The following is a 55,800-nucleotide window of genomic DNA, read 5'->3' as shown; positions in this document are numbered from 1 at the left end:
CGGGCTTCCAGGTAGGCCGCCACCAGGTCGGCTTTGGACGAGAAGTTGTTGTACAGGCTCTTCTTTGCCACTCCCGCTTCCGCAGTAATCGTGTCGATACCGGTGGCGGCGACGCCCCGGGCGTAGAACAGCCGGGCAGCGGCGTCGAGGAGCAACTCCCGGGCCGGACGCCTGGGCGGGATGGAAATGTGGTGGGACATACAGCTCCTCGGAGTAGGTAGACCAGTATACCTACTTGGTGCGGTTTCACATGCCTGCCCGGGCAACCCTTGGGCTATGGCCAGGACCGGTGATTCGTGCTGGGATATTGACGGGATGGAAGCGTCGGGAGGCGATGGCCGTGGGTTCGATGGATGGACGCGTTGCGCTGGTGACCGGGGCGACAGGCGGCCTGGCAAAGGCAGTGGCCGCCGGCCTGGCCCGGGAAGGCGCCACCGTCGTAGTGGTGGGCCGCACCGCGGCGCGGGCGGACGAAGCTGCGGGGGAAATCCGCACCCGGGTTCCGGCAGCGACGCTTGAGCCGCTCGCCTGCGATCTTTCCCTGCAGTCCTCGATCCGTTCCGCCGCGGACACGTTCCTGTCCCGGCATGACCGGCTGGACGTCCTGGTCAACGCGGCGGGGGTGTTCCGCAAAGAACGCCACGAGACCCCTGACGGGCTTGAACTTACCTTCGCCACCAACGTGATGTCCTACTTCCTGCTGACGAGCCTCCTGTTGGACGCCCTGAAGAGAGGCGCCGCCACCAACGGGTCCGCGCGGATTGTGAACATCGCTTCGAGGTACGGGAATACGCGGCTCAGCTTTGGCGACCTGCAGACCGCCAAGGGCAAGTACAGCTACCTCCGCTCCACTCCCCCAACCATGCTCGCCCGCGTCCTCCTGACGCAGGAGTTCGCGGAGCGGCTGAAGGGATCCGGCGTTGTGGCAAACGCTGCACATCCGGGCCTGGTCAAGAACACCGCACTGCTGCGGGACGTGGGCGGGCCGTTCCGGTGGGTCACCAACACGTTCGGCAGCCCGGCCGACAAGGCTGCCGACACCCCTCTATGGCTGGCCACCTCAAGCGAAACTGCTGGAGTTACCGGCAAGCTGTGGGCCCGGCGCAAGGAGCTGCCGACGCCGGGAATGGGCTCCGACCCGCAGGCACGCCGGCGGCTCTGGGAAGAGTGTTCCCGGCTGGCCAATCGTCCGTAAGACGACCTTCTCCCGCAGGCGCCGGGTCTCGCATCTCGCATCTCGCATCTCGCGCAATCCTTCTCGACTACGGCCGCGTCCGTTCAGCCGCCACCTTGCCGTCCGACGCAGCTCCTCACGCCCTGTCCGAAGCGTCTTGACAGGCCCCTGCACCGGTTCTAAATTCAAGGTATTCCTTTTTAGAGCGAGGGGCCATGCTTTCTCCCACAATCCATACCTTCGCCGGCGTTGCACCGGCCCGGGCCTCCGGAGGGCAAGCCCGGAGCGGGGCGGCATGAGATGGACTGGCAAGGGTGGGCCCTCTTCGGACTGCTCGCAACGGCGGCACTGACAGTTGTCCTGATCGCCGCTCAGATGGCAGGACTCACGCGGCTTGACCTTCCACTGGTGCTCGGCACCATGGTGACGCCGGATCCGGACCGGGCACGGGTGGTGGGCTTCTTCATCCACCTCGTGGTGGGCCAGGTGTTCGCCCTCGGGTACGCCGCAACGTTCGCCCTGCTGGGCCGGGCAACCTGGTGGATCGGCGCACTGCTGGGGCTCCTGCACGTGGCGGTGGCGCTGACCGTCATCCTGCCCCTGCTGCCGGGCGTCCATCCGAGGATGGCGTCCACCAGGGCGGGCCCCGGAACCGCAGCCGTGCTGGAGCCCCCCGGGCTGCTGGGACTGAACTACGGCATCCAGACGCCGGCAGTCGCCGTCGTGGCCCATCTGGTCTACGGTGCCTTGCTCGGACTCCTGTGGAGGGCGCTATGAAACCCGGGCCGGGGACGCGGCAACAGGCCATGCCCGGCAGGAAGGCCACGGCACCACCCCTTCCGGCTCACCCACCTCCCCGTCCTGCCCACCCCTGGCAGCCGGCGCCCATCGCGGACTACGGGTTAGTGGGCGACACCCGGACGGCGGCCCTGGTATCCACCCGGGGGTCGGTGGACTGGATGTGTGCTCCGGCTTTCGACGGCGAGCCCATCTTCGGTGCCCTGCTCGGAGGAGGGGACGCCGGCTGGTTTGTTGCAGGTCCCGCCGGACCGGCTGAACTGGCAACGCGCCGGTACCGGGGCAACACCGCCACCCTGGAAACCGTCTGGCAGTCCGGCAAGGGACGACTGACCCTGACTGAGGCGATGGTGGCCGAAGTATCGGGTGCCCTTCTCCCGGCGACGGTCCTTGTCAGGCGACTCAGTGCTGAAGGTGCCCCGGTGACCGCCACCGTCGATTTCAATCCGCGCCTCGGCGAAAACCACCGCCGGCCACGGGTGAGCAAACGCGGCCGGGACATCGTCTGCGAGTGGGGACCGCTGGCGCTCTCGCTGGGCTGCAGTACGGAGTTTCCGCTGGAATGCGGCACGCAGCAGACCTTGACCGTGCATCCCGGCCGGCCGGTGACACTGGTCCTCGCACTGGCGTACGGGGAACCGCTCATCCATCTGGACCCATCGGCAGCCTGGGACCTGCTCCGCCGGGACGAACAGCGGTGGGAGGCATGGTCGGAGGCGGTGGACGCGGACATGCCGTTCCGCGCGCACGTGCTGCGGAGCCTGCTCACCCTCCGGCTGCTCACTTACTCCCCCTCGGGCGCTCCGGTCGCCGCCCCCACTACCTCCTTGCCGGAGGACCCCGGCGGAATACGGAACTGGGACTACAGGTACGCCTGGCCGCGGGACGCAAGCATCGGCGTCGGCGCCTTTTTGCGGGCAGGCAAAACCGACGAAGCCCTCGCTTTCCTCGGCTGGCTGCTGCATGCCAGCCGGCTCCAGCGCCCCCGGCTCCCCGCACTGCTGACGCTGGCCGGCGGGCATGTTCCCCGGGAACGGGTGCTTCAGGGCTGGCCCGGCTACGCGGGGAGCAGGCCGGTGCGGACCGGCAACGGCGCCGCCGGGCAACACCAGCTGGACGGTTACGGCTGGGTGCTGGACGCGGCATCCGTCCTGGTGGACGGCGGCCACCCGCTCTATTCGGAAACGTGGCGGGCCATGCGCGGGTTTGCCGACCTTGTGGCGGCGCAATGGGCCGAACCCGACGCCGGCATCTGGGAGATCCGCGCTGACGCCGCCCACCATGTCCATTCCAAACTGATGGCCTGGCTTGCACTGGACAGGGCGCTGCGCATCGGAACCACGCACCGCCTCAGCAGCGGCCACCGCCGTCGCTGGCAGCTGGCGCGGGAGGCGCTTGCGGCGGAGATCCGCAGCAAAGGCGTGGATCCGGCCCGGAACACGTACACCCGGACCTACGGTTCGCAGGACCTGGACGCAGCCCTGCTGGTTCTTCCGCTGATTGGACTGGACGAACCGGAATCGGCCAGGGTCCGGGCCACCGTGGATGCCGTCAGGACGGAATTGGCCGCCGGCGGCACCCTGCTGTACCGGTACCCGCCGGGGAAGGACGGGCTGGCCGGCGGCGAAGGCGCCTTCCTCCCGTGTTCCTTCTGGCTGGTGCAGGCGTTGGCCATGACCGGCAGGAGCGCCGAGGCGGAGGCGGCGTTCCGCTCCCTGCTGGACCTGGCTTCCCCGCTGGGGCTCTTCAGCGAAGAGCTGGACCCTGCATCGGGCGCGCTCCTGGGCAACTATCCGCAGGCCCTCACCCACGCCGCGCTGGTCCAGGCGGCTTTGGCGCTCCGGGACAACCCGCCCATCAACGCAGGGAAAGCCCCACGGCCGGCTGGACCATAAAGTGAGCCGGCCACTGATCCGGCAAGCACAACCAGCAGGAACCCATCGGCATCGTGGGAGCCGTGGCTGGCGCCGTCCCGGCGCTATGGCGTCTGCAACCGTAATTCAGTATCTTGGCAGCGCCGGGAATATCTGGGGACCGCCCCGGGTTTTCGCTCTGTCCAGAATAATCTGGGCACCAGAAGCCGGACAGGAGAACGCATCAATGGCAGTTGACTACGACGCTCCGCGGGTGACACCGGAGGAAGAACCCAATGTCGCCCTGGAGGAGCTCAAGACCGAGAAGCCGGGGCGCCGGGAGGCAACCCCCGACGTTGACGAGACGGACCTCGCGGACAGCTTTGAGCTGCCCGGAGCCGACCTTTCGAACGAGGAACTCCAGATCCAGGTGGTTCCGGTCCAGGCCGACGAATTCACCTGTATGTCCTGTTTCCTGGTTCACCACCGCAGCCAGTTGGCGAGGGAAAAGGACGGCAACAAGTACTGCCGGGAGTGCGAGTCCTGACGGGGAGCAGCTGCAGGGCGGAAGCGGGCCACTCCGCTTCCGCCGGGAATCACAGCTGCCTGGGGTTTTGGTTTTCATCCATTGGAATTTCCGGTCGTGGCCGGAGCTTCGGCGCGCCATGATGTAGGTCACGCTCCGGCAAGGGCCGGCCGACTGGAAAGAAGGAAACCATGTCCCTCGGCGTTGAGGAAATGAACACCCAGCTCCCGGCAGCCAACGTGCTGCCCGGCGAAGCGGTCCCCTACTACATGGCGTCCGGCGAGGGCGCACGCTACGAAATCAATGGCCAGCTGGTGACGGTAATCGCCCGCGCGGCGGACACCGGCGGCATCTTCAGCGCCGCCTACATCTCGGGCGGCATGGGCGCGGAATCCCCCTTCGTGAGCCACCAGGTGGAGCACAAGACCCTCTACGTTTTTGACGGCATCCTGCACGTCTGGCTGCCCGGCGAAAGCCGCATCCTCACCCCGGGCGACTCGGTCGTTATCCCGCCGAACACCCCGCACGCCTACCGAATGGCCAGCCACTACACCCGCTTCCTGAACTGGATGACCCCCGGCGGCGCGGAGGCGTACTACGAGCGGGTGGGCACCCCCATCGATTCCCACGTCCCGCCGGTGCGCGCCGGCCACTCGGCAAGCCTGCAGGAGCAGGCCGAGGTGGGTGCCGAGTTCGGCATCACCTTCCCCGACGTGGAGCGCGCGGCCCCTTCGTTCAAGCACGACGCCGGCCTGCCGCCCACGCAGAGCCCCTACTTCCTCAGTGCCGGGGAAGGCGAGCGCCTGGTCAGCTACCAGACCATGTTCACCTACCTGTCCAGGCCCGCCAACACCGGCTCCAACTACTTCGCGGTGCACACCAAAGGCGCCAAGTCGCCCTACATTCCGCTGCACTTCCACTCCGAGCACACGGAAAACTTCATCTGCACGGAGGGCCGGATGTGGCTGTACGCCAACGGCCGGGAGGTGCTGCTGACCAAGGGCGACTTTGTGCACGCCCCCGCCGGCACCATCCACTCGTTCGCGTTCGATTCCCACAACACCCAGATGCTGGGCTTCCTGACGCCGTCCGTCTTCAACGGCTTCTTCGAGTACTTCAACAAGCCCACCGAGGACTACATGTACACGGAGGGCGGCGAGCCCTACATGGACATGGAAGGCTTCGGCCGGGCACAGGCCGAGATGGACCTGACCGTGGTGGGTCCCCCGCCGCAGCGCCGCGCCGCGCTGGACATCCCGTAACGTCCCGCCGCAACGGCCAAAAAGCAGCACCAAAGAAGGCCCGGACTTTTGAAAGTCCGGGCCTTCTTGCTGTGTTAGCGGGCCTGCTTCACCAGTTCACGGCCGTAGTCGTTGCCGTTGGGCGTGCGGACCACGGTGTGCATGTGGAACGGGGCGGGCTCGTCGTTGCTGAGGAACACGCCTGTGTGGTGGTCGAGTTCCAGTACCACCACCGGGCTTTGGATCCGGAAGTAGAATGCCTCCTCACCTTTCCAGCCGCCGATCCAGCTGAAGAAGGTCTCGCCATAGTGCTCCTGGATCTCCCGCCGTCGGGCAGCCCGAGGGCCGTCCGGGAGGTAGGCGATGAAGTCGTCCACCACGGCATCCAGCAGCGCACGGGCGTCCGCCGGCATGCCGGTCACCGGGATGCCCTCGTACGGGATCACCCGGTTGTCCTGGAAGCAGCCGCCCAGGTGGCGTTCGTCGCCGGGATGGATGCGCCCCTCGGGCATGGCGGGATCCACCATCTCCTGGTAGACCGTTGACTCCGCCCGGAGGCCGTCAGGCAGCGCACCCATCAGCGCGCGGGCCAAGGCGATCCGTTCCTTGAACACCTTGACCCCCTTGTAGGGGCCGTCGTCGATCATGTCCGGTTCGGCACCCATGAACACGGGTGAGATCACCAGTTGCGTCCCGGCCACCAGGCAGTTCAGCGCGGCGTGATGGCCGAAAATCTGCCAGCCCCACGGCTCGGTCTCGGACGGCTCGCCGTACAGGGCCACGTTGTAGCTGAATTCGTTCATCAGCAGCGGCAACTCCACCAGGTCACCCAGGAATCCGTTGATCCGCATCAGGTTCCGCACCAGCCCGTAGCCCTCGGCGCTCAGGCTTGCCTCCACCAGCGCCAGGGCTGCGTCGCGGACCGGCGGGTCCAGCTCATCCAGCCGCAGCCCGGTATCATGCTGCATGAACTCGGGGTTGGCCCAGCTCTGCCATTCCGGAGCGTCGACGGCGTAGCACAGCTTCCTCTTCTGCTCCGGCGTCACTGCGCCCAGCAGCTTGCCGGCTGCCGCCACCATGTCCGCCGTCGGCGCTTCTTCGCCGGGACGTGCGGCGGCCAGCGGAAACAGGCCTTCACGGCGGACGCCGTCGCTGGTGATGCCGCTAAAGGGCTGCGGATAGAGTTTTTTCCAGCCTTCAACCATGGGCGCGGCGAAGGAATCGGTGGTGGCCGCTTCCGCATATTCGCGGGCGTTCAGGCCCCGAATTTCCGCCACCCGGGGGTGGTCCGGGGCAAAAAGAAAGTCACGGAATGACAGCGTCGACACGGGTGCTCCTGAAATCGTCGTGGGATGCCGGGCTTTCGAAAACCGGCGGCTGGGATTCCGGCTCCTGGGATTCCGGCTGCCGGGTTGCTGCCCAGCCGGCGGCGGTGGACAGTGCTGCGGCGGCAGCCCCGGCAGAGCTGCCGCGCCATGCCACGTGCTGGTCCGGACGGACCAGCACGGCGTCCGCTCCCCACAGCTCGGAGGGCGGTGTTCCGTCGTCGAAAGGGCCGACGGCGGCAACGGCCACCGGGATGCCCAGCCGGGCGGCGGCGTCCAGCACCGGCGCAAACGACTCGGCTGCGGGCACTCCACCCAGCACACCGGCGTCGGCCAGCAGGGTGAAGCCCGCGCCCAGCCGGCTGTAGACAGACGTGGAGTCCTCCAGCCAGGCGTGCGGCAGCAGTGCGCCGGGGCTCGCGGAGGGAACATAGCGGATGGGGTCCTCGGCGGGGACTGGCGAACCGTCGGGCACCACCACGGATGAATCACCGTAGGCGTACCCAAGCACCAGGCCCAGGGAATCGAACTCGCTTTGCTTCACGGCGAGTGCCTGCTCCGCCGCCTGCCGGGCGGCTTCGCCTGCCGGGCCTGCGGCGCCCAGGCCAGGGTCGGCGAAATGGTAGGCCAGTGCCTTGCCGTTGGCCGCGGCGTCGCTGATGGTGCGGGCGGCCACCGGCCGGCGCTCCTCCCCGTAGCTGGCCAGGAGCGCGGGACCGGCCCATCCCGTGATGGTGGCGGCGAGCTTCCAGGCCAGGTTGGCGGCGTCACCGATGCACGTGTTGAAGCCATGTCCGCCCCAGGGCGGGTTGAGGTGGGCGGCGTCGCCAACCAGGAAGATCCTGCCTCTGCTGTATTCGGGGGCCAGCAGCATGCGGGCCGTCCAGGGATCGGTGGCAAGCACATCAATGTCCACATCCGAACCCACAAGGGAGCGCACCAGGGCGCCGGCCTCCTCCTGGTCCACGTCCCGGTCCGGGTCAACCCCCTGCACAATGGCCCACCAGGTGTCCTGCAGGTCCATGGGGCCCACCATGCCTGCTGCCTCCGAGCCCACCACCCAGTACTGGACGGCGGGGCCCAGTGCCACGGCAGATGCGAGCCCGCTGGAACGGAAGAGGATGCTGATGTTGGACAGCGCCGCGGACCCGCCTTCCAGCCGGATGCCCAGGCTGCGCCGCACGGTGGAGGATCCGCCGTCGGCCCCGATCACGTAGTCCGCGGTGACGGTCCGGCTGATGCCGGAAGGGCTGGCGACGGCGACGGCGTACGGCGCGTCTTTCCCGGAAACCTCCGTCACGGACCAGCCCGTCACAAAGGTCACCAGCGGATTGCGTGCCGCCGCATCGCGCAGCACCTCTTCCAGGACCGGCTGCGGAACCTGCTGTCCGCATTCGGGCTGGGGGCCGTACCGGCCCGGGACCAGCTGGAACGCGTTGCGGAAACGGCGCAGCTCATGCGCCGCGGGACCGGTGAGGCCGGTGCAGAAAATAACGTCCTGCGCGTAGTCCACCGGGAGCGGCGAGGCTGCCCGGAGCGCGTCCGCGAGTCCGAGCCTTCGCAGGTGGGTCATGGTGCGGGCGTTGGTGGTTTTCGCCCTCGGCCGGGTGTGGTCCACCGTTGTCCGGGGCTCGATGACGATGCTGGGGATACCGCGGGCGGCCAGGTCGAGGGCCAGGAACAACCCGCTGGGGCCGCCTCCGGAGATGACAACCTGCGCCTCCTCCGGGATCCCGCTTGCCGCCGCGTCCTGGAAGGTGGCCATCAGGCACGGCTCCGGAGTGAAACATCACCGACGGGCGTGGTGAGGGTGCCGAGCTTGTCGATCTCCACCTCGACGGTGTCGCCCGGCTGGAGCAGCCACTGGGGCGTGCGGGCGTAGCCGACACCTTCTGGGGTGCCGGTGGCGATGACGTCGCCCGGGTGCAGCGTGAAGGTCCCGCTGATCAGCGAGATGATGGCCGGTACCGAGAAGATCATGTCGCGGGTGTTGCCGTTCTGGGCCTCCACACCGTTGACCCGGGTGCGCACCTGCAGCCCGTCACGGAGGTCGCCCACCTCATCGCGGCTTACCAGCGGGCCGAGTGGTCCGCTGAAGTCGCCGTTTTTGCCCAGTGTCCACTGCGAGGTGAGCTTTTGGGCGGTGCGGGAGGTGATGTCGTTGAAGGTCGAATAGCCGAAGACCGCCTCTGCGGCCGTGGCCTCGTCCGCAGATTCCACCCGGCGGCCGATGTAGGCGGCAACTTCGCCTTCCCAGTCCAGGCCCGCTTCGCCCGCCGGGACAGGAACGGGAACGTTGCCAACTGACAGGGATGCCGTCCAGCGCCCGAAAAGGGTGGGGTACGGCGGAAGTTCCTGGTCCTTGTAGCTGCCCTCGGCGGCGTGGGCTTTGTAGTTCAGTCCCACGCAGATGACCCGCGCGGAAGCGGGGACGAGCGGTACTTCGGTGACGCTGCCGCGCTCCAGCGAGGTGCCGGCGTCGGACGCTGCAGACACCAGCGAGACAGACTTGTCTTGCCAGCCCTCCGCGTCCGCCCAAAAGTCCGAAACCGGGGTGAGCGGGACAACGCGCGTGCCCGCGAGGGCCGCTGCCCAGGGTTCGCCAAAGTGGTTGATGCCGATGAACTGCATGTGAAGCCTTTCGGGTCTGCCCGGCACGCTTGGGTGCCGGGTTGCGGGTCTGTGGTTCTGCTGGGTGGTCTTGTTCAGTGGTTCTGCGCCTGGCGGCGGAAAAAATCGATGGTGGCGGTGGTGGCTTGCTGCGCGGCGGCCTGGCTCGCATCCGGAAGCGCCCACATGTGGTCAGCCTCCTCGATCAGGAGAAGTTCGACGGCGGCGCCCGCGGCTTCCAGCGCCGCGGCAAAGGTGGCGGACTGGGCCACGGGGACGTACCGGTCGCTGGTTCCGTGGGCGAGGAGGAAGGGCGGCGCATCCGGGTGTACGTAGGTGATCGGGCTGGCGGCGGCGGCCTTGTCCGGAGCGTCCGCGGGCTGCGCACCGATCAGCAGGGCTTCCCGCGAGCCGGGATCGTCGGCGCGGGCGACGGCATCCGGCCTGGCCTGTGTGCCCATCCGGTTCAGGTCCGTGGGCGGGTACCAGGCGGCTACTGCGGCCACTGTGTCGTCAGTGCCGTTGCCGGGTTCGCCAAATTTCCTGACGCCGGCGGTCAGGCCCACCAGGCTGGCGAGGTGCGCGCCTGCCGAATCACCCCAGGCGTAGATGCGGCGCGGGTCCACGTTGTATTCGGCGGCGTGCTCCCTCAGCCACCGGACTGCCGCCTTGGCGTCCAGCAGCTGCGCGGGGAAGGTGGCAGCGGAGGTCAACCGGTAGTCGGCGGACGCGACCACAAAGCCCGCATCCACCAGCTGCTCGATGGGGCTGAGTCCGAAGCTGTCCACGGTTGGTCCCAGCGAGGAGCGACCGCCGGTCCGCCAGCCGCCGCCGTGGAAATGGACGACGGCGGGAAAAGTGCCCCCGGTGGATGAGCCCGCCGGCGGGTAGAGGTCCAGCAGCAGCGGGCTCGAACCATTGGGGCATGCGAACTCAATGCCTTGAAGGATCCGCCCTGCCGTCATCGTTGACTCCATGTGCACTACGCCGTTCTGTCCGTGTTTTTGTTGTCCGCGGGCCTGCCGTGCGGGCTGCGTCCTGACTCAACTTTCGGGCATATGGCTGCTGCCCGGCGCGGGCGGTTTCACTGAATGAAAAGAGTTCGGCTGGGTCGGGACAGGCCCCGGCAGGCGCTGCAAGCAGTCACCGGGCACGCGCCGAGGACAGCTCCCTGGCCAGGAAATCCAACGCCGGCTGACCCTCGGGAAGTCCGGCCGTGTGGTTCAGGTGACCGTGGAACGCACCTTCCGCCAGGAAGTACGTCAGGGGAACCTTGGCCCGTTCCAGGGCCGAGGCGAACAGCTCGGACGAGCCGCGGGCGTCGTCGTACTCGCAAGCCAGCAGGGCCGTGGGCGGAAGCCCGGCAGGGTCCGCGTAGCCGGGCATCGCATAGGACGATGCCATGCTCACCGGCCCGCCCACGTAGTTTTCCGCCTGCCGGATGCAGTCCTCGGGCGTAAACCGCAGGTGCCGCGGCAGCCGCGCCATCACTTCCTCGTCCAGGCCCTTCGCCGGCGGCGAAAGTTCCGCGTGCAGGAACGGGTACGCCAGCAGGAGCTTGGCCGGCAGTGGTTTTCCGGCGTCAATCAAGTACAGGGCGGCACCCACGGCAAGGTTTCCGCCGGCGCCCGCCCCGCCCAGGCACAGAAGCTCCGGGTCCAGGCCAAGGGACCCTGCGTTCTGCCGCGCCCAGAACCACCCTGTCAGGGCGTCGTCGTGCGGAACCGGGAAGGAGACGCCGTCCCGGGCCAGCCGGTAGTCAATGGAGAGCACCGGCGTCCCGCCGTCGGCCAGCACCCGGGCGAGGTAGTCGGATTCCGGAATGTCCAGCCCGCCGCTGACGAACCCTCCCCCGTGCAGCCACACCAGGGCCGGACTGTCCGGGGAAGTCGCCTCACCGTAGATCCGGACACTGACCGGACCGTGCCGGCCGTCAGCGGAGACGGTACGGATGGGAACGTCCGGCCCCGGGGAGCGGACAGCGTCCGGGTTAAGGAATTGGGGCCCTTCCGGGGTGGCCAGGTATTCGGCAAAACCGGCGTCGGGTGCCAGGCCGCTGCCGGCAACCGGAGCGGTATGTTCTGTTTGCGGGGACATCACGGCTGCCCCAGTTTCCGGGAGAAGTACGAAACGGCGGTGGCCAGGATGGTGTCCATCTGGTCCTCCGCGCCGAAGAAGCAGTGGTCACCGCCCTTGATGGTGACCACTTCATGCTCCACTCCGGCAGCGGCGAGCGCCGCGGCGAGGAGGTCGGTCTGAGCGTGCGGCACCAGTCCGTCGCGGTCGCCATGGACCAGAAGGAATGGCGGCGCCCCGGCATCGGCATACATGACCGGGCTTGCGGCGGCAAGCAGCGCAGGATCATCCGAGCCGCCCACCAGCATGTACTCGGGCTGCAGTGACATCCCGGCCGGCACTGCGGCCGTCAACGCCGGCGGAAACAGTCCGTCCGGCCTGGCCATGGGCGGAATGTCAACGAGGGAGGAGACGCCGTAGAAATCGACGACGGCGCTGATGGCACTGGGGTGACCCTGCGCGCCGAGCCCGCCGTCAAGGTCCCCGCGGTTCCCGGTCAGCCCCAGCATGGCCACGAGGTGGCCGCCGGCGGATTCGCCCCAGGCCCCGAATCGGGCGGGGTCCACGCCCAGGACCTCCGCGAATTCACGGAGGTAGCGGACAGCGGTCTTGAGGTCATGCAGCTGCGCAGGGAAAGGTGCTTCAAGTGAGTGCCGGTAGTCCACGGTGGCACAGGCGATGTTGGCCTCGTTGAGGAGGCGGAACACCGAGTCCGGCGCGAACGTGGGCGGCAACTCGCGCCGGTCCCCCAGCTGGAACGCGCCGCCGTGGACCCAGAGCACCAGCGGGACCGGGCCGGACGCCTGGCGTGGCAGCCAGACGTCCATCTTCAGCGGCCGGAACCCGATGGCGCGCGCATAGGTGAGTTCCCGGTGCACGGTTGAAATGTCCGAGGCCGGTTCCGGAGTGCCGGGGGCGTCGAAGACGGGGAACGGCGGAACATCCACCCCGCCAGGGCGGGAAGTGTCCGGCGGAGAAGTGTCCAGTCGGGAAATGTCCAGTCGGGAAGTGTCCGTCGGGGCGACATTCTGGCGGGCAGGATCGAATACGTCGGTTGCTTCTTCCACTGTCATAGTGTGCTCCTCACAAGCTCGGGTTTCCGGACGCCGCCGGCGGCGGCAAGAAAGGTGTGTGTCCCGGGGCCCACGACGGCGGCGGGCCGGCCGGGCAGCCGTACCTCGGCGCTGGTGCCGGACGGGACCACGGCGGTGAGCGTCAGCCCGCCGTCGTCCGTTGCCCACTGCACTTCAATCAGGCCCTGCGGGCCCTGGTGGGAGGTGCCGGCTGACGTCAGTCCTGCCCCGGGGCGCGGCTCGATGATGACCTGTTTGTAGCCCGCGCTGCCCGGCGCCTGCCGGAGCCCGGCGGTGTAGCGGTGCAGGAAGGACACCACGGCGCCCTTGCTGTAATGGTTGAGCGACTGGTGCGGGATGCCGTCCACATCCACCCCGTTCCAGAGTTCCCACATGGTGGTGGCGCCCCGGTCCACCATGGCCAGCCAGGACGGTTCGGTGTCCTGCATCAAAAGCTCGTACGCCAGGTCAAGTTCGCCGTTGTCTGCGAGGACGGGCAGCAGGTAGGGCGTGGCCAGGAAGCCGGTGCCCAGGTGGGTGCCGGCGTCCCGGATCAGCGACACCAGCTGCGCGGTGGCGGCGGCCCGATGTGCGGGGCTGACCAGGTCGAAGGCCAGGGCGCGGACGCAGTTCGCCTGGCTGGCCTGCGTAACCCGTCCGGCAGCATCGAGGTATTCGGTTTCCCATGCCTGCCGGATGGCGGCCGAGAGCGCGGCCAGGTCCCGGGCTTCGGCGGGGAGATCCAGGACGTGGGCGATCCGCGCCATCAGCGCGGTGGTGTTCCGGTAGAAGGCGGTGGCCACGATGCCGTGGTCGGCATCGCGGGCGGCGAACAGGTTGGGCGGCGGCCCGCCCGGTTCCATCCATTCGCCCCAGTGGAAGCCGGTGTCCCACAAATACTTCTCGTGCGGCGCGGCTACGGGACCGGCGGCTGCGCGGGAGGCGTGCCGCTGCGAGTCGGCGGTGGAGCGGACAAAGCCGAGCCAGCGGTTCATGGCGTCCCAGTTTTCCGCAAGGATGTCAGCGTCCCCCGTGGCCAGGTACAGCTCCCACGGGACCATCACGATAGCGTCGCCCCAACCGGCGGACCCGTTCACGAAGGCCATGAAGTCGGCGGAGGTGGCGGCGGGCCCGGGCGAAGGTGAAATGTTGGCAATAATCCCGTTGTCCCATTGGTCCGCCCGCACGTCCCGGAGCCACTTGCGGGAAAAGCCTGCGACGTCGAACAGATAGGCGGCGGTGGGGACGAAGAGCTGCCAGTCCCCGGTCCAGCCGGCCTTTTCGCGTTGCGGGCAGTCGGTGGGGACCTCGCAGGAGTTGTCCCGGAAGCTCCATTCCACGATGTCATGGAGCCGGTTCAGCCGGTCGTCGCTGCAGCTGAAGGAGCCGATGCTCTCCAGGTCGGTCTGGACCAGGCAGCCGGTGATGTCCTCCGGCAGCAGATCGGCCCGGAGCCCTTGGACGGAGACGTACCGGAAGCCGTGCGTGGTGTGCCGCGGCTCGAACATTTCCCCGGGCGTTCCCGAGGCGATGACGGAGTCCACCTGTCCCGCGTCAAGGAAGGCGCCGGGGGAACGGAAGTCGTGCGGGCGGAGGTGGTCGCGGGTGACGTCGCCGGTTTTGTCCAGCGCCTCGCCGTAGGCCAGGGTGACTGTCTCGTCCGGGTCCCCCAGCTTTCCGAGCCGCACCCAGCCGTGGATGTTCTGGCCGAAATCCACCACCTGGTTCCCGCCGGCCAGGCGCGTGATGGACAGCGGCGCGAACTCCCGGACCACGCGGGTGGGCGGCGCGGTTGGTCCTGCCAGGTTGCGGTACGAGCAGTTGCGGACGACGGCGGCACCCGCCGTGGGTGCGCCGCCGGCCGTCCCCGTGTTGCCGGGCACCCGGAAGTCCACGCGCTGGCCCGCCATCAGGTCTGCGGCCACGATCTCGGTGGGCGTGACGTGCCAGGACGCGTCGGTGCCGATGACCCTCCGCCCCGGCCCGGACTCCAGTTCCAGCTGGGCAAGGAATGCCGTCTGTGTTCCGTACATGTCGGCGTCGCGCGTGTAACCAAACGTGCCGCGGTACCAGCCGTCGGTGAGCACCGATGTGACGGTGTTGGTGCCCGCGCGCAGCAGCGGGGTGACATCGTGCGTCTGGACCTGGAGGGTGCTGTGGTAGCTGGTGGATCCGGGCGTGAGCTCCTGGTTGCCAACGCGCTGCCCGTTGATGAACAGTTCGTAAATGCCATGAGCGGTGGCATAAGCGCGGGCCACGTCCGGGGCGTTCGCCAGGGAGAAGCTGGTGGAGAGGGCATAGCCGGGGCGCTGTCCCGGCGGAGGGGTTTCCCGCTCCTCCGGGCCGATCCACCGGGCTTGCCAGTCGGAAGGATGCAGGAGTCCCAGTTCCACGGCCATCGGCGCGGACCAGCCGCTGTCCGTTTCGGTGCCGTCGTCACGGATGTTCCACGTGCGGACACGCCATTCGAAGCGGCTCCTCGACTGCAGGGCAGGGCCCGTGTACGGCACTAGCAAGTGCCGGCCGGAGGGCACCCGGCCGGTGTCCCACCCGTTGGCGGCCTGGATGCGGTAGCCCGACTGGGCTGTGGTCCCGGCCGGCGGTGTCCAGCTCAGGCGCGGCCGCGTGGTGGTGAGGCCGATGGCTTCGGCCAGGTGCTCGGCCCGAAGCCGGGTGGGGGCAGTCATGGAACGGACTCCTGAACGTGAGGTGGCTGACGCTTCCAGCTTCGTTTCCGGACTACCTCGGCCCACAGCTCACTTTCATTGACTGGAATAGTATTGTGGGGCAGCTCACTGCGGAACCCATGACTTTGGGTGCATCAATCAACGGCGCTAGGAACTTCTGCCATGACCCAACCCTCCGGAACGGACACCCCTCCTGCCCGTGGAAAGCGGCCCAAACAGGGTGAGCCGGTCATCGACCGCGCGTTGAGCCTGCTGGCAGTTTTCTCCGACCGGCGCAGGGCGCTGACCCTTTCAGAGATGGCGCGGTACGCGGACATGCCCGCCCCCACGGCGCTGCGGCTGATTGCCCGGCTCGTGGCCTGGGGCGCGCTGGAAAGGCTCGACGACGGGCGGTACGTCGTAGGCGTCCGGCTGTGGGAAGTCGCCTCGCTGTCCCCGCGCGGCCACGGCGTCCGCGAGATCGCCCTGCCATACCTGGAGGACCTGTTCGAAGTCACCCGGCACCACGTCCTGCTCGCCGTGCGGGACAACGAGGAAGCCGTGCTGATCGAGCGGCTCTCCGCCAAGGACGCCACCGAGGTGGCCTACCGGGTGGGAGGCCGGGCACCCCTGCGGTCCACCGCCGTCGGACTCGTGCTGCTGGCCGGCGCGGACCAGCAGTTCCAGGAAACCATCCTGGCGAAAGCCCCGGAGAACGAGCCCGGCGTGGCCGCCATGCCGGAAGGCCAGGTCCGCAGGACGCTGTCGGATGTGCGGCGTACCGGCATCGCCATGATCCGCCGCACCGTCCCGTCCCGGACCGTCTCGGTCGCCTCGCCGATTTTCGACGCGCAGGGCGCGGTGGTGGCCGCCTTGTCCATCGTGGTTCCGGACGGCTCCACTCCCCCGAACGTGCTGGCCCCGGCGGTCCGTGCCGCCGCCAGGGCTGTGTCCCGCAGCCTGGGGCACCAGGCAGCTGTCAGCCCGGACGTGCGGACCCACTCCCAGGGCTGAACGGCTCCAATCCCTGTTTGGGTCACGCGATCCATAACGATCGGCAACGGGATTTAAACGTTGGAAAAACCCTAGGCGGCCGGGCCCGGAACCGGACCTGATCCGCCAAACAAATTCCAAGCCCTCCGGCCTACCGTGGCAGAAAACCAGCACAGCACCGGCGCCGCCGGGCAGCTGTCCTGGTGCAGGCTGCCGGCAGGGGATGGACAACGATGAAGCTGCGAACCGAATGCACCGCCCCTTCAGCGGAATCCGGCCGCAGGGGCGCAACGGGCGCCCTGGGCGATGCCACTCTGCCGGTGGTGGGGCCGTCATTCCTTGACGGGCTTCGCGAGGAGCTCGACGAATACGAAGGCTGCCGGAGGGTGTTTGCGGACGATTTTATCGAGGGCCTGCCGCCGCGCTTCAACCAGCTGCGGCTGGCCCTGACCACGGGCGACCTCGAGGGGTCGCTGGACGCCGTCCAGGGCCTCAAGCTGTCCAGCCATGCCGTAGGTGCCGAGCGGCTGTCCGCCCTGTTAACGGACCTGGAGGGCGAGATCCGGATCCAGACACGCGAGGCGGATGCCGTAGTCCTTCCGCGGCTCGCAGCGCTGTTCCTTCGGGCCATCCATCAGTGCGGCCTGCAGACCAAACAACGGCTGGAGGCACGTCCCTTCGGGCGCTGACCCGTAGCCGCCCTTCACCAGGTGCGGCTTGGCATCCACTTCTGCTGCGGCGGCGGGTGGATGCCTCTTTTGTGCCCACCCCTTGACGTAGTGGCCCACTTCACATTAGATTGTTCAACAACCTCAGATTGTTCAACAACCTCAATCGAGAAGTTACCGTCCGGTAAGCGGCTATTGCGCAGCGCCGGATGCCCGCCCAACCCAGCGTCTTCGCCAGGCCATGCCGCCATGACCCGGACGCGTCGTCGGCCACCGCCGGCAATTTCAGCCGTACGCAACACCGCACCGCATCCCCTGGAGGACACCAATGGCCATCACGCCAGTACCTGCCGCCGAGCCGACAACGGTTGTCGGACGCAAGGACATGTACAAAGCCTTTGCCGCCAGCCTCACCGGCACCGCGCTTGAGTTCTACGACTTTGCCGTCTACTCGGCAGCAGCCGCGATCGTCTTTCCCCTCATCTTCTTCCCCGCCCAGGATCCGCTGACGGGCACCCTGCTCGCCTTCTCCACCTACGCCGTGGGGTACATCTCCCGGCCCGTGGGCGGCATCATCTTCGGCCGGCTTGGGGACGAGATCGGCCGCAAGAAGGTGCTGGTCATCACGCTGATGCTGATCGGCGTCGCAACCTTCCTGATCGGCCTGCTGCCGACGTACGGCAACATTGGCATCATCGCCCCGGCCGTGCTGGTCCTGCTGCGGTTTGCCCAGGGCGTGGGAGTAGGCGGCGAGTGGGGCAGCGCCGTCCTGCTTTCCAGCGAGTTCGGCGACCCCAACCGCCGCGGGTTCTGGGCCTCCGCCGCGCAGATCGGCCCGCCCGCCGGCAACCTGATGGCCAACGGCGCCTTGGCCGTCCTCACCCTGGTCCTCTCCGAGCAGGCGTTCCTGGACTACGGCTGGCGGATCGCGTTCCTCATCTCGGCCGTCCTGGTGGCGTTCGGACTCTGGATCCGGCTGAAGCTGGAGGACACCCCGGTGTTCCGCGCACTTGAGGCCCGCGGCGAAAAGCCCAACGCGCCCATCCGCGAAGTCCTGCTCACCCAGCGCCGCCCGCTGGCGGCAGCCATCCTGAGCCGCATCGGCCCGGACGTGCTGTACGCACTGTGCACCGTCTTCACGCTCACGTACGGCATCCAGAAACTCGGGTTCGACCGCGGCCAGGTCCTGGTGGCAGTGATGATCGGCTCGGCACTCCAGCTCTTCACGATGCCACTGGCAGGAGCCATCTCGGACCGCATCAACCGCCGGCTCGTCTACGGTGCCGCTGCCGTTGGCGCCTCGGTGTGGGCCTTCGTGTTCTTCTTCGTCCTGGAAGGCAAGTCGCCCACGGTCCTGATCATCGGCACGGTGATGGGACTGGTGTTCCACTCCTTTATGTACGGCCCCCAGGCCGCCTTCGTGGTGGAGCAGTTCAGCCCGCGGCTCCGGTCCACCGGCAGCTCCCTGGCCTACACGTTCGCCGGAATCATCGGCGGCGCGCTGGCACCGTTCATGTTCACCCTCCTGATGGGCGCCTTCAACAGCTGGCTCCCGGTGGCCATCTACCTGACTGCCGCCTGCCTCCTCACCATGGTGGGCCTGGCCCTCGGCCGGGATTCAAACGTGGCGGAGGACGAGGAGTACCTGCTGGAAGGCGCCGCCAACTGACGCTGCAGCGCCAGCCAACACTTAAAGGCCGGGGGCCGGAACATCTGTTCCGGCCCCCGGCCTTTGCGGTTTTTCCAAGTCGGCTACGTCGCCAGAAGGCCCGCATCCGCAGTGAAGCTGTGCGTGCCGCCCTGGACAGTGAAGGGCTCTCGGCCCGGAAGGGCGACGTCGGCCTCCACCCCGTCAGGGACCGTCGCCTCCACGTGGAGGGCGCCGCCGTCGAGCCGCCATTCCACACTGACGGTGCCGTGTGGCGTCTTCAGCGACGTCCTGGCCCAGTCGATCCCGACCCCCGGCAGCGGCGCGATCCTGACTTTGCCGTAGCCCGGCACGAGGGGCCGGATGCCGCCGATGGCCTTGTGCATCCAGTCGGCCACGGCGCCCAGGGCGTAGTGGTTGAAGCTGGTCATCTCGCCGGGGTTGATGGTCCCGTCCGGCAGCATGGAGTCCCAGCGTTCCCAGACGGTGGTGGCACCCATGGTTACGGGGTAGAGCCAGGAGGGGCAGCCCTCTTCCAAGAGCAGGCGGTAGGCCTCGTCGGCATGGCCGGTGTCCGTGAGGGCGTGCGTGATGAACGGTGTGCCGGCAAACCCGGTGGAAACGCGGTAGTTGTTATCCCGGACCAGCTCCGCCAGGCGGTTCCCGGCGAACTCCCGCAGGCCCTCGGTGTGCAGCACGTCGAAGGCAATGGCCAGGGCATAGACGGTGGTGCAGTCGCTGCGGATGGTTCCGTCCGCGGCCACATAGTGCTCGGCAAAGGACGCCCGGACCCGGCCGGCAAGCTGCTCGAAGTACGCGGCGTCGTCCGTTTTGCCCAGGAGCCTGGCGGTCTGGGCGGTGATGCGCGCGGTGCGGTAGAGGCAGGCGGTGGCCACCACGCCGGTGTCGGCCTTCGCAGCCCAGGGCTCGTCGGGTGCGGCGTCCGGGTCCAGCCAGTCGCCGAACTGGAAGCCCTGGTCCCACAGCCCGGTGGGTGAGAGCAGGCCCTCCACCCGGCGGGTGTGCGAGGCCATCGACGCGTACTGGTTTTCCAGCACGCCGACGTCGCCGTAGGCCTCCCAGAGCGCCCACGGCACCCAGACGGAGGCTTCGCTCCACAGCGCGGAGGACTCGGGCTTGGGAAATTCGGGTGGCTGGGGGCAGTACTTGAGGATATCCGGGACGGTGATGGGGACCAGCCCGTCGGCGGCTTCCTGCTCGGCGGCGAGGTCCAGCAGCCAGTCCTGCAGGAAGTCCTTGACGTCGTAGAGGAACGCCGCGGTGGGCGCGAACACGGCAATGTCGCCCGTCCAGCCGAGCCGCTCGTCGCGCTGCGGGCAATCGGTGGGGAGGTCCAGGAAGTTGCCGCGGAGCCCCCAGACGATGTTGCGGTGCAGCTGGTTGACCAGTTCGTTGGAGCACTCGAAAGTCCCCGTGCGCTCCAGTTCGGAGTGAACCACCACGGCTTCGAGGGAGTCCTCGGTGAGGGTGCCGGGCCAGCCGGTCACCTCGGCGTAGCGGAAGCCGTGGAAGGTCTTGGTGGGCTCGAAGAAGTCCTGCCCTCCCGAAAGGATGAACGTGTCCGTGGCTTTGGCCGAGCGCAGCGGGCGGACGCCCAGCTCGCCGTCCTCGAGCACCTCCGCGTGCCGCAGCGTGATTACCTCACCCGGCCCGCCCTGGACCGTGAACCGCAGCCAGCCCACCAGGTTCTGGCCGAAGTCCACCAGGGTTTTTCCGGCGGGTGAGGTGAAGACCCTGACGGGCCTGACGACGCCGGCACGCACCACGGGCGGGCCCACCGGCTCCGCCAGCCGGCCGGCGTCGAACTCCACCTCACGCACGCCCGTCCAGCCGGCGCCGCCGAAGCCTGGCTTGCTCCAGCCGGGCTGGGTGCGGCGGGCATCGATGGCCTGGCCGTCGTAGATCTCGTTGAAGTTGGTGGCGGAGGGGCCGGCCTGCCACGTGCCGTCCGAGGCGACGGACTGGACGTGCCCGTCCGCGTATTCGATGTCCAGCTGCCCGTAGAACCCCAGCTCGCTGCCGTACAGGTTGGATTCGCCGTGCCAGGCCAGCCGGCCGCGGTACCAGCCGTTGCCCAATTCCACGCCGATCACGGTGGACGGTGCCACGAGGGCCGTCACATCGTAGGTGCGGTAGCGGAGCCGCCATTCGTAGGAGCTCCAGCCCGGGCTCAGAACGTCGTCGCCCACCGGGGCGCCGTTGATGAAGGCCTCGTAGACACCGAAGGCGGTGGCGCGCAGCGTCGCTTTCACCACGGCCCCGTGGCCCTCCTCAAGCCGGAACTCCTTGCGGAGCCGCGGGGCGCCGTCGAAGTCCTGCTGCGGTGAAATCATGGCGGCGTGCCACGTGGGTGTCATGAAGGGTTCCGTTCTATAGGTCTGCAGGGAGACGTGCTTGGGTCAGTGGTGGGGTCAGGCGTAGTGGCAGGCGACGTCAGATCCGCCCACCACGCGGAGGGCGGGACGTTCCGTTGCGCACATTTCGGTGGCGAGCGGGCAGCGCTGCCGGAACGGGCAGCCGCCCGGGGTGGCGGAAACCGACGATGCCGTCCGCACTCCCATGGATTCACGCAGCGTGCGCCGCTCGGCCTGCTCGGCCGGCCGGGGCACGGGGGACGCTGCCACCAGCGCCTGGGTGAAGGGGTGTTTCGGGTCCTCGGTGACGGCGGCGGCAGGCCCGCTCTCCATCACCTGCCCCCGGTACAGCACCACGACGCGCTGGGCCAGGAACTGCACCACGGAGATGTCGTGGGCGATGAACAGGTAGCTCAGTCCCCGCTCATCGCGAAGGTCTGCCAGGAGGTTCAGCACCTGGGCCTGGGTGGAAAGGTCAAGGGCGCTCACGGCCTCGTCGCACACCACCAGGCTGGGTTCGCAGATCAGCGCCCTGGCCACGGCGATGCGCTGGCGCTGGCCGCCGGAAAACTGGCTGGGGTACCGGTCCACGGCTTCACGGGGAAGGCCCACGCGTTCCAGCATGGCTTCTGCCCTGCCCCGGGCTTCCGGTGCGGCAACGCCGCGGATCCGGAGGGGCTCGGCCAGGGAGGCGCCCACTGTCTGGCGGGGGTTGAGCGAGGAGTTGGGATCCTGGAACACAGCCCGCAGTTCGCTGCCCAGTGCCCGCCGCTGACCGGCCCCGGCGTGCGTGGTGTCCTTGCCCTGGTAGCTGATGGATCCGGCGGAGACCTTCTGCAGGCCCAGGATGGCCTTGCCGATGGTGGACTTTCCGGAGCCGGACTCCCCCACCAGGCCAACTGTCTCACCGGGCTGGATGGTAAAGCTGACGCGGTCCACCGCGGCAGGGGCTGCGGCAGCCTTGCGGCCGCGGCCGTACCGGACCACGAGGTCCTTGACCTCGAGGATGGGGGTGGCCAGGACGGCCGCTGGTGCCTGCCGGGCCGGGGTCTCGATGCTCATGCCAGGTCCTTTTCAACAGTCATAACCTTGGGGGTAACGTCCAGCAGACGGTGGGTGGGCACTTCGGTGGGCACCCATGCCAGGCCCTCAACCGCGAGTTCGTCCGCCTTGACGCAGCGGACCAGCCCGGATTCCAAACCGGACGGCAGCAGCGGCACCGGGGCGGCGCAGGCGGAACCGGCGAACTGGCAGCGGGCGGCAAACCGGCAGCCTGCGGGCCAGTCCTTGGGCTGCGGCACCTGGCCGCTGATGGTGGCCAGCCGCTCCGGCATGTCCGCGGCGGAATTGGCGTGCGGATCAGCCGCGAGGAGCGCCAGGGTGTACGGGTGCCGGGGGTTGTCCAGGATGGCGGCGGTCTGGCCGCTTTCCACCACCTGGCCCGCATACATCACTGCCACCTTGTCGCAGATGTCGGCCACCACGCCGAGATCGTGCGTCACGATGACCACCGACATGCCGGTGTCCTTCACCAGCGAGCGCAGCAGGGAGAGGATTTCCGCCTGCACTGTCACGTCCAGGGCGGTGGTGGGTTCGTCGGCGACAAGGAGGCGGGGCCTGCCGGACAGTGCCAGGGCGATGGCGACGCGCTGGGCCATGCCGCCGCTGATCTGGTGCGGATAGGTCTTCAGGATGCGTTCGGCGTCCACGATGCCCACCTTCTGCAGCAGGCCCAGGGCTTCGGTGCGGGCTTCGGCCTTGCCCATGCCGCGGAGCCGGCGGATCGCCGCGGTGAGCTGGTAGCCCACCGTGAACATCGGGTCCAGGGCGCGCATGGGTTCCTGCGAAATGAGGGCGATTTCCCGTCCGCGGATGCCTTCCATGTCCTTGTCGGTTGCCGCGGCCAGGTTCCTGCCGTTCCAGAGGATTTCCCCGCCGGTCACGGACACCCCGGAGGGCAGCAGTCCCAGCAGCGAGAGTGCGGTCATGGTCTTGCCGCAGCCGGACTCCCCCACCAGGCCAAGCACGGTGCCGCGTTCGACGTCGAACGAGACGTCGGTGACCAGGCGGACGCTGCCGTCCACGCCCACGGAGAGGTTCCGGACGCTGAGCTGGTCCTGCGCCGGGGCCTCCTCCGGGTTTACCGGTGATGCTGCGGCGATGGCGGAGACGGCCTTTGCCCGCTGGCGGCGGGCTGCTGCGGACGGCAGGTGGGAGGCGGTGGCGTTGGGCGACTTGCCCAGTGCGTTGCCGATGGCGTTGGCGGCAAGCACGGTCAGGGCCAGCACGGCGCCGGTGGGAACCATCAGCCAGGGGGCGTCGTAGACGTGCTGGGACGCGCTCTGGATCATCCCGCCCCAGCTGGGCTGCGGGATGGGCGGGCCGAACCCGATGAAGGCGAGGCCGGCCTGGATCAGCATGCCGACGGCGAAGATGAGGGCGGACTGCACCACGATGGTGTTGGTCAGTCCGGGAAGGACGTGCCGGAGGCTGATCCCGAGCATGCTGACGCCGTCCACCTTCGCTGCATCCACATACAGCTGGGACTGCAGCGACTTGGCCTGGCCCAGCATGACGCGGTAGATGCCGGCGGAAATGAGGATGCCCAGGATGGCCATGACCACGGGGATGTTGGTGCCCACCGCGCCGATCACGGCGAGGATGATCACGGTGCCGGGAATGGACATCATGATCTCGGTGGTGCGGCTGATGACCGACTCAGCACGGTCCCCGCCGGCGGCTGCCAGCATGGCCAGGATGGTTCCGAGCCCGACGGCGACGAGCACCGTGATCATGGACGTTCCCAGGGTGCCGGCCGCGGCAGCGAAGATGCGGCTGAGGAGGTCCCGGCCCAGTTCGTCGGTGCCGAGCCAGTGCGCGGCCGTGGGGCCCGAGAGGACTGCGGTGAAGTCCTGGTCCTCGGTCCTAAAGGGCAGCCAGAGCGGCGCGGTCACGGACGCGGCCACCATGGCGGCCAGCCAGGCCACCCCGGCGATGCTTCCCGGTGAGGCGAACAGCTTGCTCCCGGAGAAGCGGGTAAGTGCCGGCCGGCGGGACACCGTGGGCGCTGCGGCACCGGCGGCGGGAGCCTCGGCGGGGGAATCCACGGGGGCAGGGGCAACTGAGGGGATCATGAGGCACGCAACTTCGGGTCGAGGAACTTGGTGGCGAGTTCCAGCACCAGGTTCACGGCAACCACCACAACGGTGGCGATCACCACCACGCCCTGGACGGACGGAGCGTCATGGGTGCTGACGGAGGTTTGGACAGCCTGGCCCAGGCCCGGCATGGCGAACAGCTGCTCCGCGATGACGGAGCCGCCGAACAGCTGGATGAACTGCAGTGCGATGCCGGCAACGATGGGGAGGCTGGCATACCGCAGGGCGTGGACGTAGAGGATTTTCCAGGTGGGGGTAGCGGTGGCGCGCAGGGTCCGGATGTGTTCCTGCTGCAGCGCCTCAAGCATGGAGGCCCTGGTCTGGCGGGCGATGAACGCCGCGCCGCCCACTGCCAGGGTGATGACGGGCAGGGCAAGGGACAGTGCCCAGTCCTGCGGGGATGCCTCGAACGGGACGTAGCCGGTGGCGGGGAAGATGGAGGACTGGACCGCGAACAGGTACACGAAGATGACGCCCACCCAGAAGTTGGGCAGGGCCACACCCATGCCGCAGGCAGCACCGATGATGCGGTCTGCCGTTCCCCCGCGGACCGCGGCGGTGACGCCCAGGGTGATGCCCAAAAGAGCGCTGAGCAGCGTGGCCCCGGCGGCCAGGGACGCGGTGACGGGAAGCCTGCTGGCCAGGTCGGCGCTGACGGAGCGGCCGTCAATCAGCGAAGTGCCGAGATTGCCCTGGACGGCGTCGCCCAGCCAGCGGACAAACTGGGTCAGCAGCGGATCATTCCAGCCCAGCCGCTGGTTGACTTCGTCGATGGCCTCTTGGGTGGCGCCGGCTCCGAGCGAGACGGCTCCGGGGCTGCCGGGCATCGCGTGCACCAGCAGGAATGCCAGCACCGCAACCACCAGAACGGTGGCAAGCGCCATCAGCAGGCGTTTGGTGATGAATAGTGCCATGGTGACCTCCATCGGTCAGGCCCTGCCGGGCGGGCCCTCTTGTGGGGGAGGGCCCGCCCGACAGGTGCGGGTGTTAGCTGGCCGGCTTGTAGGACGAGAGGAGCGGGTAGGCGTTGGTGCCGGCGAACTCCACCGGCGCCACCTTCCTGGTGTTGTAGCCCTGGTTGGTGAGCGCCTCGTACAGCGGAATCATCCAGCCGGATTCCACCAGCCGGGTGTTCAGCCTGGTGGCCGCGGCCTTGACGGCGGCGTCGTCCTTGGCGGCAGCCAGCTCACCGGTGGCGGCGCTGAGCTGCTCGTCGGTGGCCTTCTGGACGTTGGTGAAGCCGCTCAGGACTGCTCCGTACATCACGCCCACGGGGTTGTCCCAGTTCAGCGGTGCGTAGCCGAGCGGGGTGGTGGCGACGGCGGCGAACGCCTCGTCCGTTGAGGCGGCCATCTTGACGTTCATGGTGATCCCCACGGCGGCGAGGTCCTTCTGGACTGCCTGCAGGTCCGTCTGGGTCTGGGCGCCGGCAATGATGGTGAACTCAAAGCCGTCCGGGTAGCCTGCTTCCGCGAGCAGGCTCTTGGCCTTCTCCGGGTTGTAGGCGAACGCCGTTTCCAGGTCCTTGGTGAAGCCGGCGGAGTCCTTGGGCAGGGCGTTCCAGGCCGGGATGTCACCCTTGTGGAGCGCGTCCACCAGAGCCTGGCGGTTGATGGCGTACTGGATGGCCTGGCGGACCTTTTCCTCGGCGAACGCCGGAGCAGTCTTGCCGATCTTGTCGAAGGAGATCATGGTGTTGACCGTGCCGCCAATCTGGGACACCCCCACGCCCTTGGTCTTCACGAAGTCCACCGTGGAGGACGTCAGCATGGCAACGTCGGCCTGGCCGGAGACCAGGGCGTTCGCCCGGGCCTGCGGGTCAAGGACCACACTGAAGATGACCTTGTCGAAGGCGTACTTGGAGGCTTCCGGGCTCTTGCTGTTCTTGACCAGGACGTACTTGTTGCCCTTCACGGTGGAGGGATCAAGCGTGTAGGGGCCTGAGCCGTCCGGGGTTGCGGCGAGGCTCGCGGTGTCTGTAACGGCGGTCTTGCCGACGATCATGCCGGTGGTGGAGGCCAGGTTCTTTTCGAACCCCGGCTGCGGCTTGGCGAAGGTCAGGGCCACCTGCGTGGGGCTGACGACGTCCACCGAGGCGATCTCCTGCGCGCCGCCCTTGGCGACGGCGGAGTAGGCAGTCAAGGCCGGGTCGGAGCGGCGGTCGAGGTTTGCCTTGACCAGTTCGGCGTCGAGCTTTGACCCGTCTGTGAAAGTGACGTCGTCCTTGAGGGTCAGGGTCAGGACCGTGTTGTCAGCGTTGTAGCTGAACTCCTTGGCCAGGCCCGGGCCTGCCGAGCCGTCCGGCTGCAGGGTCATCAGGCTTTCGTAGAGCCCTTCGAAGAACTGCCGCTGGGCTGCCGACACACGCAGCGGATCGAAGCCGAAGGATGCGGAGTCGCTGTCGATGGCGAGGGTCAGGGTGCTGGTGTCCACTTTGGCGGCTGCCTGGCCGGACCCGCCGCCGCAGGCGGTGAGCGATCCCAGCAGGAGGGCGCCGGCCAGAACGGCGGAGCTCCCACGGGCGGTGGAGTTCAGGAGTTTCATGTAGTGCGCCTTTGCATTCTGATGTGACAACGGAGATGACTGTGTGGGCCAGGCGAGTGGCCGGCTTCCTCAAGAATGCTGTGGGCACGTTTTCGCCAGACACGACTATTTCATTGATTGGAATACTTCTGTGGCGCGGGTCACGGCGCAGGACAGGATGAATGTCAAGGCAGCGAAGCCTGGCGCCGGGACCCGGCGTTGCACCGAAAGGATCACCATGACCGTCTCCCCCTTTTTCCCGCCCGACTTCCTGTGGGGTGTGGCCAGCGCCGCGCACCAGGTGGAAGGAAACAACGTCAACAGCGACACGTGGCTCCTGGAGCACCTGCCCGGAACGATTTTTGCCGAGCCCTCAGGTGACGCCGTGGACCATTACCACCGGTACCGCGAGGACATCGCCATGATCGCCGGACTCGGCTTCACCAGCTACCGGTTCTCGCTGGAATGGGCGCGGATAGAACCCGAGGAAGGCCATTTCTCGGTGGCCGAACTGGACCATTACCGCCGCATGCTGGAGGCGTGCCGTGACCATGGACTGACCCCGGTTGTGACCTTCCACCACTTCACGTCACCGCGGTGGCTGTTGGCCATGGGCGGGTGGGAGGGCCCGCGGACGGCGGAGCTTTTTGCCCGCTATTGCGACCGTGTGATGACGCACCTGGGTGACCTGATCGGCGTCGCCTGCACCTTGAACGAACCGAACCTGCCGTGGCTGCTGGAATCGTTCGGCATCGGCGGTGAAGCGCCGGAAAACCGTGTTTCGGTGCCCATGTGGGCTGCCGCCGCGGAACGCCTGGGCGTGGATGCCAGCACCGTGGCGCCCTTCCAGTTCTGCTCCACCGAGGCCGGGTTCGCCGTCAAGCTGGCGGCTCATCGGGCCGCCACTGCAGCGATCAAGGCGCACCGGCCCGGGCTGCAGGTGGGCTGGACGCTTGCCAACTCGGACATCCAGTCCATCGAGGGCGGCCGCGAACTGGCCGACCGGGTCCGCCGGGACGTCAACGAGCGCTTCCTCGAAGCATCCCGGGGCGATGACTTCGTGGGGATCCAGACGTACGGCCGCACGGTATACGGTCCGGACGGCCACGCACCGGCGCCCGAAGGCGTGGAGGTCAACCAGATGGGCGAGGAAATTTACCCGCAGGCACTGGAGGCGACCATCCGCGAAGCACACCGGATCGCGGGCATTCCCGTCATGGTTACGGAGAACGGCCTGGCTACCGAGGACGACGCCCAGCGCGTGGCTTACCTTCAGGTGGCCGTCGACGGCGTCGCGGCCTGCCTGGCGGACGGCATCGACGTCCGGGGCTACATCGCCTGGACCGCCTTCGACAACTTCGAGTGGATCTTCGGCTACCGGCCCAAGTTCGGGCTCATCGCCGTCGACCGCGGCACGCAGGAGCGCACTCCGAAGGAAAGCGCCCACTGGCTGGGTGGCTTCGCCCGTGAGCATGCGCTGTCACACGTGACGCAGCCTGCCTAAGGAGATCCGGCACTTCACCCATCAGTCCGGCCGCCCGCTCCGAATCCCTTGGGACAAAACTCCCAAAGCTAGGACGGGACGATGGATGAAGCGGACCAGCAGGCCCTGACCGGAGCGGTGATCAAGAGGCACGGCCTCGACCTCGCCGAGGTGTGGCTCGACTTTGTTGCCCTGGGCGGGGACGCCTCCGAACAGGACATCAGGGATTACAGCTCCGGGACGGCGGCACTGTCAAAAGATGACCGGGATGCCCTGACCCAGGCAGTGAATGAGCACTGTGCCGCGGCGAATGCACTGGTCCGGGCACCGTTCAGCGGTTCCCTCCTCGCACTTCCGCAGAAGGAACGGCAGGACCCCTACTCGTCGAAGTAGGTGAAGGTGTCAGTGCCGCCCGCCACGGAGGAGATCACGGCGGCCGCGACGTCCCGGAGCTTCACGTTCCTGGAATTGGAGGCCTCCCGCAGGACCTGGAAGGCAGCGGCCTGGCTGCAGCGGTTCTGCGCCATGATGGCACCGGTGGCCAGGTCGATGACCGTCCGTGACTGCATCGCTGCGCTCATGCCGTCCCTGGAGTCCTGCAGCCTGGCCATCCGCAGGGCAAGCGTGAGCCCCTTGGATACCTGTTCGGTATAGGCCTCGGCGGTGGCGGCGTCGTCACCGCTGTACGCCCCCGGCTGCTCGAAGTGAAGGGTAAGAGCGCCGAGGTCCTTGCCTTCCAGGATCAGCGGGATGCCCAGCACAGACCCGATGCCCTGCTCCCGGGCGGCCACCACGTACTCCGGCCAGCGGTCTTCGTGTTCCAGGTCCGGGACGAGGACCGTTCCCCTGGTCCGGATGGCGGCCAGGCCTGGGCCGTCCCCCTGCGTGTCTTCCAGCTCGGTGAGCAGGCAGGAGCCGGGGCTGCTGCCGGCCATGGCGGTGGGCTTCTTGGGGCGGGTCAGCCTGATGCCGCAGGACACGTCCCGGCCGGCACTGCCCAGGCGCGCGGCAGAGTACTCTGCGAGGTCCTGAAGGAGCTGCTCCACGCCGCGGTTCCCGAGGACCAGGTCCTGCAGGTGCGCTGCAACATCGGCAAAGACTCTGCCATCCGCAACATCGGTGACCACCAAGGATCTTTCCTCCCGGACGAAAATGAAAAGCCATAACAACATGGCCGCTCACTGCCAAACGGTCATTCCAGCCTACCCGTGCGAAGGACGTAACGTGTCAACCATGAAGCCCGCCTCCAGCCACAGCGGCTCCGTCCGCGGTAGAACAGTGACGGCCGGCGGCGTCCCGGTGCACAGTTTCCTGGGGGTTCCGTACGCGGAGCCGCCGACGGGGGAACGCCGTTTCCGCCCGCCCGTTCCCGTGTCCCCATGGCCCGGTGTGCTCGACGGCACCGCGCCGGGTCCGGCCGCCCCGCAGAACCCCGAGTCGCCGGCACCGCCCGGCGCCAAACCGCGGATCTGGAGCGAGGAGGGCTGCCTCAACCTCAACATCTGGACTCCCGCCACGGACGGCCCTGCCAGGCCCGTGATGGTGTGGATCCATGGCGGCGCCTACCTCAGTGGTTCCAACAGTGACGGCATGTACGACGGCGCCAACCTCGCCGCCGCGGGCGATGCCGTGGTGGTCACGATCAACTACAGGCTGGGAGCGCTCGGTTTCCTGCACCTGGCGGACCTCCTGGGACCTGGCTACGAAGACTCCTCCAACATTGCCCTCCTGGACCAGCTCGAAGCATTGCGCTGGGTCCGCCGCAACATCGCCGGGTTCGGCGGGGACCCCCAGAACGTGACCCTGTTTGGGGAATCGGCCGGGGCCGCGGCCATCGGCACCCTCCTGGGCATGCCGGCGTCGGAAGGCCTGTTCCGCCGGGCCATCATGCAAAGCGGCACCGCCGAACGCTGGCGCACGCCCGTTGACTCTGCCAGCATCAGCCGGAGATTCCTCGCCCTGTGCGGCCTGGACAGCCATTCGGCCGCCGAGCTGCTGGCCCTGCCCGTGGAGCGGCTGCTGGAGGCCCAGGAAAAGCTGGTGCAGGAGGTGGGCCGGGAAACATTCGCCGTTCCCCTGCCCTTCCAGCCGACGGTGGGGACGCCCTCACTGCCGCAGCCGCCCCTGGACGCGGTCCGGCAAGGGCTCAACGCCGGGGTGGATCTTATTGTCGGGACCAACCTCAACGAGGGGTCCTTCGCGGTGGAAATGCGACCGACTGCCCCTGAGGATCCCGGCTACCCGCAACGCGCGGCCGCCGTGCTCACGGCTGCCGGGATTGCCGGGGACCGCACGGCGGATTACGCGGCCGCCCTCGCCAAGGTTCTGTCGCTGGAGGCCGGTTTGTCGCGGGATGTGTCCGGCAAGGAACTCCTCGAAGCCGCCATTGCCGATTCCGTCTACCGCCAGCCCAGCAACAACCTGCTGGACGCGCGCGGTAGTGGCGCCCGGCACGGGGCGCCGGGCCGGACCTTTTCCTACCTCTTCACCTGGCGCAGCCCGGCAATGGGCGGGAAGCTCGGAGCATGCCACGCCCTGGACATCCCGTTCGTCTTCCGGCACCTGGATGCGCCGGAGGCTGCCTTCCTCACCCGCGGCCGGGCACCCCAGTCCCTCAGCGACACCATGAGCGGCGCGTGGGCGTCATTCGCGTGGACCGGAACACCCGTCCTGCCCGGACTGGAGTGGCCGGAATACGGGCGGCAGCGCAACACCATGATCCTTGACGCGGCACCCCGGGTGGACGCGGATCCGCGCCGGGACATCAGGGAGTTCTTCGAGGCGAACCGGGTCAGCCTGCAGCCTGGGCGTTGAGGGTGTCCCGGATCCCGTTCAGCGCGGGGTCCCGGAGCTGCATGAAAGCAGGTTTCAGCAGCGGCTGGATGATCTTGGCCGGTCCCTTGATGCTGAACTCGGCCGTGTATTTGACCAGTGATCCGGTCCCGGAAGGGCTGACGTTAACGGAGTCGAAGGCCGTGACGGTCTTGTTCTCGCCGCGGAGCTTGATGTGGTTCTCCGTCAACTCGATGACCTCGTACTCCAGGGTCTGGCGCTTCCCCCGGAATTCGGACTCCGCGTGGTAGCGGTGGCCCACCGCCACCGGGCCCGGCGTCAGCTTGTCCATCACGGGAGTGTTGGGGTCCCACGTGCTCGTGTTCTCGAACTCCCTCATGAAGGCAAAGGCCTTGTCGGCAGACAGCTTGGTTTCCACGCTTCCGGTGACTGTGATCATCACCCCAGTGTAGGAACGGGCTGGCGGGATGCACAGCCCCGCCGCCCTACGCCCGCCCGGCCGCCGCAGCCGTTTTCCGTCCGGCCAGCTGGACGGACGCCATTTTGTAGCACAGCTGCCCGCCGAGTTCGCGGGGATGGATCCACACCTCATAGCCCTCGGCTGCCGAGAACAGGGCCCTGCCCGCTGTCATGTCCGCTGCAAGCCAGAGGGCGGAGGAATCCTGCATGGCGTCATCCACCACCCCTGCCCGGACCAGCTGGAAATCCTTCCGGACCTCCACGGGAATCCCGACGAGCCGGCTCCAGTCGTGAAAGCGAAACCACTTCATGGCGCGGTCAGTGCATGTGGCTTCCGCCGTTGATGTCCACCGTGGTGCCGGTGAGGTAGGCGGATTCCTCGGAGGACAGGAAGGTGATCACGGCAGCAACTTCTTCCGTGGTGGCGTTGCGGCCCAGCGGAATCCCGGCGTTGATGGCGGCTTCCTGCTCCTCTGTGCTGCCCACCCGGATGTTGGTGTCCACGGCGCCCGGGGTGATGGCGTTGACGGTCACGCCGGTGGTGCCCAGTTCGCGGGCCAGGGCCTTGGTAAGGCCCAGGATGGCGGCCTTGGCTGCGGAGTACGGGACCTTGCCGAAGACCCCGCCACCGCGCTGGGCCGATACGGAGGACATGTTGACGATCCGGCCCCAGCCGTTGGCGATCATGTCCGGCAGGAAAGCCTTGGTCACCAGGTAGGTGCCGGTGGCGTTGACGTCCATCACCTTGTGCCACAGCTCAAGGGTGGTCTCCAGGAACGGGACGGGGGAAGTGATCCCGGCGATGTTGGCCAGGGCCCCTACCGGCGGCAGGTTGCCGGCGGTGACCTCCGCGGCCACCGCCTGGTAGGCGGCGCTGACGGATGCTTCGTTGGCGACGTCGATTTCGTGGCCAAAGGCGGGGACGTTGAATTCGTTGCCGATCTCGGCGGCGACCTTGGCGGACTTCTCGCCGTCGAGGTCCAGGATCACCACGGCCCAGCCCTGGTTGGCGTAGCGGCGTGCGGTGGTGATGCCGATGCCCCGGTCCGAGGTTGCCCCGGTGAGGACTGCGGTGCGCTGGATGGTGGTCATGATGGTGCTCCTTGGCTGTGATGGAACATCTTTGGTCCCTTGGGTTGGCTGGCCCGGCTCGCACGGGCATTCGTGATGAGGACCACACTAGTCCGGTCAATGTTAACAGTCAACCTCCGACATTGACTGTTGACATTACCCATGACCCCGATCACACTGGACCTATCATTTTGTTAACCGTCGACAGCGGCTACCCCAACCAGCCGCTTTCCGAAAGGGAACCACCATGGGCAAAGATGCTCTGAACATGCGCGGTCCAGTGCATGGCACCAAGGACGCGAAGCGCGTCGCCATTGGCTCCGGTGTGGGCGCAGTAATCGAAACGTACGACTTCATCGGTTTCGGCACCGCCGCTGCGCTGTACTTCGGGACCGCCTTCTTCCCCACCGGCGATCCCGTTACCGGCACCCTGGCCGCCTTCGCCACCCTGGGCGTTGGCTTCGCTGCCCGCCCGCTGGGCGGCATCATTGGTGGACACCTGGGTGACAAGGTGGGCCGCAAGCCCGTGCTGGTCACCTCGCTGATCCTGATGGGCGTGGCCACGTTCCTGATCGGCCTGCTCCCCACCTACAGCCAGGTGGGCCTGCTGGCTCCGGCGCTGCTGGTGTTTGTCCGCATCGTCCAGGGCCTGGCCTTCGGCGCCGAATGGGGCGGCGCCATCCTGATGAGCTACGAGCACGCGCCGTGGAAGTCCAAGGGCAAGTACACCGGCATTGTCCAGGCCGGCTTCCCGGTAGGCCTCCTGCTCGCCAACCTGGTCTTCCTGGTCAGCGTCAACCTCGGTGGCGAGCTCGCCTGGCGCGTTCCGTTCCTGGCCAGCATCGTGCTGGTGGTTGTGGGCCTGATCATCCGCTCCAAGGTTCCCGAGTCCCCCGTCTTCGACGAGGTCAAGGACAGCGGCGACATCGTCAAGTCGCCCATCGTGGAGGTCATCAAGACCGACTGGCGCAACATCGTGAAGGGCATTGGCCTGCGCGTTGCTGAGACTGCCGGCTACGCCGTGTCCATCACGTACATGATTTCCTACCTGCACACCGAACAGCTGGCGGACAAGACGCAGACCCTCGTAGCGCTCTGCATCGCATCCTTCATCGGCATCTTCGCCACCGCCGCCTGGGCACGCCTCACCGACCGCATCGGCCGCCGCCCGGTCTACCTCTGGTCCTGCGCCTTCGCCGTCCTGTTCGCCGTGCCCATGTTCCTGCTGGTCAACACCGGCCTGTTCTTCTTCATCATCGCCACCATCGCCATCTCCTACGCCGTCTGCCAGAACTCACTTGCCGGCGCGCAGGGCGCCTGGTTCCCGGAGCTCTTCCAGGCCAAGACCCGCGCCTCAGGCGCCAGCCTTGCCTACCAGATCTCCGCCATGGTCTCCGGCTTCACCCCCTTCGTCACCACGCTGCTCTTCGTCAGCTTCGGCTGGATGGGCCCGGCCCTTCTGTTCGGCGCCTATGCAGCAGTGGGCCTGTGGGCCGCAGTCGCCACCCGCGAAACCTGGGGAAAGCGCGAGCGCGAGCTGGCCGATGAAGCCACCAAAAGCACCCCCAACACGGTGAGCGTCTAATGACCGTCACGCACGAAACGAAAACGGAGCAAGCAATGCCGACAGAAACCGTCCAAGCGCCGGCCATCAAAAGCCAAGCGGCTCAGGAGCGGATCGCCAAAATCGCCGCCGGCGCCTACCGGATCCGGCACCACGCCCTGAACATGGGCGAGGTGCAGGGCCAGGGCTACGTGGGCCAGGCCCTGGGTGCAGCGGACATGCTGGCCACGGTCTACGGCGACCAGCTCCGCTTCCGCGCGGAGGACCCGCACTGGGAGGCCCGGGACCGGTTCCTGCTCTCCACCGGCCACTATGCCATCGGCCACTACGCCGCGCTGGCCGAAGCCGGCATCGTCCCGGTCGACGAGCTCGAAACCTACGGCTCGGATGATTCGCGGCTGCCGATGTCCGGCATGTCCACTTACACACCCGGAATGGAGATCTCCGGCGGCTCCCTGGGCCACGGCCTGACCATCGCCGTCGGCATGGCCCTGGGCCTCCGGTACCAGGGCTCCGATTCGAGGGTGTTCAACTTCCTCTCCGACGGCGAGCTGGACGAAGGCTCCACCTGGGAGGCGGCCATGGGCGCGCACCACCACCAGCTGGGCAACCTCACAGCAATGGTGGACATCAACGCCCTGCAGGCGGACGGCAAGACGGACACGGTACTGCGCACCGAGCCGGTGACCGAAAAGTGGGAATCGTTCGGCTGGTACACCCAGCGGGTGGACGGCAACGACGTCGCCGCGCTGCTCGCAGCCTTCGACAACGCAGCCGCCCAGGCCGCCGCCGTCGGACGCCCCTCCGTGATCCTCTGCGACACCAAGGTGGGCCGCGGCGTACCCCTGCTCGAAAACCGCGAAAAGGCGCACTTCATGCGCATCGAAGAACACGAATGGCAGACCTGCCGCGAGCAGCTCACCGCCGGTTATGAAGGAAAGGCTTCAGCATGAGCACCACCACCGAGGCCCCCAACACCACGACAGCCGTCAAGCCGAAGCTGAAGACCTCGGCCATGATCGCCTCCTTCGCTGACCCGGGCCAGAAGACGACGTCCGCGCCGTTCGGGCACGCCCTGGTCAAGGCCGCGCAGGAAAACGACAGGATCGTCGGCCTGACCGCGGACCTGGGCAAGTACACGGACATGCACATCTTCGCCAAGGCATTCCCGGAGCGGTTCTTCCAGATGGGCATGGCCGAGCAGCTGCTCTTTGGCGCCGCGGCCGGCCTGGCGGAAACCGGGCTGGTGCCGTTCGCGTCCACCTACTCGGTGTTCGCTGCCCGCCGCGCCTACGACTTCCTGTGCCTGGACGCCGCCGAGCCCAACCTGAACGTCAACATCGTGGGCGGCCTGCCCGGCCTCACCACCGGCTACGGCCCCAGCCACCAGGCCACCGAGGACATGGCGATCTTCCGCGGCATGCCCAACCTGACCATCGTGGACCCCTGCGACTCGGTGGACATCGAGCAGGCTGTCCCCCAGCTCGCAGCGTCCGAGGGCCCCACCTACCTGCGCCTGCTGCGCGGCAACGTGCCCACCGTCCTGGACGAATACGACTACACGTTCGAGCTCGGCAAGGCCAAGGTCCTGCGCGGCGGCAACGACGTTGTGTTCATCTCCTCCGGCCTGATGACCATGCGCGCCCTGCAGGCCGCTAAAGCGCTGGCGGCACACAACGTGGACGTCGCCGTCGTGCACGCCCCCACCATCAAGCCGTTCGACGCCGAAACCGTTCTCAAGGAGATCAACACCGACCGGCTGGCCGTGACGCTGGAAAACCACTCCGTGGTGGGCGGCCTGTTCGAAACCGTCGCCTCCGCCGTCGTCACCGCCGGCGTAGGAAAGCGCGTGGTCCCCGTGGCGCTGCCGGACCAGTTCCTCGACGCCGGGGCGCTGCCCACCCTGCACGACCGCTACGGGCTTGCCGTGGACCGGATCGTCGCAAAGGTCCTCGCCGAACTCGGCTGACCTTCAGCATCAAAGAGCACGGCACCGGTCCCGGCCGGTGCCGTGCTTTCTGTCGTAGTATCGACGTACGACTGTAAACAGTCGACTTACAACATTGAGGACGGAAGCCATGGCCGGACTGACAGCCCCGCTGCTGGGACTGGAAAAGAAAAGCCTGCGCGAGCAGGCGCTCGCGGCACTGAGGACCGCCATCACCAGCGGCGAGCTGGAACCCGGGCGGCACCTGGTGGAAACCGAGCTGTCCGAGATGCTGCAGATCAGCCGGGGAACTCTCCGTGAAGCCCTGCGCCAGCTGGAACAGGAAGGCCTGCTCTCGGCCGGGCCCCGTGGCCGGCTCTCCGTCCGGCACCTGGATGAAAAGGAAATCCGGGATATCTTCGCCGTCCGCGCCGCCCTGGAGTCGCTTGCCGCCCGGACCCTCTGCGAACTTCCGGACCGGCAACACGTCACGCAGTCCCTGCACAAAGCCATCGACGCGATGAGCGCGACAGCTGACGGGACGCTTGAGGAACGGATCGAATCGGACCTCGAATTCCATCGCACCCTTTGCCGCCTGACCGGCAACGAGACGCTCCTGCATTCCTGGCAATCGCTGGAAGGCTCCATCCGGATGTCCATCATGTTCGCCGGCCGGGAAAAGGGCGTCAGCAACATGAGCGTGGACCGTCACCGGGAGATCGTCGCCGCCATCGACACCGGCGACGCCGCCCTGGTCCGCAAGACCATCCTCGAGCACATGGACACGGCCGCGGCCACCCTGGTGTCCTAGCCACTTCTTGGTAGTTTCGTAGTTCGCGCGAATAGTCCCCGCGCCCCCGGGTACGTTGGACTATGAGCAGGGTGGCCAGGCAGTATGCCTTGGGACCGCGGGACCAACTGTAGAAAGAGGACTCAATGCGGGAACCGATGACCAGCGACGATGTTTTTGAAGCGGAGACCGTTGCCGGCGAAAACGAAGAAGCAGCTGCTGAACCGTCAGCGGACCCGGACGTCAATTTCGACGAGCAGTTTTATCCGGCACGGCCCAAGGCCCTAAGGCCCACCGCCCGGCGGCGCCAATACTTTGCCACCAGGCCATCCTTCGAATTCGATGGACGCAATGCGGCCTATGTTGAATGGCTGCGGAACCAGGCGATGCTCGGCGACGCCAACACATTGGCCCGGCAGCTCTCCGGGCAAGCCAGCATGTGGCAGAACTCCTACGCTCACCCGAACCCCCGGGCTGCCGTGGAGCGGGCACCCGTCTGGTTCACTGCCTATCCGCTGTCCTTCATCACCAGGTCCACCGAGTCCTTCCTCTCGGCCCTGGGCGATCCGGCCATGTGGGAAGCGTTCAGCGAAATAGGCATCCGGGCCATCCACACCGGTCCGGTGAAACTGGCCGGAGGCATCAGCGGCTGGTCCCAGACGCCCAGCGTGGACGGGCACTTCGACCGGATCAGCATGGCGATCGATCCGGTGTTCGGAACCGAGGATGAGTTCCGCCGGATGTGCGAGGTCGCCGCGGAACACGGCGGAACCATCATCGATGACATCGTTCCCGGCCACACCGGCAAGGGAGCTGATTTCCGCCTGGCCGAAATGAATTTCCGGGACTACCCGGGCATCTACCACATGGTGGATATCCCGGAGGAGGACTGGCACCTCCTGCCGGACGTCCCCGAGGGGCAGGACTCCGTCAACCTGAGCCCCGATTCCGAGCAGGCCCTGCAGAAGGCCGGGTACATCATTGGCCGGCTGCAGCGGGTGATCTTCTACGAACCGGGCGTCAAGGAAACCAACTGGAGCGCCACCCGGCCCATCGTGGACACCACCGGAAAGACCCGCCGCTGGGTCTACCTCCACTACTTCAAAGCAGGCCAGCCGTCCATCAACTGGCTGGATCCGACGTTCGCCGGGATGCGCCTCGTGGTGGGGGACGCACTGCATTCCCTGGTGGACCTGGGCACCGGCGCACTGCGGCTGGATGCCAACGGCTTCCTCGGGGTGGAAAAGAGCGCCGAGGAGCAGCCGGGCTGGTCCGAGGGGCATCCGCTGTCCGAGGCAGCCAACCAGCTCATCGGCTCCATGATCCGCAAGGTGGGCGGGTTCTCCTTCCAGGAGCTGAACCTGACCATCGACGACATCAAGGCGACGTCCGAGGCGGGCCCGGACCTTTCCTACGACTTCATCACCCGGCCGGCCTACCACTACGCGCTGGTCACCGCCGATACCGAGTTCCTGCGGCTGACGCTCAAGCTGTCCATGGAAATCGGCGTCGACCAGGCATCGCTGGTCCACGCCCTGCAGAACCATGACGAACTGACGTACGAGCTGATGCACTTTGCCGCAGGGCACCGGGATGAGATCTTCGAGCTCAACGGGCAGGAACTGACGGGCGCCCAGGTCGCCGAACAGGTGCAGCAAACCATGCGGGAGCGCCTGACCGGGGAGAACGCCCCCTACAACGCCCTGTTCACCACCAACGGCATCGCCTGCACGTCGGTCAGCTTCATCATGGCCGCGCTGGGCATCAAGGACCCCCAAGCGGTGACCCCGGAAGAGGAGGCGCGGATCCTGGATGTCCACATCCTCCTCGCCATGTACAACGCGCTCCAGCCCGGGGTCTTCGCACTCTCCGGCTGGGACCTGGCCGGCATCATGGCACTGGACCGCAAGAGCGTCGCAGAACTCACCGCCCAGGGTGACACCCGCTGGATCAACCGCGGTGCGCACGACATCATGGGCACCAGCCCGGACGCGGTAACCTCCTCCGCCGGTATGCCCCGGGCCCGGAGCCTGTACGGCCCGCTCCCCGAGCAGCTGCAGAACCCGTCCTCCTTCGCGAGGCGCCTGCAGCGGATCCTGGCGGTCCGCGAGGAAAGCGGCATCGCCACAGGCGCCCTGCTGGATGTACCGGACGTCTCCAACCGCGGACTGCTGGTGATGGTGGTCCGGCTGAACAACGGCGCACTGGGCGTTACGGTGCTGAATTTCTCCGACCAGGACATTGCGGGCAGCATCCAGTCCAGCCACCTGGTGCCCGGGGCTGCAGTCCACGACCTGTTCACCGGCGATGCCGTTGGCCAGGTGGATGACCTGCACAGCTTCTTCCTCGAACTGCCCGCCTACCAGGGCACGGTCCTGCAGCTGACAGAGGAAGAGGAGACCGGGCAGGAGGACGGCGTTACCGCACCACCCGTGGGCTGATTTTCCTTGCGGCCGCGCGGGAATCCCTGTGGGTTCTCAACCGTTAACTGAATGTTCGGTAAGTTACCCGCGCGTAAACGAGGGATTGAATGAACGGGAAGTTTGTATCTGTTGAGGACGACGCCGGGAAGGTCACCCGCTACGTCCGTCACGGCAACGGCGGGGGCCTCGTGGCGCCCGGGGCGGTCGTGGCCGAAAGCGCCCGCATCGGCGCCATGACGTACGTGGAGCAGGGCGCACAGATCGGTCCCGGCTGCCGGATCGGCCACGGGAGCTGGATTGACCGTGAAGCCAGGATCGGCGAACGGACGGTGGTGGGTGACGGCGTGCGCATCGGCCGTGCGACGGTGATTGGAAGCCGGGTACACATCGGCAGCCACTCGCGCATTGGTTCCGGGGTCCTCATTGAGCACGGGGTCCACGTGCACGCGGACAGCACCGTGCCCGACGGCGGCCAGGTCCTGCTGGGTTCGCGGACCCCGGAACGCGCCGCGGCGCGGAAGCGGCCACACCGCAGCGGCAGGGGTAGGATCGCCGCCTGAGGCTGCTAGCGCGCCCCGGCAGCCTCGCGAACCTCAGGGGCAGGCGCGAGCAGCATGGTTGCGGTATCGATGCGCTCATCAGTGTCCTGCCGGGCGACCAGTTCGTCCGCCTCCTCGCGGCTGGCAACCACGGGCACTGACCCGAGCAGGGGCCGGGACGCCGACTCCCGCATCTTCAGCAAGGCAAACAGCGCCACCAGCGAGAAGAACATCACGTAGAACGCGGGAGCGTACAGGTTCCCGGTCGCCTCAACGAGGATCTGGCTGACCAGTGGCGTGGTGCCGCCGAAAACCGAAATGGCGAGGTTGTGCGTGACGCCTACCGATCCGAACCGGGAGGCCGTGGGAAAGAGCTCCGACATCACGGCCGCGGTCAGTGCGAGGAAAAACGCCGAGGGCAGCGACACCAGGAACAGTGCCAGGTACAGGGACCACAGCGTTCCCAGCTGCATCAGGGTAAAGGCCGGCAGCAGCAGGACCAGGTTTCCGATCGTGGCCATCGCGTAGATGGGGCGCCGGCCGATGCGGTCGGACCAGCGGGCCACAAGCGGGATCATGAGCGCCAGCAGAACCAGGACGACGACGGCGGCAACCGCCGTGTGCATAGGGTCGGATCCGACCTGGGTTTCCAAGTACGTGGGTATGTAGCTGGTGAGCAGGTACCCCGTCGTGCCGTCGGCGGCAACGAGGGAGCAGCCGATCAGGATTTGCGGCCAGTAGTGCTTGAAGATGTTCGGCAGGTTGTGCCGGACGAAGATGGGGTCAACGTCTTCGGTTCCGGCCTTTGCGTGGGCGGCCTCGAAGCTGGGTGATTCCGGGAGCCGGAGCCGCATCAGAATCGCCACGATGCCCAGGGGAAGGGCGATCAGGAACGGGATGCGCCAGCCGCCGTCCAGCATTGCACTGTCACCCCACGCGGACGTGGTGATGGCGGTGGTCGCGGCCACCATACTGGCACCGGCAGCGAAGCCGAGCATTGAGCCGGAGTTCAGCAGGGAGGCCATATACCCGCGGTTGCGGTCGGGCGAGAACTCGGAGATGTAGGTGGCGGCACCGGAATATTCGCCGCCGGTGGAGAAACCCTGCAGCATCTTGAGCAGGTACAGGGGGATGATGACCCACAGGCCCACCTCGCCGGCGGTGGGGAGCATGCCGATCCCGGTTGTGGCCACGGCCATCAGTGCCATCGTGAAGAAGAGCACTTTGCGCCGGCCGATCCTGTCACCCAGCGGCCCGAGGATCATTCCACCCAGGGGGCGAACGATGAAGGACACAGCGAAACCGAGCAGGGTGACCAGCAGGCCCATGCGTTCGTCCATGCCCTCGGTGAACACGGAGGTCATGACGACGGCCAGGTAGCCGTAGACTCCGATGTCGTACCACTCGATGAAGTTGCCTACCCCAGCGCCTACCTGCGCCTTCCGCAGTTCGTTCTTATCCACGATGATGCAGTCGCCCGCCGTCAGTCGGCGGGCAGTTCTGTGGCGCACGGGGTGCTCTTCTTTTGAGTGTTCGAACATCTTTGTCCTGTCTCTGTACCGGATGGCGGGTGGGCAGGAGTACCGGCGGTCAACCGGAATCCCCTAGGGGAGGCTGGTAAGTATTGTGCCAGAAAGACAACGGAGGATCGGCCGCTTTCCCGCCCCGAATGTGATCTAAGCCTCCATTTTCCGCGTGATCAGCCCGTCTCCGAGCTGTTGCAATAGAAGCAACTGGTCGCGTCACAATCATCAAACGACCCACGTTCCCATCCTCGCCCTGCCGAAAATTGACCCTTTGCGCCTCGGGGTTTTCACGGGCAACTGGAGCCCGGGCTGCCGGCCTCCGGGCCGGCAGCCCGCCTTCCGATGCCACGGCCGGCCCGCAGGACCGCCCCGCCCCAAACGGCAAGGAAGGCCGCAACCAGCAAGAGCCCTGCCTCGCCCAGGTCGATATCGCCCAGCCAGGCGGTGACCGGGTCATCCAGCCCAAAGGCGGCATGGGCGAACCCGCCGAGGGTGATGGCTGCGATGAAGAGCGCCGACACGGCGGAAAGGCCCGTCACCAAGGCATTGAAACCGAGCGTGCGCTGCGGGTGGTCCAGGGCGGAGCGGTACATCCGCATCATCGCCATGCCGTTGACCGAATCGCACAGCGTCATCGCGGCGGTGAACGCCAGCGGCAGCGCAAGCAGGGCGAAGGGCGGCACCCCGGCAAGGGACGCCGCCGTCGTCATCATCAGCAGCCCGATGGTGGTGGCGGTGTCGAAGCCCAGCCCGAACAGGAAGCCGATCACGTAGATGTTCCTTGGCCGACGCACCCTGGACAGTGGCCTGGCCAGCAGCCGCGCGACGAGCCCCTGCTGTTCGAGGTCCGCCGGACTGATTGCTGCGCCGCTGCGGGCCCGGCGGTAGGCCTGCGCCGACCTGGCGAACGCCGACCCGTTGAACAGGCCCATCGCCAGCAGGAACACGCCGGAAACGCCGCTCCCGATCAACCCGAGCACCAGGTTGCCCGCGGACCCGTCCTGCATGAACCCGCCCACAACGCCGGCGCCGGCGACCACCAGCACCCCGGCCAGGGTCACCACGGAGCTGTGCCCCAGGCTGAAGGCAAAGCCGACGCTCACAGGGTCCTGCCGCTGCGCCACGAACTTCCGCGTCGAATTATCGATCGCAGCCAGGTGGTCCCAGTCGTAGCTGTGCTTCACGCCCGCCAGGTAGGCGGTCAGGACCAGGCCCCACGTGAGCGCGTGCGCACCGGCCGCACCGGCGTTCCCTGCGAGCAGGAGTACGACGGCGGCCGCATGCAGCGCGGCCACCGCACCAAAGGTGAACATCAGGCGCGTCCGCACCGGCAGTGCTTCCCGCTGCCGGTAGTAGGCGGCGATGTCCGTGATGGCCGTCATCAATGCTTCCTCAGGTTCAACGGTGCCTGCCCGTGCCAGCGTTCCCGCAGGAGGTTGGCGCAGGCCGAAAGAAGGAGGTTCAGTTCCCCGGTGCTGTTGGACAGGGCGCGGAGCACCAGGCCGGAAGTACCCGCGACGGCGCGGGTCAGGGAAATGCCGGTCAACGCATCGAATCCGGTGGCGATCAGGTGCAGTTCATCGGCGAGCGCCTGGTCCACGCGGGCGTCCACCACCACGAGGGACCCCACGTGGCTGAAGCCCTCCATGAACCCGAGCCCGGTGACATCGCCCGACGGCGGCCGGATCAGCAGGTTGTCCAGCGCCAGGAGTTCAGACGTCCCGCCGTCGCCGTCGGGTTCCACCCGGATCTCGTTGCGCAGCCGGACTTCCTCGTACCGGAAGGCGGCCCCGTCCGGCGACCAGCCCGGGGTCACCACCTCAGCCATGACCAGCGACGACGACGGCCGCAGAACAACGGAGGTCCGCTGCCGGTAGCTCGCCTCCCGGTAGGCGATGAGCTGGTCGGGCATGAGCTCCAACCGCGCCCCCTCCCCCAGCCGGACAGTCATCCGCTGCTCAGCAAAAGACCCGGGAGTCCGGTACACCTTCGTGGCGGACTGGGTAGTGAGGAGGAGCGAGGCACCTTCACCGACTTCAACATCCAGCACAAAAAGATCAGCCCCAAGATAAGCCCCGCCAGGATTTACCACGACATAACAGACCTGGCCCGAGTCATCGAGATAATGCGGCCGCAAAACACGAAGAGCGCCCTCGTGAAACTGGCTCCGGGCAATAGTCCTTCCGCCCCGCTCACTCAGGACAAGCTCCAACCGCCCTCTCTCTGGGCGATGAGCGGTCGCGGATGAAGGGGGCCGCGGCGTGGCGGGCACCGCGGAGCGGGCACGGCCCCCTTCATCCGCGGGCGCCGCCCACGGTGAGACGACGACGGAACTGCTTGGAGTCATGACGCGAGGTCGAGCATCAGGACGTCCCGCCGAACCCATTTGATGACGGCGTCGAGTCCTTCGTCTGTTTTGAGGTTGGTGAAGCAAAATGGTTTGTCGCCCCTGAATTCCCGCGAATCCCGCTCCATTACCTTCAAATCCGCGCCGACGTGGGGTGCGAGGTCGGTTTTGTTGATGATGAAGAGGTCGGACTTGATCATGCCTTGGCCGGCTTTGCGGGGGATTTTTTCGCCCTGGGCCACGTCGATGATGTAGATGGAGAAGTCGACGAGTTCGGGGCTGAAGGTGGCGGAGAGGTTGTCACCGCCGGATTCGACGAAGATCACCTGCAGGTCGGGATGGCGGGCTTTGAGTTCCTCGATGGCGGCGGTGTTCGTGGAGGTGTCTTCGCGGATGGCGGTGTGCGGGCAGCCGCCGGTTTCGACGCCGATGATCCGGTCCACGGGGAGGATGCCATTGGCGGCGAGGATTTTGGCGTCTTCGATGGTGTAGATGTCGTTGGTGATGGCAGCCATGGAGATTTCGCCGCTCATGTGGCGGGTGAGGCGCTCCACGAGCTGGGTCTTGCCTGCGCCGACGGGTCCGCCGATGCCGATCTTGATGGGTTCAGACATGTGTCCTCCTTAGAATTCACAAGCACAGTCAGCTCATGAACATCCGGGCACGTTGGCGTTCGTGCCGCATTTGCGAAATTTCCAGTCCGGGCGTCACGGCCCCGAAGTCGTCCGGCGTGAGGTGGGCGATCCGTTCGACGGCGGCAGCAACGTCGTCGGCCGCTTGCCGCAGGAGCCGCTGGCCGGCGTTCTGGCCGAGCGGGATGGCCCGGACGGCGTTCTGGGTGAGCGACGTGACGGTGGCAAAAAGATAGGCGGCGAGCGCCTCCGGAAGCGGCACGCCGAGTGAACGGGCGACAACGGCGAACGCCAACGGCTGATGCCCCGCAGCCCGGCCACCGGAAACCAGCTCCCGGTAGGATGCGAGCTCATCCGAGGGAAACACCTCACCCCCAATCTCCAGCAACCGGAGCCCCATCTTCACGGAAGCCTCCCGAACCTGCCGAGGCAACAGCGAAGCAGACAAAAGAGCATCCAACTCCTCCAGGTCCCCGCCCTCATACAAGAACCGAATGGCAAGCCCATCAGAGTAAGAAAGCGACTGCGAGATAAAGGAACCGAGCCACACTCCAAAACCAGCCTCATCAGAGACAACACGGGCATCGACATAAGTCTCAAACCCAAGAGAGTGCGCAAAGGCCCCAGTGGGAAGCGCCGAGTCAGTGAGCTGCTGCAAAGCCAACTGGTAAGTCATGTCACCCACCTCGACGAAAGGTGACCTTTCGAATCGGCGGAGGCGGGAGATAGGGGCCGCGGCGTGGTGGGCACCGCGAAGCGGGCACGGCCCCTATCTCCCGCCGAAGCCCCCAAGGCGCACCCGGTCGCCGAAGGCGAGGAATTAATGCGAATGCTCGGCATGGCGGAAAGGAACAGGCATGACGCGTTCCTGCCGGGAGTAGGGCACGGCGGCGTGGCGAAGGTAGTCCTCGACGGTGTGGTCGTAGGCGCACACCATGACGTCGGCTTCGTACTCTGACGACGAGTCGAAGAACTGGGCCTGGAGGTGCCGGTTGCCGAGGGCGTGGGCCACGACGCCCATTTCGTGGATGGACCGGGGTGCGATGACAAGGACGTCGGTGGGCAGCACGGACACAACGATCATGTTGGAGTCCTCGACATGCAGGATGTCGCCGTCGCGGAGGTCACCGGAGCCGGAGGGCAGCCGGATGCCGATTTCCTTGCCGTGGTCCGTCGTTGCGCGTTGGACCCGTTTGACCAGCTGGGCGCTGGGCAGCACCACTTTTTCCTGGTGCAGGCCGGCGTAGGCGGCGAGGTCGGTCGCGGGCAGTTCATGGAGGTTGCCGAGGACTTTGTCGATGATCATGTGGGCTCCGGAAATCTAGAAGAGGAAGTAGCGCTGGGCCATGGGGAGGACGTCGGACGGCTCGCAGGTGACGTCCTCGCCGTCGACCGTTACCTGGTAGGTTTCCGGGTCCACCTGGATGTCCGGGGTGGCGTCGTTGTATTTCAGGTCCGCTTTGGTGAGGGTGCGGATCCCTGAAACGGGCCGGATGACCTTCCCGAGCCCCAGCTCTTGGGGGACGCCGGCGTCGATGGCCGCCTGGGACAGGAACGTGATGGACGATTGCTGCACGGCCTTCCCGTACGCGCCGAACATCGGCCGCATGGTCCGGGGCTGCGGTGTGGGGATGGAGGCGTTTGCGTCGCCCATGAGCGCGTAGGCGATCTGCCCGCCCTTGATCACGAGCTCCGGTTTGACGCCGAAGAACGCGGGATCCCAGAGGACAAGGTCGGCGAATTTCCCTTCCTCCACGGAGCCAATGGAGTCCGCGATGCCCTGCGCGATGGCCGGGTTGATCGTGTACTTGGCCACGTAGCGCTTGAGGCGGAAGTTATCGCTGCCCGCCGAACCGTGGACCCCGGCAGCACTGTCCCCCCGGGGGTCTTCCAGCACACCCCGCTGCTTCTTCATCTTGTCCGCCACCTGCCAGGTGCGGGTGATCACCTCGCCCACGCGGCCCATGGCCTGCGAGTCGGAGGAGGTGATGGAAAAGATGCCCAGGTCCTGCAGGACGTCCTCGGCGGCGATGGTTTCGGCCCGGATCCGGGAGTCGGCGAAGGCCACGTCCTCCGGAATGTCCGGGTTGAGGTGGTGGCAGACCATCAGCATGTCCAGGTGCTCTTCGATGGTGTTGCGGGTGTAGGGCAGCGTGGGGTTGGTGGAGGCCGGCAGGACATTGGGCATCCCGGCGATTTTGATGATGTCCGGGGCGTGCCCGCCGCCGGCGCCCTCGGTGTGGAAGGTGTGGATGACCCGGCCGTCGATGGCGCGGATGGTGTCCTCCACGAAGCCGCACTCATTGAGGGTGTCGGTGTGGATGGCCACCTGGACGTCGTATTCGTCGGCCACTTTCAGGGAGGTGTCGATGGAGGAGGTCGTTGAGCCCCAGTCCTCGTGGACCTTGAGCCCGATGGCACCCGCACGGATCTGCTCGGCGAGGGGTTCGACGGCGGACGCGTGGCCCTTGCCGAACAGGCCGATATTGACGGGGAGCCCCTCCGCCGCCTGCAGCATCCGCTGGATGTGCCACTTTCCGGGCGTGACGGTGGTGGCCTTGGTGCCTTCGGCAGGGCCGGTGCCGCCGCCGATCATGGTGGTGATGCCGCTGGTCAGTGCGGTGGGCACCTGGTCCGGGGAGATGAAGTGGATGTGCGTATCCACGCCGCCTGCGGTGAGGATCTTCCGCTCCCCCGCGATGATTTCGGTGCTGGCGCCGATCACGATGTCCACGCCGTCGGTGATCTGCGGGTTGCCGGCTTTGCCGATCCTGAAGATGTGGCCGTCCCTGATAGCCACGTCGGCCTTGTAGATGCCGGTGTAGTCGAGGATCACGGCATTGGTGATGACGGTGTCCGGGACGTCTTCGTCGGAACCAGCGCCATCCCTGGTGGCCTGGCCGTTCTGGCCCATGCCGTCCCGGATTACCTTGCCGCCGCCGAACACCACTTCCTCGCCGTACACGGTGAGGTCTTTCTCGATCTCGAGGAACAGTTCAGTGTCGGCCAGGCGGACTTTGTCGCCCGTCGTTGGGCCGTACAGGTCGGCGTACTGCCGCCGGGGAATGTCGAAGCTCATTTGTCTCCCGCCTTCGCGTCTGTCAGCGGGCCGTTGACGGCGTTGCTGAGTCCGTACACTTCCCGGGTGCCGGCCAACTCGATGAGCCGGATAGTCCGGGAGTCCCCCGGTTCAAAGCGGGCGGCAGTTCCGGCGGGAATGTCCAGCCGGCGGCCGTACGCGGCGTCCCGGTCGAAGGTGAGGGCGGCGTTCGCCTCGGCGAAATGGAAATGGGACCCCACCTGCACGGGCCGGTCGCCGGTGTTGGTGACGGCAACTTCGATCGCATCGCGTCCGGCGTTGGCCGTCACTGGCTCGGGGCGAAGAATGTACTCCCCTGGAATCATGGCCTGCCCCTTTAGCGGATGGGATCGTGGACGGTGACGAGCTTGGTGCCGTCCGGAAAGGTTGCCTCGATCTGGACGTCGTGGATCATCTCGGGCACGCCCTCCATCACGTCGTCACGGGCCAGCAGCGTGGTGCCGTAGCTCATCAGGTCAGCCACGGTGCGGCCGTCCCGGGCGCCTTCGATCAGCTCGTAGCTGATGATGGCCACAGCCTCGGGGTAGTTGAGCTTGAGGCCGCGGGCCTGGCGCCGGCGGGCGAGGTCGGCGGCCACCACGATCATGAGCTTTTCCTGCTCACGTGGCATCAGATGCATGAGGGTCCCCTTCAACGGCCTGCGGACGGCGTGGGACCCACAGTAGGTGCCGAACGTTTCGGCCACGTTTCGGGGGTGTAATCCGGGGCTCTACGTGCCCTTCCCCATCAGCGGCCTACTTTGCCTCACTGAGGCGGGCGAGGATCTCGTCGGTGGACTGGACCGGCTGGCGGTAACTGGTGGAGAGGATGCGCAGCATGTCCTTTGCGTCCTGGTTGTCTTCCGAGGCCATGGCATCCTCGGCGTAGGTGACCCGGATGTTGTGGGCGAAGGCGTCTGCCCCGGTCTGGGCGATGCAGTTGTGGGTGGAGACCCCTGCCAGCACCACCTCGTCCGCGCCCCAGTTCCGCAGCCGGGACAGCAGGTTGGTCCCCACAAAGGCGCTGTCACGGGTCTTGTTCAACTGGGGCAGGCCATCCTTGGCCAGGCCGGGAACAGCCTCGGCCTGCTTGCTGCCGCGGAAGATGAAGCCCTGGTCGTCGTCGAGCATGTTCAGTGTCCAGGTGGACTTGTCCCGCTCGTGCTCCGTGCCCACCAGCAATGCCTTGTGGCCGCTGGACGTGAACCCCTCCACCAGCCTGTTGCAGGAGGCGACCAGCTGCTCCTGCCGGGCCGCCAGCTCCGGTGCTTCGAAGTACGCGTTCTGCATGTCGATGACAAGAAGAGCAATCATGGAGGCACCTTTCTCTTGTTGAACCGGTGCCAAATCCGTACCCGCCTGTGGCGCCGGCGAAACCTGCAGGGTGGATCCTAGGGTGCGGATTCGCGAATTTTCAGCTGAAAGCCGGCCTCCACGTGCACGCCCGTGGCGGCGGTCTCGTTCCCTGCGATCCTGTCCAGGAGCAGGCCGATGGAGCGTTCGGCAATTTCATCCATGCCCGGGGAAACGGTGGTGAGGGAGGGCGAGGCAAACCGGGCTTCATCGATGTCGTCGAAGCCTGCCACGGCAACGTCCTGCGGAACCCTGACTCCACGGATCTGCAGCTCGTGCAGGGCGCCGAGCGCCAGCACGTCATTGAGGCCGAACACGGCGTCGAAGCGGACGCCCGCGTCGAGCAGCCCTGCCAGGGCGGTTGCCCCGTTGTCGCGGCGCCAGCTTGCCGGGGCCACCAGGGCCGGATCAAACGGGACCCCCGCCTCCTCCAGCGCCGTCCGGTAACCGTTGAGCCGCAGCCCGGCACTGCCGGTTGACTCCCCGGGATGGGCACCGATCACCGCAACGCGGCGGCGGCCGCTGTTTAGCAGGTGGGTAGTGATGGCAGCCGCAGCTTCCCGGTTCTTCATGGTGACCAGGTCAAAGCGCGGATCAACGATGTGTTCACCGAGCATCACCAGGGGCTTCTTTCCCACCCGGGCGGCAACCGCATCGGCGTCGATGGCCAGCGGGGTGAACAGCAGGCCGTCGGTGAGCTGCCGGAACGGCCCCTGCAGGGCATTCAATTCCACGCTGCCTTCGGCGTCGGACTGTTCCACCAGGACGCGGTAACCGCGCTGCGCGGCCGCCTTCATCAGTTTTGACGCGAGCTCGGCGTAGTAGGGCGCGGAGAGATCGGACAGGACCAGGCCGAGCATGGAGGTTTTTCCGGACCGCAGGCTCCGTGCGGTGAGGTTCGCTTCGTAGCCCAGCTCGGCGATGGCGTCCTGGACCCGCTGCTTGGTGGCAGGGCGGATGAACTCGTAGTCATTCAGGACGTTGGAGACCGTCTTGAGCGACACACCCGCCGCCCTCGCTACGTCGTTCATGGTGACCGCCATGTCTGGCTCCTTCGTGTGGTTCCGCCGGTTTCCGGGATACATCGTTGCAGAGAAAGGCCTCCGCACGGGAACCGCCCGTCACAAGGGAGTCCCCGGCTTCCGATCCCTTCCCCCGACGGCGGTCCGCGGGCGGGTCAGTCCTTGGCCTTCGCCGCTTTCGCTGCCGCCTTGGCGGCCTGCTTGCTGGCGCGCACCTTGACCAGGGACTCGGGATCCACGATGTCCGCGACGGACAGGTAGGCACCCTCCTCGCCGTAGTGCCCGGCGGCCTCACGCCAGCCCGGCGCCTGAAGTCCGCGCTGCTTACCCAGCAGGGCAAGGAAGATCTTCGCCTTCTGCTCACCGAACCCCGGCAGGGCCTTCAGCCGTCGGAGCACTTCCGCACCGTCCGGACCGCCCTTGGTCCAGATCGCGGCGGCGTCGCCGTCCCACTCACTCTGCACCGCCTCGGCGAGCGCCTGCACCCGCGCGGCCATGGAACCGGGGAAACGGTGGACGGCCGGCCGTTCCTTGAACATTTCCACGAAGGCCTGCGGATCGTGGGCGGCGATGGCTTCGGGTTTCATGGACCCGATCCGGGTCTTGATCTTTTCGGGCCCGGCAAACGCGGATTCCATGGTCACCTGCTGGTCCAGCAGCATGCCGGTCAGCAGGGCGAAGTCGTCCTCGCTCAAGAGTTTGTCCGCGGCGGGGTCGCCCGTGATGTGCAATTCCATGCCGTCCATCCTCCCAGAGGTTGGCAGGGGCGTCAGCGAGGTGCCGGATTGTTGCATCGGGCACCCCGCCGGGCGTGGTCCGGCCAGGCAGGTTACCCGCCCACGGCCAGCCGGATCATGGACCAGGACACAGCAGGCAACTCGGCGGTGAGGCGGCCGCCGTCGGCCTTTGCCGTGACGTTCTCGGTGGGAAGCACGGAGGTGGAATCATCAGCGGTGGCCTGCCAGTACGGGTCCTTGTTCGTGTAGGTGACGGCCTCCACGACGCGCACCGGGCCCAGCCCGGACACCACGGCGTCCAGGCGCAGCGCGTCCGTTGCCGAGCGGTTGACGGCGAACACCACGGCCTCGCCCTTCTCGGCATCATAGGTGGCGACGGCGGAGACCGCGGCGAAGGCTGCGGTCTTGCCGCCGCTTAGCAGCGGGGACTCGACGGCGAGCTGCAGCACGGTGCCGGAGGCATGCCGGGAAGTCAGTGCGAAGGGATGGAAGGTGGTCTGCTTCCAGGCACGCCCGCCCGGCTCGGTCATGATGGGGGCAATGACGTTCACCAACTGCGCCAGGCTGGCGGAGTGGACACGGTCTGTGTTGCGGAGCAGGGTAATCAGCAGGTCACCCACGACGACGGCGTCCGCCACCGTGTACGTGTCCTCGAGCAGGACGGGGGCCACGGGCCAGTCCTTACCGGTGGGAGGCTTCGATGCGTCCCGGCTCATGTGCCAGACGTTCCACTCGTCGAAGGAGATGTTCACCTGCCTGGTGGACTTCTTCACCGACTTCACATGGTCGATGTGGCTCACAATGTCATGGATGAACGCCTGCATCCGATGGCCGGCGGAGAGGAATTCCTGCAGGTCGCCGAAGTCCTCGAAGTACTGGTGCGCCGAAATGAAGTCCACCAGCTCGTAGGTCTCCGTGAGCACCACCCGTTCCCATTCCCCGAACGTGTTCATGGTGGGACCGGAGCTGCCGCAGGCCACGAGCTCGAGGTCGGGGTCGATCATCCGCATGCCCCGCGCGGTGTCTGCCGCCAGCCGTCCGTATTCCTGCGCGCTCTTGTGCCCGATCTGCCAGGGCCCGTCCATCTCGTTGCCCAGGCACCACATTCTGATGCCGTAGCCGTTCTCCGCACCGTTGGCCCTGCGCTGGTCGGACAGGGCGGTCCCGCCGTCGATGTTGCAGTACTCCAGCAGGTCCAGCGCCTCCTGGGTGCCGCGCGTGCCGAGGTTCACGGCCATCATGGTTTCGATGCCAGCCTTGGCTGACCATTTGGCGAACTCGTCAACACCCACCAGGTTGGGGTCGCTCGAGTGCCAGGCAAGGTCCAGTCGCACGGGGCGCTTCTCCGCCGGGCCCACGCCGTCTTCCCAGCGGTAGCCGGACACGAAGTTTCCGCCGGGGTAACGCACGGTGGAAATCCCCAGTTCCCGGGTCAGTTCCAGGACGTCCTTCCGGAACCCGTCGCTGTCCGCCGTCGGATGCTCCGGCTCAAAAATGCCGGTGTACACACAGCGTCCGAGGTGCTCCACAAAGGCGCCGAAAGTGCGCCGCCGGACCGGTCCCACCGCGAAAGCAGGGTCCATGGTGATTTTCGCCGCGGCTGGTTCTGCTGGGGTCACGAAACATCCTCACTTCTGATTTACAACGTTATAGAAATAATTGTTGGTGCTCGTGCTTCGCGAGTCAAGCGGTCGGGTGACGCGAATCGGAAGGGCGGCATTAATTTCCCGACTGAGAGGTCCGGGCCGCCCACCTGCGGCAACACCGAAAGCAAGTAATCGGCACCCAAAACCAAGTAGTACCTAATCTCAAAAACGAGTACCTCCTACGCGTTCACCGCCCGCTGCCGCCCAACTAAGTTCATCTCAGAGACAAGACGTGTTCTGGCTCGCGGTACTTGCTCACGAGGGGGTGTGAGACTGGCAATGCATGCACGACACATAAGCTCAGGCTTCCCGGTCCGACGGACACGGGTAATGAGCGGGGCCGGCGACGAGGAGGCCTTTGAGACCAAGGCCTCTCCCCCAGCCGTCGCCGGCCCTCTTGTTCCTCCGAGGACCCACACCGCCCGCCCGGCTCCTGCCGTCGGAATGGCCCCTCACCCGGACAAAGGATCCCGGGACGCCAAGCCCCAGGACAACGGAAACCCGGGCCTCCTGCTGGATCTGGTCACGGGCACGGACTCGTTGGCAGAGTCCCTCAACCGGCTGGTGACCGCCTCCGCACAGTCGGTGGTCCGGACGGCAGGGCTCCGGATCGAGTGCGGCGTGGTGGTGCACCAGCCCAAAAGGGCACCCGCCATCACCGGCACCTCCGACGACGTGGTGAAACTGCTGGAATGGGAGCACCAGGCGGCGGAAGGACCGGTGTGCGAGGTGCTGACCGGCGGCCAGCCCGTGGCCGTGCTCCAGCGCAACGGGGACTTCCGCTGGCCGCACTACTGCAACCAACTCCAGCTGGCCGGATTCGGCAGCGTGCTGGGCGTGCGGCTGCTGGTGAACAGCAGTGCCGGCAACGATGACGCCGGGGCACAGGAAACTCCCGCAGCACTGGCGTTTTTTGCCCAGGACGCGAAGGCGTTCCCGCTCCAGGTCATCGCCGAAGCCCGCGCTTTCGCCGGCCTGGCAGCCAAGAGCCTGCAGATGGCCATCGACCTGCACACGGCCCGCTCCATGGCTTCAGACCTGCGCTCCGCGCTGGACAGCCGCACGTCGATCAATGTTGCCTGCGGTGTAATCATGGCGCAGAACAGGTGCTCGTACCATGAGGCCTTTTCGATCCTTGCCAAAGCGTCCAGCCACCGGAACATCAAGGTGCGCAGGATCGCCGAGGACATCCTGGAACGGCTTCCGGAAGGTCCGCCCCGCGCGCATTTCGGTCACTGACGGCTGACCGCCGAACCGCGGACAGACACAGCAGGCTCCGGAGGCTACTGCCCCCGGAGCCTGCTGTGTCTGTCCTGCCCGGGCGTGCAGCCTAAATGCCGCCGGCCAGCTTGTAGTACGCGGCGTTCCAGTTCAGGTCCTTCTTGAACTGGCGGATGGTGGTGCCTTCGTCGATGGTGAGCAGTTCCGTCCTGGCGATCTCCGCGAAGTCCTCGAAGACGTCCATGCCCACTTGGGTGGACAGGACGGTGTGGTGCGCGGCGCCGGCGGTGAGCCAGGCGGCGGCGGAGGTGGCGAAGTCCGGTTTGGGCTGCCAGAGGGCGCGTGCCACGGGCAGGTTGGGCAGCGGCTGGTCCAGCGGCACCACGTCGACGGCGTTGGCCACCAGGCGGAAGCGGTCCCGCATGTCGGACAGGGCGACGACGACGCCCGGGGAGGCATCGGCGTCGAACACCAGGCGGACCGGGTCCTCCTTGCCGCCGATGCCCAGCGGGTGGATTTCAAGCCGGGGCTTCGCTGCGGTCAGCGACGGGCAGACCTCCAGCATGTGCGCACCCAGGATCTTTTCCGCGCCGGGTTCCAGGTGGTAGGTGTAGTCCTCCATCAGGGAGGCCCCGCCGGGCAGGTCACCGCCCATGACCTTCGCGGCGCGGACCAGGATGGCGGTCTTCCAGTCACCCTCGGCGCCGAACCCGTAACCGGCAGCCATCAGCCGCTGGACAGCCAGGCCGGGAAGCTGGCGGAGCGCTCCGAGGTCCTCGAAGGAGGTGGTGAAAGCGGCGGAGCCCTTCGCTTCCAGGAAGCTCCGCAGTCCCAGTTCGATCCGGGCGCCATACCGCAACGACTCGTGGCGGGCTGCGCCTGCGCGGAGCTCCGGAACCACGTCGTAAAGGTCCTCGTACTCTGCCACCAGCGCGTCGACGTCGGACTGGGCAGCGCCGTGCACGGCGTCGGCGAGCTCATTGACGGACCACGTGTTGACCGCGACGCCGAAGCGCAGCTCGGCCTCGGTCTTGTCGCCTTCGGTGACGGCGACGTTGCGCATGTTGTCGCCGAAGCGGGTCAGCTTCAGGGTCCGCACGGCGGCCCAGCCGGCGGCCGCGCGCTGCCAGGAGCCCACCTGGCGTGCCACCTCGGGGTTGGAGACATGCCCGACCACGGTCTTCCGGGCAATGCCCAGCCGGGACTGGATGTACCCGAACTCGCGGTCACCGTGCGCCGCCTGGTTGAGGTTCATGAAGTCAAAGTCGATGTCCGCCCACGGCAGGTCCCGGTTGGCCTGGGTGTGCAGGTGCAGGAGCGGCTTGCGGAGCAGGTCCAGGCCCTGGATCCACATCTTGGCGGGGCTGAAGGTGTGCATCCAGGCGGTCACGCCGATGACGGAATCATCCGAGTTGGCCTCGAGGGCGGTGCGGCGGATGGCGTCCGAGTCGGTCAGGACCGGCTTCCAGACGATGCGCACCGGCACTGCGGACGACGCGTTGAGCTGGTTGGCGATTTCCTGCGACTGGGCTGACACCTGCTTGAGGACGTCCTCGCCGTAGAGGTGCTGGCTGCCGGTGAGGAACCAGACCTCGTAACCGTCGAGGGAGGTGTTTGCTGCAGTGCTCATGGGTTCTCCTGGAAAAGTTTCGTGGGAACGGGCGCTGTTGCCCGGGGTGTTGCTGACCGGCTGTTACTGGCCGTAGACGTTCTGGTAGCGGGCGTAGAGCGAGTCGATGTGGCCCTGGTCGATGGGCACGGGCTCACCCAGTTGCCGCGAGATGTGGACGGTGCGGGCCACTTCCTCGCACATCACCGCCGCCTTCACCGCCGATGTGGCATCCTTGCCGATGGTGAACGGACCGTGGTTCTGCATCAGCACCGCGGGCGAGTTCGAGTTCTTTAGCGTCTCCACGATGCCGTGGCCGATCGAATCGTCGCCGATCAGCGCGAATGGCCCCACGGGGATGGACCCGCCGAATTCGTCGCTCATCATGGTGAGCACGCACGGGATGGCCTCCCCGCGGGCGGCCCAGGCCGTGGCGTAGGTGGAGTGCGTATGCACCACCCCGCCCACCTCGGGCATGTGCCGGTACACGTAGGCATGCGCGGCCGTGTCTGACGACGGCGACAGCGCGGGATTGCCCCACTCGCCGTCGTCGTTGCCCGCCACTGGAACGCCGTACAGGTCGGTGACCACCATCTGCTCCGCCGTCAGGGCGTCATAGGACACGCCTGACGGCTTGATGACCATCAGGTCATGGCCCGGTACCCGGGCGGAGACGTTGCCCGCTGTCCACACCACCAGTTCGTAGCGGGTCAGCTCGGCGTGCAGGGCGCAGACCTCTTCCCGGATCCGCGCAATGGTCCCGAGGATTTCCGGGCTCATGCGGACACCTCCTCGGCGACCTGGGTTGTGACTGCCGGGGAACCCGGGAGCGGGCCGGCCGCCCTGCGCTGGATGGCCTTGAGCCGGTGCATC

General features: G+C 67.1%; 51 protein-coding genes (2 of these 51 cut by a window edge). 18 read left to right on the top strand and 33 right to left on the bottom strand.

Annotated features, from left to right (window positions below; all coding sequences use genetic code 11):
• Positions 1-200, bottom strand: the beginning of a protein-coding gene (locus DXK94_RS04605) for a TetR/AcrR family transcriptional regulator (protein WP_115524045.1). It extends 394 nt beyond the left edge of the window; only the first 200 of its 594 coding nucleotides appear in the window; the start codon lies at positions 198-200; its stop codon lies beyond the left edge, outside the window.
• A 134-nt stretch (positions 201-334) separates the two neighbouring features.
• Between DXK94_RS04605 and DXK94_RS04600 the strand changes: the two genes are divergently transcribed.
• The 5 genes from DXK94_RS04600 (at position 335) to DXK94_RS04580 (ending at position 5,613) form a co-directional block, all read left to right on the top strand.
• Entirely contained in the window at positions 335-1,195 is an 861-nt protein-coding gene (locus DXK94_RS04600) for an SDR family NAD(P)-dependent oxidoreductase (protein ID WP_258868431.1), read from the top strand.
• A 279-nt stretch (positions 1,196-1,474) separates the two neighbouring features.
• Entirely contained in the window at positions 1,475-1,951 is a 477-nt protein-coding gene (locus tag DXK94_RS04595) for a hypothetical protein (RefSeq protein WP_115524044.1), read from the top strand.
• Positions 1,948-3,867 (top strand): glycoside hydrolase family 15 protein, encoded by a 1,920-nt coding sequence (locus DXK94_RS04590; RefSeq protein ID WP_258868430.1) that lies wholly within the window; start codon positions 1,948-1,950, stop codon positions 3,865-3,867. The genes DXK94_RS04595 and DXK94_RS04590 overlap by 4 nt, the downstream gene beginning before the upstream one ends.
• 205 nt (positions 3,868-4,072) lie before the next feature.
• Positions 4,073-4,372 (top strand): DUF4193 domain-containing protein, encoded by a 300-nt coding sequence (locus DXK94_RS04585; protein WP_079596747.1) that lies wholly within the window; start codon positions 4,073-4,075, stop codon positions 4,370-4,372.
• Positions 4,373-4,542: 170 nt separating this feature from the next.
• Positions 4,543-5,613: a quercetin 2,3-dioxygenase gene (locus tag DXK94_RS04580; protein ID WP_115524042.1), complete on the top strand. Its 1,071-nt coding sequence runs from the start codon at positions 4,543-4,545 to the stop codon at positions 5,611-5,613.
• Positions 5,614-5,687: 74 nt separating this feature from the next.
• On the opposite strand, the gene DXK94_RS04575 is transcribed toward DXK94_RS04580, so the two are convergent.
• From DXK94_RS04575 to DXK94_RS04545, 7 genes are all read right to left on the bottom strand, one after another.
• The gene (locus tag DXK94_RS04575; protein WP_115524041.1) at positions 5,688-6,920 is read right to left on the bottom strand and encodes a DUF3500 domain-containing protein; all 1,233 of its coding nucleotides are present in this window, start codon (positions 6,918-6,920) and stop codon (positions 5,688-5,690) included.
• The gene (locus DXK94_RS04570) at positions 6,898-8,682 is read right to left on the bottom strand and encodes an FAD-dependent monooxygenase (protein ID WP_115524040.1); all 1,785 of its coding nucleotides are present in this window, start codon (positions 8,680-8,682) and stop codon (positions 6,898-6,900) included. Before DXK94_RS04570 ends, DXK94_RS04575 begins: the two co-directional genes overlap by 23 nt.
• Positions 8,682-9,548, bottom strand: coding sequence for a fumarylacetoacetate hydrolase family protein (locus DXK94_RS04565; protein ID WP_115524039.1), 867 nt, complete (start codon positions 9,546-9,548; stop codon positions 8,682-8,684). Before DXK94_RS04565 ends, DXK94_RS04570 begins: the two co-directional genes overlap by 1 nt.
• A gap of 74 nt (positions 9,549-9,622) precedes the next feature.
• On the bottom strand, positions 9,623-10,492 hold the full coding sequence (locus tag DXK94_RS04560; protein WP_115524038.1) for an alpha/beta hydrolase: 870 nt from the start codon (positions 10,490-10,492) through the stop codon (positions 9,623-9,625).
• 178 nt (positions 10,493-10,670) lie between these two features.
• Positions 10,671-11,624, bottom strand: a complete 954-nt coding sequence (locus DXK94_RS04555; protein WP_115524037.1) for an alpha/beta hydrolase — start codon at positions 11,622-11,624, stop codon at positions 10,671-10,673.
• Positions 11,624-12,676, bottom strand: a complete 1,053-nt coding sequence (locus tag DXK94_RS04550; RefSeq protein WP_115524036.1) for an alpha/beta hydrolase — start codon at positions 12,674-12,676, stop codon at positions 11,624-11,626. The genes DXK94_RS04555 and DXK94_RS04550 overlap by 1 nt, the downstream gene beginning before the upstream one ends.
• Positions 12,673-15,363, bottom strand: coding sequence for an alpha-L-rhamnosidase (locus DXK94_RS04545; RefSeq protein WP_115524035.1), 2,691 nt, complete (start codon positions 15,361-15,363; stop codon positions 12,673-12,675). The genes DXK94_RS04550 and DXK94_RS04545 overlap by 4 nt, the downstream gene beginning before the upstream one ends.
• Positions 15,364-15,525: 162 nt before the next feature.
• Here DXK94_RS04545 and DXK94_RS04540 point away from each other — a divergent pair, with 162 nt between their 5' ends.
• The 3 genes from DXK94_RS04540 (at position 15,526) to DXK94_RS04530 (ending at position 18,672) form a co-directional block, all read left to right on the top strand.
• The gene (locus tag DXK94_RS04540; RefSeq protein WP_115524034.1) at positions 15,526-16,356 is read left to right on the top strand and encodes an IclR family transcriptional regulator; all 831 of its coding nucleotides are present in this window, start codon (positions 15,526-15,528) and stop codon (positions 16,354-16,356) included.
• A 212-nt stretch (positions 16,357-16,568) separates the two neighbouring features.
• The gene (locus tag DXK94_RS04535; protein WP_258868429.1) at positions 16,569-17,024 is read left to right on the top strand and encodes an Hpt domain-containing protein; all 456 of its coding nucleotides are present in this window, start codon (positions 16,569-16,571) and stop codon (positions 17,022-17,024) included.
• A gap of 307 nt (positions 17,025-17,331) precedes the next feature.
• Positions 17,332-18,672 carry an MFS transporter gene (locus tag DXK94_RS04530; RefSeq protein ID WP_115524033.1) on the top strand — a complete coding sequence of 447 codons (1,341 nt, stop codon included), beginning with the start codon at positions 17,332-17,334 and terminating at the stop codon, positions 18,670-18,672.
• An 83-nt stretch (positions 18,673-18,755) separates the two neighbouring features.
• On the opposite strand, the gene DXK94_RS04525 is transcribed toward DXK94_RS04530, so the two are convergent.
• From DXK94_RS04525 to DXK94_RS04505, 5 genes are all read right to left on the bottom strand, one after another.
• Complete coding sequence (locus tag DXK94_RS04525) at positions 18,756-21,029, bottom strand: alpha-L-rhamnosidase (RefSeq protein ID WP_115524032.1); 2,274 nt, start codon at positions 21,027-21,029, stop codon at positions 18,756-18,758.
• 54 nt (positions 21,030-21,083) lie between these two features.
• A complete protein-coding gene (locus tag DXK94_RS04520) occupies positions 21,084-22,088 on the bottom strand; it encodes an oligopeptide/dipeptide ABC transporter ATP-binding protein (protein ID WP_115524031.1) in 1,005 nt (334 codons plus the stop codon).
• Entirely contained in the window at positions 22,085-24,160 is a 2,076-nt protein-coding gene (locus DXK94_RS04515; RefSeq protein ID WP_115524030.1) for a dipeptide/oligopeptide/nickel ABC transporter permease/ATP-binding protein, read from the bottom strand. The genes DXK94_RS04520 and DXK94_RS04515 overlap by 4 nt, the downstream gene beginning before the upstream one ends.
• Complete coding sequence (locus DXK94_RS04510) at positions 24,157-25,110, bottom strand: ABC transporter permease (RefSeq protein WP_079596761.1); 954 nt, start codon at positions 25,108-25,110, stop codon at positions 24,157-24,159. Before DXK94_RS04510 ends, DXK94_RS04515 begins: the two co-directional genes overlap by 4 nt.
• Before the next feature lie 61 nt (positions 25,111-25,171).
• Positions 25,172-26,728 (bottom strand): ABC transporter substrate-binding protein, encoded by a 1,557-nt coding sequence (locus DXK94_RS04505; RefSeq protein ID WP_115524029.1) that lies wholly within the window; start codon positions 26,726-26,728, stop codon positions 25,172-25,174.
• 217 nt (positions 26,729-26,945) lie between these two features.
• Here DXK94_RS04505 and DXK94_RS04500 point away from each other — a divergent pair, with 217 nt between their 5' ends.
• Both DXK94_RS04500 and DXK94_RS04495 read left to right on the top strand, forming a co-directional pair.
• Entirely contained in the window at positions 26,946-28,211 is a 1,266-nt protein-coding gene (locus DXK94_RS04500) for a glycoside hydrolase family 1 protein (protein ID WP_115524028.1), read from the top strand.
• An 81-nt stretch (positions 28,212-28,292) separates the two neighbouring features.
• On the top strand, positions 28,293-28,583 hold the full coding sequence (locus DXK94_RS04495) for a hypothetical protein (protein ID WP_115524027.1): 291 nt from the start codon (positions 28,293-28,295) through the stop codon (positions 28,581-28,583).
• Here DXK94_RS04495 and DXK94_RS04490 read toward each other — a convergent pair.
• Positions 28,568-29,317 carry a GAF and ANTAR domain-containing protein gene (locus DXK94_RS04490; RefSeq protein WP_258868428.1) on the bottom strand — a complete coding sequence of 250 codons (750 nt, stop codon included), beginning with the start codon at positions 29,315-29,317 and terminating at the stop codon, positions 28,568-28,570. The genes DXK94_RS04495 and DXK94_RS04490 overlap by 16 nt on opposite strands.
• Before the next feature lie 106 nt (positions 29,318-29,423).
• Between DXK94_RS04490 and DXK94_RS04485 the strand changes: the two genes are divergently transcribed.
• Positions 29,424-31,004: a carboxylesterase/lipase family protein gene (locus tag DXK94_RS04485; protein ID WP_115524111.1), complete on the top strand. Its 1,581-nt coding sequence runs from the start codon at positions 29,424-29,426 to the stop codon at positions 31,002-31,004.
• Here DXK94_RS04485 and DXK94_RS04480 read toward each other — a convergent pair.
• Genes DXK94_RS04480 through DXK94_RS04470 form a run of 3 tightly spaced genes read right to left on the bottom strand, consistent with a single transcriptional unit; the run spans position 30,982 to position 32,534 of the window.
• Positions 30,982-31,422 carry an SRPBCC family protein gene (locus tag DXK94_RS04480; protein WP_115524025.1) on the bottom strand — a complete coding sequence of 147 codons (441 nt, stop codon included), beginning with the start codon at positions 31,420-31,422 and terminating at the stop codon, positions 30,982-30,984. The genes DXK94_RS04485 and DXK94_RS04480 overlap by 23 nt on opposite strands.
• Before the next feature lie 46 nt (positions 31,423-31,468).
• The gene (locus DXK94_RS04475; RefSeq protein WP_079596767.1) at positions 31,469-31,753 is read right to left on the bottom strand and encodes a hypothetical protein; all 285 of its coding nucleotides are present in this window, start codon (positions 31,751-31,753) and stop codon (positions 31,469-31,471) included.
• 7 nt (positions 31,754-31,760) lie between these two features.
• A complete protein-coding gene (locus tag DXK94_RS04470) occupies positions 31,761-32,534 on the bottom strand; it encodes an SDR family NAD(P)-dependent oxidoreductase (RefSeq protein WP_115524024.1) in 774 nt (257 codons plus the stop codon).
• A 226-nt stretch (positions 32,535-32,760) separates the two neighbouring features.
• Between DXK94_RS04470 and DXK94_RS04465 the strand changes: the two genes are divergently transcribed.
• The 6 genes from DXK94_RS04465 (at position 32,761) to DXK94_RS04440 (ending at position 39,777) form a co-directional block, all read left to right on the top strand.
• Entirely contained in the window at positions 32,761-34,098 is a 1,338-nt protein-coding gene (locus DXK94_RS04465) for an MFS transporter (RefSeq protein WP_079596769.1), read from the top strand.
• 35 nt (positions 34,099-34,133) lie between these two features.
• Positions 34,134-35,030, top strand: coding sequence for a transketolase (locus tag DXK94_RS04460; RefSeq protein ID WP_115524110.1), 897 nt, complete (start codon positions 34,134-34,136; stop codon positions 35,028-35,030).
• A complete protein-coding gene (locus DXK94_RS04455; protein WP_115524023.1) occupies positions 35,027-36,046 on the top strand; it encodes a transketolase family protein in 1,020 nt (339 codons plus the stop codon). The genes DXK94_RS04460 and DXK94_RS04455 overlap by 4 nt, the downstream gene beginning before the upstream one ends.
• Positions 36,047-36,155: 109 nt before the next feature.
• The gene (locus DXK94_RS04450; RefSeq protein WP_115524022.1) at positions 36,156-36,815 is read left to right on the top strand and encodes a GntR family transcriptional regulator; all 660 of its coding nucleotides are present in this window, start codon (positions 36,156-36,158) and stop codon (positions 36,813-36,815) included.
• A 125-nt stretch (positions 36,816-36,940) separates the two neighbouring features.
• Entirely contained in the window at positions 36,941-39,235 is a 2,295-nt protein-coding gene (treS, locus tag DXK94_RS04445; protein WP_115524021.1) for a maltose alpha-D-glucosyltransferase, read from the top strand.
• A gap of 89 nt (positions 39,236-39,324) precedes the next feature.
• Positions 39,325-39,777, top strand: a complete 453-nt coding sequence (locus DXK94_RS04440; protein WP_115524020.1) for a DapH/DapD/GlmU-related protein — start codon at positions 39,325-39,327, stop codon at positions 39,775-39,777.
• Positions 39,778-39,782: 5 nt separating this feature from the next.
• Here DXK94_RS04440 and DXK94_RS04435 read toward each other — a convergent pair whose 3' ends face one another.
• The 13 genes from DXK94_RS04435 to DXK94_RS04375 all read right to left on the bottom strand — a co-directional run bounded on the left by DXK94_RS04435 (position 39,783) and on the right by DXK94_RS04375 (position 52,034).
• Entirely contained in the window at positions 39,783-41,267 is a 1,485-nt protein-coding gene (locus DXK94_RS04435) for an MFS transporter (RefSeq protein ID WP_258868427.1), read from the bottom strand.
• A gap of 302 nt (positions 41,268-41,569) precedes the next feature.
• Entirely contained in the window at positions 41,570-42,664 is a 1,095-nt protein-coding gene (locus tag DXK94_RS04430) for a HoxN/HupN/NixA family nickel/cobalt transporter (protein WP_115524018.1), read from the bottom strand.
• Positions 42,664-43,629 (bottom strand): urease accessory protein UreD, encoded by a 966-nt coding sequence (locus tag DXK94_RS04425; RefSeq protein ID WP_115524017.1) that lies wholly within the window; start codon positions 43,627-43,629, stop codon positions 42,664-42,666. The genes DXK94_RS04430 and DXK94_RS04425 overlap by 1 nt, the downstream gene beginning before the upstream one ends.
• On the bottom strand, positions 43,626-44,243 hold the full coding sequence (ureG, locus tag DXK94_RS04420; protein ID WP_115524016.1) for an urease accessory protein UreG: 618 nt from the start codon (positions 44,241-44,243) through the stop codon (positions 43,626-43,628). Before ureG ends, DXK94_RS04425 begins: the two co-directional genes overlap by 4 nt.
• 28 nt (positions 44,244-44,271) lie before the next feature.
• Positions 44,272-44,937 (bottom strand): urease accessory protein UreF, encoded by a 666-nt coding sequence (locus DXK94_RS04415; protein WP_115524015.1) that lies wholly within the window; start codon positions 44,935-44,937, stop codon positions 44,272-44,274.
• A 144-nt stretch (positions 44,938-45,081) separates the two neighbouring features.
• Positions 45,082-45,567, bottom strand: a complete 486-nt coding sequence (ureE, locus tag DXK94_RS04410; RefSeq protein ID WP_115524014.1) for an urease accessory protein UreE — start codon at positions 45,565-45,567, stop codon at positions 45,082-45,084.
• Positions 45,568-45,582: 15 nt separating this feature from the next.
• Positions 45,583-47,340 (bottom strand): urease subunit alpha, encoded by a 1,758-nt coding sequence (gene ureC / locus DXK94_RS04405; protein WP_115524013.1) that lies wholly within the window; start codon positions 47,338-47,340, stop codon positions 45,583-45,585.
• The gene (locus tag DXK94_RS04400) at positions 47,337-47,666 is read right to left on the bottom strand and encodes an urease subunit beta (protein WP_115524012.1); all 330 of its coding nucleotides are present in this window, start codon (positions 47,664-47,666) and stop codon (positions 47,337-47,339) included. Before DXK94_RS04400 ends, ureC begins: the two co-directional genes overlap by 4 nt.
• A gap of 11 nt (positions 47,667-47,677) precedes the next feature.
• Positions 47,678-47,980 (bottom strand): urease subunit gamma, encoded by a 303-nt coding sequence (locus DXK94_RS04395; RefSeq protein WP_079596782.1) that lies wholly within the window; start codon positions 47,978-47,980, stop codon positions 47,678-47,680.
• 115 nt (positions 47,981-48,095) lie between these two features.
• Positions 48,096-48,653 carry a cysteine hydrolase family protein gene (locus tag DXK94_RS04390; RefSeq protein ID WP_079596783.1) on the bottom strand — a complete coding sequence of 186 codons (558 nt, stop codon included), beginning with the start codon at positions 48,651-48,653 and terminating at the stop codon, positions 48,096-48,098.
• A gap of 77 nt (positions 48,654-48,730) precedes the next feature.
• On the bottom strand, positions 48,731-49,735 hold the full coding sequence (locus DXK94_RS04385; protein ID WP_115524011.1) for a LacI family DNA-binding transcriptional regulator: 1,005 nt from the start codon (positions 49,733-49,735) through the stop codon (positions 48,731-48,733).
• 134 nt (positions 49,736-49,869) lie between these two features.
• Positions 49,870-50,460 (bottom strand): HhH-GPD-type base excision DNA repair protein, encoded by a 591-nt coding sequence (locus DXK94_RS04380; protein WP_115524010.1) that lies wholly within the window; start codon positions 50,458-50,460, stop codon positions 49,870-49,872.
• An 83-nt stretch (positions 50,461-50,543) separates the two neighbouring features.
• Complete coding sequence (locus DXK94_RS04375) at positions 50,544-52,034, bottom strand: alpha-N-arabinofuranosidase (protein WP_115524109.1); 1,491 nt, start codon at positions 52,032-52,034, stop codon at positions 50,544-50,546.
• A 393-nt stretch (positions 52,035-52,427) separates the two neighbouring features.
• Between DXK94_RS04375 and DXK94_RS04370 the strand changes: the two genes are divergently transcribed.
• On the top strand, positions 52,428-53,336 hold the full coding sequence (locus DXK94_RS04370) for an ANTAR domain-containing protein (RefSeq protein ID WP_115524009.1): 909 nt from the start codon (positions 52,428-52,430) through the stop codon (positions 53,334-53,336).
• A gap of 91 nt (positions 53,337-53,427) precedes the next feature.
• Here DXK94_RS04370 and araA read toward each other — a convergent pair whose 3' ends face one another.
• From araA to araB, 3 genes are all read right to left on the bottom strand, one after another.
• Positions 53,428-54,948, bottom strand: coding sequence for an L-arabinose isomerase (araA, locus tag DXK94_RS04365; RefSeq protein WP_115524008.1), 1,521 nt, complete (start codon positions 54,946-54,948; stop codon positions 53,428-53,430).
• Between the two features lie 63 nt (positions 54,949-55,011).
• On the bottom strand, positions 55,012-55,707 hold the full coding sequence (locus DXK94_RS04360; RefSeq protein ID WP_115524007.1) for an L-ribulose-5-phosphate 4-epimerase: 696 nt from the start codon (positions 55,705-55,707) through the stop codon (positions 55,012-55,014).
• A protein-coding gene (araB, locus tag DXK94_RS04355; protein ID WP_115524006.1) for a ribulokinase crosses the window boundary here: on the bottom strand, positions 55,704-55,800 show its 3' portion. It continues 1,646 nt past the right edge of the window; only the last 97 of its 1,743 coding nucleotides appear in the window; its start codon lies beyond the right edge, outside the window; the stop codon is at positions 55,704-55,706. Before araB ends, DXK94_RS04360 begins: the two co-directional genes overlap by 4 nt.

The organism is Arthrobacter sp. RT-1 (genome assembly GCF_003367205.1).
Classification (GTDB): domain Bacteria; phylum Actinomycetota; class Actinomycetes; order Actinomycetales; family Micrococcaceae; genus Arthrobacter.
This window is presented reverse-complemented; position numbering and strand designations above follow the sequence as displayed.

Excerpts from the sequence above, each read along its gene's own strand:
- DXK94_RS04465 (WP_079596769.1), top strand. The coding sequence starts at position 32,761 with ATGGGCAAAGATGCTCTGAACATGCGCGGTCCAGTGCATGGCACCAAG.
- DXK94_RS04580 (WP_115524042.1), top strand. The coding sequence starts at position 4,543 with ATGTCCCTCGGCGTTGAGGAAATGAACACCCAGCTCCCGGCAGCCAAC.
- ureE (WP_115524014.1), bottom strand. The coding sequence starts at position 45,567 with ATGATCATCGACAAAGTCCTCGGCAACCTCCATGAACTGCCCGCGACC.
- DXK94_RS04440 (WP_115524020.1), top strand. The coding sequence starts at position 39,325 with ATGAACGGGAAGTTTGTATCTGTTGAGGACGACGCCGGGAAGGTCACC.
- araA (WP_115524008.1), bottom strand. The coding sequence starts at position 54,948 with ATGAGCACTGCAGCAAACACCTCCCTCGACGGTTACGAGGTCTGGTTC.
- DXK94_RS04360 (WP_115524007.1), bottom strand. The coding sequence starts at position 55,707 with ATGAGCCCGGAAATCCTCGGGACCATTGCGCGGATCCGGGAAGAGGTC.
- DXK94_RS04540 (WP_115524034.1), top strand. The coding sequence starts at position 15,526 with ATGACCCAACCCTCCGGAACGGACACCCCTCCTGCCCGTGGAAAGCGG.
- DXK94_RS04515 (WP_115524030.1), bottom strand. The coding sequence starts at position 24,160 with ATGATCCCCTCAGTTGCCCCTGCCCCCGTGGATTCCCCCGCCGAGGCT.
- ureC (WP_115524013.1), bottom strand. The coding sequence starts at position 47,340 with ATGAGCTTCGACATTCCCCGGCGGCAGTACGCCGACCTGTACGGCCCA.
- DXK94_RS04560 (WP_115524038.1), bottom strand. The coding sequence starts at position 10,492 with ATGACGGCAGGGCGGATCCTTCAAGGCATTGAGTTCGCATGCCCCAAT.
- DXK94_RS04450 (WP_115524022.1), top strand. The coding sequence starts at position 36,156 with ATGGCCGGACTGACAGCCCCGCTGCTGGGACTGGAAAAGAAAAGCCTG.
- DXK94_RS04590 (WP_258868430.1), top strand. The coding sequence starts at position 1,948 with ATGAAACCCGGGCCGGGGACGCGGCAACAGGCCATGCCCGGCAGGAAG.
- DXK94_RS04400 (WP_115524012.1), bottom strand. The coding sequence starts at position 47,666 with ATGATTCCAGGGGAGTACATTCTTCGCCCCGAGCCAGTGACGGCCAAC.
- DXK94_RS04545 (WP_115524035.1), bottom strand. The coding sequence starts at position 15,363 with ATGACTGCCCCCACCCGGCTTCGGGCCGAGCACCTGGCCGAAGCCATC.
- DXK94_RS04595 (WP_115524044.1), top strand. The coding sequence starts at position 1,475 with ATGGACTGGCAAGGGTGGGCCCTCTTCGGACTGCTCGCAACGGCGGCA.
- DXK94_RS04535 (WP_258868429.1), top strand. The coding sequence starts at position 16,569 with ATGAAGCTGCGAACCGAATGCACCGCCCCTTCAGCGGAATCCGGCCGC.
- DXK94_RS04530 (WP_115524033.1), top strand. The coding sequence starts at position 17,332 with ATGGCCATCACGCCAGTACCTGCCGCCGAGCCGACAACGGTTGTCGGA.
- DXK94_RS04380 (WP_115524010.1), bottom strand. The coding sequence starts at position 50,460 with ATGGACGGCATGGAATTGCACATCACGGGCGACCCCGCCGCGGACAAA.
- DXK94_RS04390 (WP_079596783.1), bottom strand. The coding sequence starts at position 48,653 with ATGATTGCTCTTCTTGTCATCGACATGCAGAACGCGTACTTCGAAGCA.
- DXK94_RS04565 (WP_115524039.1), bottom strand. The coding sequence starts at position 9,548 with ATGCAGTTCATCGGCATCAACCACTTTGGCGAACCCTGGGCAGCGGCC.
- DXK94_RS04395 (WP_079596782.1), bottom strand. The coding sequence starts at position 47,980 with ATGCATCTGATGCCACGTGAGCAGGAAAAGCTCATGATCGTGGTGGCC.
- DXK94_RS04370 (WP_115524009.1), top strand. The coding sequence starts at position 52,428 with ATGAGCGGGGCCGGCGACGAGGAGGCCTTTGAGACCAAGGCCTCTCCC.
- DXK94_RS04455 (WP_115524023.1), top strand. The coding sequence starts at position 35,027 with ATGAGCACCACCACCGAGGCCCCCAACACCACGACAGCCGTCAAGCCG.
- DXK94_RS04570 (WP_115524040.1), bottom strand. The coding sequence starts at position 8,682 with ATGGCCACCTTCCAGGACGCGGCGGCAAGCGGGATCCCGGAGGAGGCG.
- DXK94_RS04550 (WP_115524036.1), bottom strand. The coding sequence starts at position 12,676 with ATGACAGTGGAAGAAGCAACCGACGTATTCGATCCTGCCCGCCAGAAT.
- DXK94_RS04510 (WP_079596761.1), bottom strand. The coding sequence starts at position 25,110 with ATGGAGGTCACCATGGCACTATTCATCACCAAACGCCTGCTGATGGCG.
- DXK94_RS04500 (WP_115524028.1), top strand. The coding sequence starts at position 26,946 with ATGACCGTCTCCCCCTTTTTCCCGCCCGACTTCCTGTGGGGTGTGGCC.
- DXK94_RS04470 (WP_115524024.1), bottom strand. The coding sequence starts at position 32,534 with ATGACCACCATCCAGCGCACCGCAGTCCTCACCGGGGCAACCTCGGAC.
- DXK94_RS04415 (WP_115524015.1), bottom strand. The coding sequence starts at position 44,937 with ATGACTTACCAGTTGGCTTTGCAGCAGCTCACTGACTCGGCGCTTCCC.
- DXK94_RS04480 (WP_115524025.1), bottom strand. The coding sequence starts at position 31,422 with ATGATCACAGTCACCGGAAGCGTGGAAACCAAGCTGTCTGCCGACAAG.
- ureG (WP_115524016.1), bottom strand. The coding sequence starts at position 44,243 with ATGTCTGAACCCATCAAGATCGGCATCGGCGGACCCGTCGGCGCAGGC.
- DXK94_RS04460 (WP_115524110.1), top strand. The coding sequence starts at position 34,134 with ATGCCGACAGAAACCGTCCAAGCGCCGGCCATCAAAAGCCAAGCGGCT.
- DXK94_RS04495 (WP_115524027.1), top strand. The coding sequence starts at position 28,293 with ATGGATGAAGCGGACCAGCAGGCCCTGACCGGAGCGGTGATCAAGAGG.
- DXK94_RS04585 (WP_079596747.1), top strand. The coding sequence starts at position 4,073 with ATGGCAGTTGACTACGACGCTCCGCGGGTGACACCGGAGGAAGAACCC.
- DXK94_RS04475 (WP_079596767.1), bottom strand. The coding sequence starts at position 31,753 with ATGAAGTGGTTTCGCTTTCACGACTGGAGCCGGCTCGTCGGGATTCCC.
- DXK94_RS04525 (WP_115524032.1), bottom strand. The coding sequence starts at position 21,029 with ATGACACCCACGTGGCACGCCGCCATGATTTCACCGCAGCAGGACTTC.
- DXK94_RS04600 (WP_258868431.1), top strand. The coding sequence starts at position 335 with ATGGCCGTGGGTTCGATGGATGGACGCGTTGCGCTGGTGACCGGGGCG.
- DXK94_RS04555 (WP_115524037.1), bottom strand. The coding sequence starts at position 11,624 with ATGTCCCCGCAAACAGAACATACCGCTCCGGTTGCCGGCAGCGGCCTG.
- DXK94_RS04375 (WP_115524109.1), bottom strand. The coding sequence starts at position 52,034 with ATGGACCCTGCTTTCGCGGTGGGACCGGTCCGGCGGCGCACTTTCGGC.
- DXK94_RS04430 (WP_115524018.1), bottom strand. The coding sequence starts at position 42,664 with ATGACGGCCATCACGGACATCGCCGCCTACTACCGGCAGCGGGAAGCA.
- treS (WP_115524021.1), top strand. The coding sequence starts at position 36,941 with ATGCGGGAACCGATGACCAGCGACGATGTTTTTGAAGCGGAGACCGTT.
- DXK94_RS04505 (WP_115524029.1), bottom strand. The coding sequence starts at position 26,728 with ATGAAACTCCTGAACTCCACCGCCCGTGGGAGCTCCGCCGTTCTGGCC.
- DXK94_RS04520 (WP_115524031.1), bottom strand. The coding sequence starts at position 22,088 with ATGAGCATCGAGACCCCGGCCCGGCAGGCACCAGCGGCCGTCCTGGCC.
- DXK94_RS04485 (WP_115524111.1), top strand. The coding sequence starts at position 29,424 with ATGAAGCCCGCCTCCAGCCACAGCGGCTCCGTCCGCGGTAGAACAGTG.
- DXK94_RS04385 (WP_115524011.1), bottom strand. The coding sequence starts at position 49,735 with ATGGCGGTCACCATGAACGACGTAGCGAGGGCGGCGGGTGTGTCGCTC.
- DXK94_RS04425 (WP_115524017.1), bottom strand. The coding sequence starts at position 43,629 with ATGACTCCAAGCAGTTCCGTCGTCGTCTCACCGTGGGCGGCGCCCGCG.